Annotated in this window: 55 protein-coding genes (2 of these 55 cut by a window edge); 44 read left to right on the top strand and 11 right to left on the bottom strand. The window is 69.1% G+C overall.

Annotation, left to right across the window (positions count from 1 at the left end):
- From queA to secF, 5 genes are all read left to right on the top strand, one after another.
- Positions 1-221: the final stretch of a tRNA preQ1(34) S-adenosylmethionine ribosyltransferase-isomerase QueA gene (queA, locus tag ML342_RS00270; protein WP_240124929.1), read on the top strand. 820 nt of this gene lie to the left of the window's left edge; 221 of the gene's 1,041 nt are visible here — the last part of the coding sequence; its start codon lies beyond the left edge, outside the window; the stop codon is at positions 219-221.
- The gene (gene tgt, locus ML342_RS00275) at positions 218-1,345 is read left to right on the top strand and encodes a tRNA guanosine(34) transglycosylase Tgt (RefSeq protein WP_240124930.1); all 1,128 of its coding nucleotides are present in this window, start codon (positions 218-220) and stop codon (positions 1,343-1,345) included. Before queA ends, tgt begins: the two co-directional genes overlap by 4 nt.
- Positions 1,346-1,451: 106 nt before the next feature.
- The gene (yajC, locus tag ML342_RS00280) at positions 1,452-1,796 is read left to right on the top strand and encodes a preprotein translocase subunit YajC (RefSeq protein WP_240124931.1); all 345 of its coding nucleotides are present in this window, start codon (positions 1,452-1,454) and stop codon (positions 1,794-1,796) included.
- Between the two features lie 69 nt (positions 1,797-1,865).
- The gene (secD, locus tag ML342_RS00285; protein ID WP_240124932.1) at positions 1,866-3,710 is read left to right on the top strand and encodes a protein translocase subunit SecD; all 1,845 of its coding nucleotides are present in this window, start codon (positions 1,866-1,868) and stop codon (positions 3,708-3,710) included.
- 20 nt (positions 3,711-3,730) lie between these two features.
- Entirely contained in the window at positions 3,731-4,699 is a 969-nt protein-coding gene (gene secF, locus ML342_RS00290; RefSeq protein ID WP_240124933.1) for a protein translocase subunit SecF, read from the top strand.
- A 91-nt stretch (positions 4,700-4,790) separates the two neighbouring features.
- Here secF and ML342_RS00295 read toward each other — a convergent pair whose 3' ends face one another.
- Positions 4,791-5,612: an inositol monophosphatase family protein gene (locus ML342_RS00295; RefSeq protein ID WP_240124934.1), complete on the bottom strand. Its 822-nt coding sequence runs from the start codon at positions 5,610-5,612 to the stop codon at positions 4,791-4,793.
- A 94-nt stretch (positions 5,613-5,706) separates the two neighbouring features.
- Between ML342_RS00295 and ML342_RS00300 the strand changes: the two genes are divergently transcribed.
- The 3 genes from ML342_RS00300 to ML342_RS00310 all read left to right on the top strand — a co-directional run bounded on the left by ML342_RS00300 (position 5,707) and on the right by ML342_RS00310 (position 9,639).
- Entirely contained in the window at positions 5,707-6,528 is an 822-nt protein-coding gene (locus ML342_RS00300) for an RNA methyltransferase (RefSeq protein WP_240124935.1), read from the top strand.
- Positions 6,529-6,610: 82 nt separating this feature from the next.
- On the top strand, positions 6,611-7,504 hold the full coding sequence (locus ML342_RS00305) for a phosphate/phosphite/phosphonate ABC transporter substrate-binding protein (protein ID WP_240124936.1): 894 nt from the start codon (positions 6,611-6,613) through the stop codon (positions 7,502-7,504).
- Positions 7,501-9,639, top strand: a complete 2,139-nt coding sequence (locus ML342_RS00310; RefSeq protein WP_439655126.1) for a putative bifunctional diguanylate cyclase/phosphodiesterase — start codon at positions 7,501-7,503, stop codon at positions 9,637-9,639. Before ML342_RS00305 ends, ML342_RS00310 begins: the two co-directional genes overlap by 4 nt.
- Before the next feature lie 18 nt (positions 9,640-9,657).
- Here the strand turns inward: ML342_RS00310 and ML342_RS00315 are convergent, their stop codons facing one another.
- The 4 genes from ML342_RS00315 to ML342_RS00330 form a co-directional block, all read right to left on the bottom strand.
- Complete coding sequence (locus ML342_RS00315; protein WP_240125332.1) at positions 9,658-10,968, bottom strand: hemolysin family protein; 1,311 nt, start codon at positions 10,966-10,968, stop codon at positions 9,658-9,660.
- Between the two features lie 164 nt (positions 10,969-11,132).
- A complete protein-coding gene (locus ML342_RS00320; protein WP_240124937.1) occupies positions 11,133-13,085 on the bottom strand; it encodes a transglutaminase TgpA family protein in 1,953 nt (650 codons plus the stop codon).
- Positions 13,078-14,040, bottom strand: coding sequence for a DUF58 domain-containing protein (locus tag ML342_RS00325; protein WP_240124938.1), 963 nt, complete (start codon positions 14,038-14,040; stop codon positions 13,078-13,080). The genes ML342_RS00320 and ML342_RS00325 overlap by 8 nt, the downstream gene beginning before the upstream one ends.
- Positions 14,041-14,042: 2 nt before the next feature.
- Positions 14,043-14,993, bottom strand: a complete 951-nt coding sequence (locus ML342_RS00330; protein WP_240124939.1) for an AAA family ATPase — start codon at positions 14,991-14,993, stop codon at positions 14,043-14,045.
- An 88-nt stretch (positions 14,994-15,081) separates the two neighbouring features.
- Between ML342_RS00330 and ML342_RS00335 the strand changes: the two genes are divergently transcribed.
- A complete protein-coding gene (locus ML342_RS00335) occupies positions 15,082-16,686 on the top strand; it encodes a glycosyltransferase family 39 protein (RefSeq protein ID WP_240124940.1) in 1,605 nt (534 codons plus the stop codon).
- On the opposite strand, the gene ML342_RS00340 is transcribed toward ML342_RS00335, so the two are convergent.
- Complete coding sequence (locus tag ML342_RS00340) at positions 16,622-17,203, bottom strand: Maf family protein (RefSeq protein WP_240124941.1); 582 nt, start codon at positions 17,201-17,203, stop codon at positions 16,622-16,624. The genes ML342_RS00335 and ML342_RS00340 overlap by 65 nt on opposite strands.
- Positions 17,200-17,574 (bottom strand): hypothetical protein, encoded by a 375-nt coding sequence (locus ML342_RS00345; protein ID WP_240124942.1) that lies wholly within the window; start codon positions 17,572-17,574, stop codon positions 17,200-17,202. The genes ML342_RS00340 and ML342_RS00345 overlap by 4 nt, the downstream gene beginning before the upstream one ends.
- A gap of 172 nt (positions 17,575-17,746) precedes the next feature.
- Between ML342_RS00345 and ML342_RS00350 the strand changes: the two genes are divergently transcribed.
- The 13 genes from ML342_RS00350 (at position 17,747) to ML342_RS00410 (ending at position 28,773) form a co-directional block, all read left to right on the top strand.
- Positions 17,747-18,253, top strand: coding sequence for a YceD family protein (locus ML342_RS00350; protein ID WP_240125333.1), 507 nt, complete (start codon positions 17,747-17,749; stop codon positions 18,251-18,253).
- 57 nt (positions 18,254-18,310) lie between these two features.
- A complete protein-coding gene (gene rpmF / locus ML342_RS00355; protein WP_240124943.1) occupies positions 18,311-18,505 on the top strand; it encodes a 50S ribosomal protein L32 in 195 nt (64 codons plus the stop codon).
- A 148-nt stretch (positions 18,506-18,653) separates the two neighbouring features.
- A complete protein-coding gene (locus ML342_RS00360) occupies positions 18,654-19,643 on the top strand; it encodes a beta-ketoacyl-ACP synthase III (protein WP_240124944.1) in 990 nt (329 codons plus the stop codon).
- Positions 19,644-19,766: 123 nt separating this feature from the next.
- Positions 19,767-20,711, top strand: coding sequence for an ACP S-malonyltransferase (gene fabD, locus ML342_RS00365; protein ID WP_240124945.1), 945 nt, complete (start codon positions 19,767-19,769; stop codon positions 20,709-20,711).
- Positions 20,708-21,454, top strand: a complete 747-nt coding sequence (fabG, locus tag ML342_RS00370) for a 3-oxoacyl-ACP reductase FabG (protein ID WP_240124946.1) — start codon at positions 20,708-20,710, stop codon at positions 21,452-21,454. Before fabD ends, fabG begins: the two co-directional genes overlap by 4 nt.
- Positions 21,455-21,575: 121 nt before the next feature.
- The gene (acpP, locus tag ML342_RS00375; RefSeq protein ID WP_240124947.1) at positions 21,576-21,815 is read left to right on the top strand and encodes an acyl carrier protein; all 240 of its coding nucleotides are present in this window, start codon (positions 21,576-21,578) and stop codon (positions 21,813-21,815) included.
- 166 nt (positions 21,816-21,981) lie between these two features.
- Positions 21,982-23,220, top strand: coding sequence for a beta-ketoacyl-ACP synthase II (gene fabF, locus ML342_RS00380; RefSeq protein WP_240124948.1), 1,239 nt, complete (start codon positions 21,982-21,984; stop codon positions 23,218-23,220).
- A 53-nt stretch (positions 23,221-23,273) separates the two neighbouring features.
- A complete protein-coding gene (locus tag ML342_RS00385) occupies positions 23,274-24,632 on the top strand; it encodes an aminodeoxychorismate synthase component I (protein ID WP_240124949.1) in 1,359 nt (452 codons plus the stop codon).
- A gap of 142 nt (positions 24,633-24,774) precedes the next feature.
- A complete protein-coding gene (gene pabC / locus ML342_RS00390) occupies positions 24,775-25,572 on the top strand; it encodes an aminodeoxychorismate lyase (protein ID WP_240124950.1) in 798 nt (265 codons plus the stop codon).
- The gene (gene mltG / locus ML342_RS00395; protein WP_240124951.1) at positions 25,569-26,621 is read left to right on the top strand and encodes an endolytic transglycosylase MltG; all 1,053 of its coding nucleotides are present in this window, start codon (positions 25,569-25,571) and stop codon (positions 26,619-26,621) included. Before pabC ends, mltG begins: the two co-directional genes overlap by 4 nt.
- The gene (tmk, locus tag ML342_RS00400; RefSeq protein ID WP_240124952.1) at positions 26,618-27,280 is read left to right on the top strand and encodes a dTMP kinase; all 663 of its coding nucleotides are present in this window, start codon (positions 26,618-26,620) and stop codon (positions 27,278-27,280) included. The genes mltG and tmk overlap by 4 nt, the downstream gene beginning before the upstream one ends.
- Positions 27,277-28,302 carry a DNA polymerase III delta subunit-related protein gene (locus ML342_RS00405; protein WP_240124953.1) on the top strand — a complete coding sequence of 342 codons (1,026 nt, stop codon included), beginning with the start codon at positions 27,277-27,279 and terminating at the stop codon, positions 28,300-28,302. Before tmk ends, ML342_RS00405 begins: the two co-directional genes overlap by 4 nt.
- 111 nt (positions 28,303-28,413) lie before the next feature.
- Entirely contained in the window at positions 28,414-28,773 is a 360-nt protein-coding gene (locus ML342_RS00410) for a PilZ domain-containing protein (protein WP_240124954.1), read from the top strand.
- A gap of 21 nt (positions 28,774-28,794) precedes the next feature.
- Here the strand turns inward: ML342_RS00410 and ML342_RS00415 are convergent, their stop codons facing one another.
- A complete protein-coding gene (locus tag ML342_RS00415) occupies positions 28,795-30,870 on the bottom strand; it encodes a 3-hydroxyacyl-CoA dehydrogenase NAD-binding domain-containing protein (RefSeq protein WP_240124955.1) in 2,076 nt (691 codons plus the stop codon).
- Between the two features lie 182 nt (positions 30,871-31,052).
- Here ML342_RS00415 and rpoE point away from each other — a divergent pair, with 182 nt between their 5' ends.
- The 9 genes from rpoE to recO all read left to right on the top strand — a co-directional run bounded on the left by rpoE (position 31,053) and on the right by recO (position 39,975).
- Positions 31,053-31,658, top strand: coding sequence for an RNA polymerase sigma factor RpoE (gene rpoE, locus ML342_RS00420; protein WP_240124956.1), 606 nt, complete (start codon positions 31,053-31,055; stop codon positions 31,656-31,658).
- A gap of 17 nt (positions 31,659-31,675) precedes the next feature.
- Positions 31,676-32,560, top strand: a complete 885-nt coding sequence (locus ML342_RS00425) for a sigma-E factor negative regulatory protein (protein WP_240124957.1) — start codon at positions 31,676-31,678, stop codon at positions 32,558-32,560.
- A gap of 89 nt (positions 32,561-32,649) precedes the next feature.
- Positions 32,650-34,191, top strand: a complete 1,542-nt coding sequence (locus ML342_RS00430; protein ID WP_240124958.1) for a DegQ family serine endoprotease — start codon at positions 32,650-32,652, stop codon at positions 34,189-34,191.
- A gap of 312 nt (positions 34,192-34,503) precedes the next feature.
- Positions 34,504-36,300 (top strand): translation elongation factor 4, encoded by a 1,797-nt coding sequence (lepA, locus tag ML342_RS00435; RefSeq protein ID WP_240124959.1) that lies wholly within the window; start codon positions 34,504-34,506, stop codon positions 36,298-36,300.
- Between the two features lie 55 nt (positions 36,301-36,355).
- Positions 36,356-37,144, top strand: a complete 789-nt coding sequence (gene lepB, locus ML342_RS00440) for a signal peptidase I (RefSeq protein WP_240125334.1) — start codon at positions 36,356-36,358, stop codon at positions 37,142-37,144.
- 56 nt (positions 37,145-37,200) lie between these two features.
- Positions 37,201-37,584: a DUF4845 domain-containing protein gene (locus ML342_RS00445; RefSeq protein WP_240124960.1), complete on the top strand. Its 384-nt coding sequence runs from the start codon at positions 37,201-37,203 to the stop codon at positions 37,582-37,584.
- Positions 37,585-37,588: 4 nt separating this feature from the next.
- On the top strand, positions 37,589-38,251 hold the full coding sequence (gene rnc, locus ML342_RS00450) for a ribonuclease III (RefSeq protein ID WP_240125335.1): 663 nt from the start codon (positions 37,589-37,591) through the stop codon (positions 38,249-38,251).
- Positions 38,248-39,171, top strand: a complete 924-nt coding sequence (gene era, locus ML342_RS00455) for a GTPase Era (protein WP_240124961.1) — start codon at positions 38,248-38,250, stop codon at positions 39,169-39,171. The genes rnc and era overlap by 4 nt, the downstream gene beginning before the upstream one ends.
- A 60-nt stretch (positions 39,172-39,231) precedes the next feature.
- Entirely contained in the window at positions 39,232-39,975 is a 744-nt protein-coding gene (gene recO / locus ML342_RS00460; RefSeq protein ID WP_240124962.1) for a DNA repair protein RecO, read from the top strand.
- Between the two features lie 10 nt (positions 39,976-39,985).
- On the opposite strand, the gene ML342_RS00465 is transcribed toward recO, so the two are convergent.
- Both ML342_RS00465 and yhbY read right to left on the bottom strand, forming a co-directional pair.
- On the bottom strand, positions 39,986-40,357 hold the full coding sequence (locus ML342_RS00465; RefSeq protein WP_240124963.1) for an Mth938-like domain-containing protein: 372 nt from the start codon (positions 40,355-40,357) through the stop codon (positions 39,986-39,988).
- 3 nt (positions 40,358-40,360) lie between these two features.
- The gene (yhbY, locus tag ML342_RS00470; protein ID WP_240124964.1) at positions 40,361-40,666 is read right to left on the bottom strand and encodes a ribosome assembly RNA-binding protein YhbY; all 306 of its coding nucleotides are present in this window, start codon (positions 40,664-40,666) and stop codon (positions 40,361-40,363) included.
- A gap of 72 nt (positions 40,667-40,738) precedes the next feature.
- Here yhbY and rlmE point away from each other — a divergent pair, with 72 nt between their 5' ends.
- The 5 genes from rlmE to ML342_RS00495 all read left to right on the top strand — a co-directional run bounded on the left by rlmE (position 40,739) and on the right by ML342_RS00495 (position 47,223).
- Positions 40,739-41,401: a 23S rRNA (uridine(2552)-2'-O)-methyltransferase RlmE gene (rlmE, locus tag ML342_RS00475; RefSeq protein ID WP_240125336.1), complete on the top strand. Its 663-nt coding sequence runs from the start codon at positions 40,739-40,741 to the stop codon at positions 41,399-41,401.
- Between the two features lie 33 nt (positions 41,402-41,434).
- A complete protein-coding gene (gene ftsH / locus ML342_RS00480; RefSeq protein ID WP_240124965.1) occupies positions 41,435-43,327 on the top strand; it encodes an ATP-dependent zinc metalloprotease FtsH in 1,893 nt (630 codons plus the stop codon).
- An 82-nt stretch (positions 43,328-43,409) separates the two neighbouring features.
- Positions 43,410-44,303 carry a dihydropteroate synthase gene (folP, locus tag ML342_RS00485; protein ID WP_240124966.1) on the top strand — a complete coding sequence of 298 codons (894 nt, stop codon included), beginning with the start codon at positions 43,410-43,412 and terminating at the stop codon, positions 44,301-44,303.
- A 51-nt stretch (positions 44,304-44,354) separates the two neighbouring features.
- Positions 44,355-44,780 (top strand): DUF2946 family protein, encoded by a 426-nt coding sequence (locus tag ML342_RS00490; protein WP_240124967.1) that lies wholly within the window; start codon positions 44,355-44,357, stop codon positions 44,778-44,780.
- An 88-nt stretch (positions 44,781-44,868) separates the two neighbouring features.
- On the top strand, positions 44,869-47,223 hold the full coding sequence (locus tag ML342_RS00495) for a TonB-dependent receptor (protein WP_240124968.1): 2,355 nt from the start codon (positions 44,869-44,871) through the stop codon (positions 47,221-47,223).
- Between the two features lie 43 nt (positions 47,224-47,266).
- Here ML342_RS00495 and ML342_RS00500 read toward each other — a convergent pair whose 3' ends face one another.
- A complete protein-coding gene (locus ML342_RS00500; RefSeq protein ID WP_240124969.1) occupies positions 47,267-48,346 on the bottom strand; it encodes an alkane 1-monooxygenase in 1,080 nt (359 codons plus the stop codon).
- A 151-nt stretch (positions 48,347-48,497) separates the two neighbouring features.
- Between ML342_RS00500 and ML342_RS00505 the strand changes: the two genes are divergently transcribed.
- The 8 genes from ML342_RS00505 to recC all read left to right on the top strand — a co-directional run.
- Positions 48,498-49,937: an amino acid permease gene (locus ML342_RS00505; protein WP_240124970.1), complete on the top strand. Its 1,440-nt coding sequence runs from the start codon at positions 48,498-48,500 to the stop codon at positions 49,935-49,937.
- Positions 49,938-49,948: 11 nt separating this feature from the next.
- On the top strand, positions 49,949-50,908 hold the full coding sequence (miaA, locus tag ML342_RS00510) for a tRNA (adenosine(37)-N6)-dimethylallyltransferase MiaA (protein WP_240124971.1): 960 nt from the start codon (positions 49,949-49,951) through the stop codon (positions 50,906-50,908).
- A 143-nt stretch (positions 50,909-51,051) separates the two neighbouring features.
- A complete protein-coding gene (gene hfq, locus ML342_RS00515; RefSeq protein ID WP_240124972.1) occupies positions 51,052-51,327 on the top strand; it encodes an RNA chaperone Hfq in 276 nt (91 codons plus the stop codon).
- A gap of 61 nt (positions 51,328-51,388) precedes the next feature.
- A complete protein-coding gene (gene hflX / locus ML342_RS00520; protein ID WP_240125337.1) occupies positions 51,389-52,696 on the top strand; it encodes a ribosome rescue GTPase HflX in 1,308 nt (435 codons plus the stop codon).
- Positions 52,697-52,737: 41 nt separating this feature from the next.
- On the top strand, positions 52,738-53,808 hold the full coding sequence (hflK, locus tag ML342_RS00525; protein WP_338064973.1) for an FtsH protease activity modulator HflK: 1,071 nt from the start codon (positions 52,738-52,740) through the stop codon (positions 53,806-53,808).
- Positions 53,805-54,668, top strand: coding sequence for a protease modulator HflC (gene hflC / locus ML342_RS00530; RefSeq protein ID WP_240124973.1), 864 nt, complete (start codon positions 53,805-53,807; stop codon positions 54,666-54,668). Before hflK ends, hflC begins: the two co-directional genes overlap by 4 nt.
- Before the next feature lie 3 nt (positions 54,669-54,671).
- The gene (locus tag ML342_RS00535) at positions 54,672-54,860 is read left to right on the top strand and encodes a DUF2065 domain-containing protein (RefSeq protein ID WP_240124974.1); all 189 of its coding nucleotides are present in this window, start codon (positions 54,672-54,674) and stop codon (positions 54,858-54,860) included.
- A 58-nt stretch (positions 54,861-54,918) separates the two neighbouring features.
- Positions 54,919-55,844, top strand: the 5' portion of a protein-coding gene (recC, locus tag ML342_RS00540; protein WP_240124975.1) for an exodeoxyribonuclease V subunit gamma. Its footprint extends 2,773 nt past the window's final position; only the first 926 of its 3,699 coding nucleotides appear in the window; the start codon lies at positions 54,919-54,921; the stop codon falls past the right edge of the window.

Consider the following 55,844-nt stretch of genomic DNA (forward strand, 5'->3'; position numbering starts at 1 on the left):
GCGACACCAGCATTTTCATTTTTCCCGGCTATCGCATCCGCAGCATCGACGCGCTGCTGACCAACTTCCATCTGCCCGAAAGCACCCTGTTGATGCTGGTGTCCGCCTTCGCCGGCAAGGAGCGCATCTTTGCCGCCTACGAACACGCGGTGCGCCAGCGCTACCGCTTCTTCAGCTATGGCGATGCCATGCTGCTGTGGCCGCAGGAGGCCGGCGCATGAGCCGCATGCAGTTCCAGCTGCTGAAGACCGATGGCGCGGCCCGCCGCGGGCGCATCAGTTTCCCGCGCGGGGCCATCGAAACCCCGGCGTTCATGCCGGTGGGCACCTACGGGTCGGTCAAAGGCGTGCTGCCGCAGCAACTGCGCGATCTCGGCGCGCAGATCATCCTTGGCAACACTTTTCATCTGTTTCTGCGGCCGGGGCTGGAGGTGATCGCGGCGCACGGCGGCCTGCACGGCTTCGCGCGCTGGGACGGGCCGATCCTCACCGACTCCGGCGGCTTTCAGGTGTTCTCGCTCGCGCATCGGCGCAAGATCACCGAGGCCGGCGTGACCTTCGCCGCCCCCACCGACGGCCGCAAGGTGTTCCTGGGGCCTGAGGAGTCCATGCACATCCAGAAGGTGCTGGGCAGCGACATCGTGATGATCTTCGACGAGTGTCCGCCGGTGCACGACAAGCACGGCCAGCCGGTGCATCGGCGGGTGGTCGAGAAGTCGATGGAGCTCTCGCTGCGCTGGGCCGAGCGCAGCAAGCGCGCGCACGAGGGCAACGACGCGGCGCTGTTCGGCATCGTCCAAGGCGGCGTGCACCACGACCTGCGCACGCGCTCGGCGCAAGGATTGCAGCAGATCGGCTTCGACGGCTATGCGGTCGGCGGACTGGCGGTGGGCGAGAGCGAGCACGAGCGCAACGCCATGCTCGACCACACCTGCCCGCAGCTGCCGGCTGACCGTCCGCGCTACCTGATGGGCGTGGGCCGGCCGGAGGACCTGGTGGAGGCGGTGGCGCGCGGCATCGACATGTTCGACTGCGTGATGCCCACCCGCAATGCCCGCAATGGCCATTTCTTCACCGCGACCGGCGTGGTGCGCGTGCGCAACAGCCAGTACGAGCACGACCTGCGGCCGATCGAGGAGGGTTGCGACTGCGTGGCCTGCGCCGGCGGCTTCTCCCGCAGCTATCTGCGCCACCTCGACCGCTGCAACGAGATGCTGGGGCCGATCCTGGGGACCCTGCACAACCTGCGCTACTACCAGCGGCTGATGGCGCAGATGCGCGACGCGATCGCGACGGGCGCCTTTGCCGAGTTCCGCGAGTCCTTCTACGCCGCGCGCCGCGGTTAGCCTCCGGTCGCGTCTGGTCAGGCGGCCGGGCGGGAAACGACGCCAGCCGTGGCATAATCCGCGGCTGGCCTCGGCCAGCCTCTCTTTTTTTTTCATGGATTTGCGAATGAACCCGCTCGATTTGCTGATTCCCGTCGCCCATGCCCAAGCGGCTGGCGCCGCTCCGGCGCAGGGCAGCCTGCTGTCCACCTTGCTGTTCCCAGTGGTGCTGATCGTGATCATGTACCTGCTGATGATCCGCCCGCAGATGAAGCGGCAGAAGGAGCACCGGGCGATGCTGGAGAAGCTGGCCAAGGGCGATGAAGTCGTCACCAATGGCGGGCTGGCCGGCACCGTGGCAGCGATTGGCGATCATTTCGTGACGCTGGAGGTCGCCAACGGCGTGCAGTTGCGGGTGCAGAAAGGCGCCATCCTCAATGTGCTGCCCAAAGGTACGCTGAAGTCGGCCTGAGCCTTCATCGACTTCACTTTCGATTCGTCCAGACCTGACGCCCTGCCGGCGTCGAGCAGGATCTAAGCAATGCTTGAATTCCCGCGTTGGAAGTACTTCGTCATCCTCCTGGTGCTGGCGCTGAGCGTGCTGTACGCGCTCCCGAACATCTACCAGAAGGATCCGTCCGTACAGATCACGCCCAACCGTGGCGCGCAGATCGACGATGCACTGAAGTCGAAGGTGGAGAAGATCCTGGCCGATGCCAAAGTGACGCCCAAGGCGATCGCGAAAGAAGGCGACAACCTGGTGGTGCGGCTGAACTCGCTGGAAGACCAGACCACTGCCAACAACGCGATTCGCGAGCGCTTGGGGGACGGCTATACGGTCGCGCTGAACCTGGCCTCCACGGTGCCGTCCTGGCTCAGTCGCCTGGGGGGCAAGCCGATGGTGCTGGGTCTGGACCTGGTGGGAGGCGTGCACTTCGCGCTGCAGGTGGACAAGAAAGCCGCCATCGACAAGCGTTTCGACGCATTCGCCGACGATATCCGCAGCACCCTGCGCGAAGCACGCGTGGCTTACCGCTCGGTGGAGCGCAGCGGAAGCGATTCTCTGCGTGTGGTGCTGGCCAATCCCGAAGACGCCGTCAAAGCGCGCGCTGCGCTGGTGAAGGCGCAGCCGACCCTGACCTATTCCAGTGGTCCCGATGGCAGCCTTCTGGTCCGGGTGCCACAGGCCGAGATGCAGCAGATTGCCAACAGCGCGATCGAGCAGAACCTGACCACCCTGCGCAACCGCGTCAACGAGCTGGGCGTGGCCGAGCCGATCATCCAGCGCCAGGGTGATGATCGCATCGTGGTCGAACTACCCGGCGTGCAGGACACTGCCGAGGCCAAGCGCATGATCGGCGCTACTGCCACCCTGGAATACCGCGCGGTGGTGGAGGGCAATGCGCAGGAAGCGGCCGATACCGGCCGCATTCCGCCTGAGGCCAAACTCTACCGCGACCGCGCCGGGCGCCCGATCCTGCTCAACAAGCGCGTGATCGTCACCGGTGATCAGATGGTGGCGGCCAGTGTGTCCACCGACCAGAACGGCATGCCGGCGGTCAGCGTCACCCTGAACTCGGTGGGCGGTCAGCGCATGTTCGATTTCACCAGCGCCAATGTCGGCAAGCCGATGGCGGTGGTGTACACCGAGCGCATCCCGCAGGTCACCATGGTGGACGGCAAGGAAGTGCGCAGTTTCAAGGTCAAGGAGGAAGTGATCTCCGTGGCCAACATCCAGGGCGTGTTCGGCAAGCAGTTCCAGACCACCGGCCTTGAGCGCACCGAGGCCGAGAACCTGTCCAAGCTGCTGCGCGCCGGTTCGCTGGCCGCGCCGATGGATTTCGTCGAGGAATACGTGATCGGCCCCAGCCTGGGCAAAGAAAACGTGGCGCGCGGTGTCAAGGCGGTGGTGTTCTCGTTCCTGTTCACCCTGGTGTTCTTCGGCATCTACTACCGCATGTTCGGCCTGATCACCTCGGTCGCGCTGCTGTTCAATCTCATCATCGTGGTGGCGGTCATGTCGCTGTTCGGGGCCACCATGACCCTGCCGGGTTTTGCCGGTCTGGCGCTGTCGGTGGGCCTGTCGGTAGACGCCAATGTGCTGATCAACGAGCGTATTCGCGAGGAACTGCGCCTGGGCGTCCCGCCCAAGGCGGCCATTGCGATGGGGTACGACCGCGCCTCCCACACCATCATGGATGCCAACCTGACCGGCCTGATCGTGGGCATCGCGCTGTATGCGTTCGGCACCGGCCCGCTCAAGGGCTTCGCGCTGACCATGATCATCGGCATCTTCGCCTCGATGTTCACCTCGATCACCGTCTCGCGCGCGCTGGCGACGCTGATCTATGGCCGTCGCAAGAAGCTTCAGTCCGTGGCGATCTGACGGAAAGAGAGAGACACATCATGAAACTGTTTCCGCTGCACATCGTTCCGAACGACACCAAGATCGACTTCATGCGCCATCGCCATCCGGTGCTGGTGCTGATGCTGCTGCTCCTGATTGCATCGATCGCCATCATCGGGATCAAGGGGTTCAACTTTGCATTGGAGTTCACCGGCGGCACCATGGTGCGCACCCACTTCGCGCATCCGGTGGACGTGGAGAAAGTCCGCGCGCGCCTGGCGGCGGCCGGCTTGCACAACGCGCAGGTACAGACGGTCGGCAGCGGCAATGACGTATTGATCCGGCTGCAGCCAGAGAAGGAGCACAACAACGCTGCGGATGCGGCGCAGCAGATTGCCGAACGGGTGCGCGCGGCCGTGGATACCCCGGACAACCCCGCGAGCGTGCAGCCGGGCGAGTTCGTCGGCCCGCAGGTCGGCCGCGACCTGGCCATGAATGGCGTGTACGCGACGATCTTCATGCTGGTCGGGTTCCTGGCCTACATCGCCGTGCGCTTCGAGTTCAAGTTTGCGATGGTGGCCAGCATCACCGCGTTCTTCGACCTGATCCTCACCATCGCCTACATGTCGCTGATGGAGCGCGAGTTCGATCTGACCGTGCTGGCTGGCCTCTTGTCGGTGATGGGCTTTGCGGTCAACGACATCATCGTGGTGTTCGACCGCGTACGCGAGAACTTCCGCAGCCTGCGGGTGGAGCCGCTGGAAGTGCTGAACCGCTCGATCAACCAGACCTTGTCGCGTACCGTCATCACCGCGGTGATGTTCTTCCTGTCGGCGCTGGCGCTGTATCTGTACGGCGGCAGCTCGATGCAGGGCCTGGCCGAAACCCACATGGTCGGCGCGGTGATCGTGGTGGTCTCCTCGGTGATCGTGGCGGTGCCGATGCTGACCATCGGTCCGTTCAAGGTTTCCAAGCAGGATCTGATGCCGAAGGCCAAGGACCACGCCGAGTTGGCGCGCCGGCCCTGAGCGCGCCGGTTTGCCGCAGACACGCAACGCAACAGGCCGCGCAGTGCGCGGCCTGTTGCGCGTATGCGCTTTGCGACGGTAGGCGCAACGGTCAGCCGACCGCAGCGGCGTAGCCGGACTGCACGATGACCTTCTGCAGCTCTGCGCTGAGCTTTGGGTTACCGGCGACCAGGGCGCGGCCGTGGATGCCGCGGCTATCCATCGGGCCGGTCTGGGCGCCGCGGAAATCGCAGACGCGGCCGCCGGCCTCGCGTACCAGCAGCACGCCGGCGGCGATGTCCCACGGTTTCACTCCGGATTCGAAATAGCCGTCGAAGCGGCCGCAGGCGACGTAGGCCAGGTCCAGCGCGGCCGAGCCGGTGCGGCGGATGTCCTCGATGCTGCGCAGCAGCTCGCGCACGCATTCCAGCTGCGCCGGCGCGCGTTCGCGCTCGCGCGGGGGAAAGCCGGTGGCCAGCAGCGCGCCGCTTAGATCCTTGCGCTCGGAGACGCGGATACGACGCCCGTTGAGCACCGCACCGCTGCCGCGGCTGGCGGTGAACAGCTCGTTGCGCAGCGGATCGAACACCACTGCGTGCTGCGGCTCGCCGTGCTCGACCAGCGCGATCGAGACGCACCAGTGGGGCAGCCCGTGCAGGTAGTTGCTGGTGCCGTCCAGCGGGTCGATCACGAACAGCGCGCCGCCCCGGCCACCGTGGCTGCCGCCTTCCTCCCCAAGAAACCCGGCATCCGGATAGGCGCGTCGCAGTTCCTTGATCGCCGCCTGCTCGGCCTGCTCGTCCACCTCGCTGGCGTAGTCCAGTCGATCCTTCTCGATCACGTTGATCGCATCCAGCCGGTTCATGTTGCGCAGGAGCACGCCGCCGGCGGCGCGGGCTGCCTTGACCATGATGTTGACGACGGGTTTTTGCATGGCGAAGACGCCTCGACGGGAGTGAGGGAAGTGGGCGGTGGCGGAAAAGAACGGTCCCGGCGCACGACCGGGGCCGGCAGTTTACCATTCACGCATGAATGCACCATCCAATCCAAACGGGGCCGCCGCGCCAGGCATGGCCGCCGACCGCCTGCGCATCGTGCTGGTCGGCACCCAGCATCCGGGCAATATCGGTGCAGCGGCCCGTGCGATGAAGACCATGGGCCTGTCGCGGCTGGTGCTGGTGGCGCCGGAGAAGGCGCCCGATCGCGATACCCACGCCATGGCCGCCGGCGCCGACGATCTGGTGGCATCCGCCCCGGTATTCGCCACCCTGTCCGAGGCGGTGGCCGACTGCCGCTGGGTGCTGGGCGCCACCGCGCGCAGCCGGCGCGTGCAGCTGGAGCCGCTGCATCCGCGCGAGGCCGCGGCCCGCGCCGTGGCCGCCACCGTCAGCGGGCCGGTGGCGCTGGTGTTCGGACGCGAGCGCACCGGGCTGGACAATGAAGAACTGCAGCTGTGCCACGCCGCCATCCACATTCCATCCGATCCGGCCTTCCCCTCGCTGAATCTGGCGGCGGCAGTGCAGGTGCTCAGCTATGAGCTGCGCTGTGCTCTGCTGTCGGAGAGCGGGCCGACCTCGGCCGCGGCCGCAGCGCGCACTCCGCCACCGGCAGAGGGTGCCGCCTCGCACGCGGAGCTGGAGGGATTCTTCGCCCAGCTGGCCGAGACCCTGGACCAGATCGACTTCCACAAGGGGCGCGCCCCGGAATCGGCGATGCGCAAACTGCGCCGGCTATTCCTGCGCACCAATCTGGATAGCGCCGAGGTGCGCCTATTGCGCGGAGTGCTGGCCGATGCCCAGCGCATGGCGCGTTTGGCCAGACAGGGCGCTGCCGATCAAAAAATCGGGTAGCCTGACCACCATCCGCACGTCAGGGGGACAACCGCACGCCATGCGCCGATTCGCGTTCGTGCTGTCCTGCCTGTGCGTTCTCATGAGCGCCGTTCTGCCTGCCCAGGCAGCGCCGCAGGGACGCGATGAGAGCAATGACGGCGTGCTCGTACTGGGGCGGGTCAGCGATGACCCCAAGGCGCATTACGACCAGCTCAAGCCGCTGCTCGATTATGTGATCCCGCGCATGGCCGAGGTCGGGATCCGCAGCGGCCGCATCCTGATGGCGAAAGACCTGCAGCAGATGTCCAGCTACCTGCGGCGCGGGCGGGTGGACTGGATCAACGAAACCGCCGGCAATGCCGCCCTGCTGGAGCAGCGCGGCGTCGCGCATGCGTTCCTGATCACCGAGCGCGACGGCGCGCAGCGCTATCACAGCGTGTTCTTCGTGCGTCGCGACAGCCCGATCCAATCGCTGCAGGATTTGCTTGGGCACAGGCTAGCTTTCCAGAGCCCGTACTCCACCAGCGCCTACTATCTGCCGGCGGCGACATTGCTGGAGCGCGGGTTGGCGCTGGAGCCCTTGTTGTCGCCGATGGATCGGCCGGCGCCGGATCGGGTGGGGTATGTGTTTGCGCGCACCGAGCTGAACATCGCTACCTGGGTGCACAAGCGCCTGGTGGATGTCGGTGTGCTCAGCAATCTGGACTGGATGAATCCAGCGCGAATGCCGCCCGTGTTCGCCCAGGACTTCCGCGTGATCGGGCGCACCGAGGACGTGCCGCGCGCGCTGATGCTGGCCCGCACCGGCCTGGATCCAAAGGTGGAGGCGCGCTTGCGTGAAGTGCTGCAGGAGGCTGCGCAGGATCCGGAGGCAGGCGAGGCCCTGCGTCGATTCCTTGGCACTGCGCGGATGCTGCCGGTCAGCGTTGAAGACCGGCGCGCGCTGGAGTGGCTGGGACGTGGCGCGCGGCGCGTGCGCGCGGAGGTCGAGTGAAGCGCGCCGGCCCGAGCCTGCAATCGCGCTTCCAGATCGCCATTCTCTCCGGGCTGGCGCTGGTGCTGCTGATGATGGCGTTGCTGTGGTTTCGCCAGCAGCGAAGCCAGCAAGAGGCGATCGAGATCGCGCGCCAGAACATGCATACGCTTTTGACCGAGCAAATGCGGCTGACCGGGGAGGCGCAGGCACGGCAGCTGGCGGATGCGTTGGCCAATCCGCTGTATTACTTCGATCTGGATGCGATCGGCGTACTTGCACGCAGCGCCCTGCGCGCGCCCGACGTGGATTACGTGCTGGTGTACGACGTCCGCGGCCGGGTCCTGCACGATGGCTCTGGCGATATCGCCGCCTATGGACAGCCGATGGACGATCCGCTGGCGGCCGAGCTGGTGACGGCCAACGGTCCGCATACCCATTTGTCCGATGGATTATTGGATGTATCGCAGCCGATCACGATCGGCGACGAGCGCCTGGGCGGCGTGCGCATCGGCTATTCGACGGCGGCAGTGGCGCGCGCCGAGGCGGAGGCATTGTCCACCCTGCGCGAGCAGTTCAACGCCGTCAATCAGCGCAGCATGCGCTGGCTGCTGCTGATGTTCGCAGGATTGACGGTGCTGGCGCTGCTTGGCGCGACGCTGGTGCAGCGGTGGCTGGTGCGCCCGATCCGGCTGCTGGGCGAGGCTGCGCGCCGGATCGAAGCCGGTGACTTCAGCGCGCCTGTGCCGGAAAGCACGCGCAGCGACGAGCTGGGCGATCTCGTTCGCGCATTCGGACGCATGCGCGACAGCGTGGCCCGGCATGATCGCGACATCCGCCGGGTCGCCTACAGCGATGCCCTCACCGGACTGTCCAACCGGCTCGCGTTTCGCGAGATCCTGGAGCAGCGCCTGCGCGAGACCCAGGGCACCAGCGCGCAGCTGGCGCTGCTGTTCGCCGATCTCGACGACTTCAAGCGGATCAATGACACCCTCGGCCACGAGGCCGGTGATGAAGTGCTGGTGCAGGTGGCGGGGCGGATCGAGCAGGCGGTGGCCTCGGTGGAAGGGATCGAGGCGGTGGTCGCGCGCTTCGGCGGCGACGAGTTCGTGATCTTGCTGCAGATGCTCCAGATCGATGCCGAGGCAGGCATTCGCGGCAAGGCCATCCAACTGGCCGAGGCGTTGGTGACGGCGCTCAGCCAGCCGCTGCTGCTGCATGGGCGACAGGTGCTGCTGGGCGGCTCGGTCGGGGTGGCGATCTTTCCGGACGATGCCAGCAGCGCTTCGATGCTGCTGAAGAACGGCGACATCGCGATGTACCAGGCCAAAGTGGCCGGCAAGAACTGCTACCGCTTTTACAGCCGCGCGATGGACCAGGCGGTGGAGCGCAGGGTGCGGATGGAGCAGGAGCTGCGCGGCGCAGTGCAGCGCGATGAGCTCAGCCTGGCCTACCAGCCGATCTACCGCACGCAGGATCGGGTGTTGGTGGGCGCAGAGGCGCTACTGCGCTGGGATCATCCGGAATACGGCGCGGTCGCGCCCTCGGTGTTCGTAGACGTGGCCGAGCAGAGCGGCTTGATCGAAGAGATCGGGCGGATGGCGCTGCAGGCCGCGTGCATGGAGGCAGCCACCTGGTCAGTGCCGGCCAACGCCGACGAGGCGCCGTTCGTATCGGTGAACGTCTCCGCGCGCCAGTTGCGCAGTGGCGATTTACTGCAGCAGGTCGCCGCGGCGTTGGACAACAGCGGGCTGGCGCCGGAACGCCTGCATCTGGAGCTGACCGAGACCGCCGTGCTCAGCGACGAAGCCTATATCACCGAGCTACTGAGCAAACTGCGCAAGCTCGGCGTGCGCGTGTGGCTGGATGATTTCGGCACGGGCTATTCCAGTCTCAGTCATCTGCGTCGGGTCCCGGTGGACGGGCTGAAGATCGACCGCAGCTTCATCACCGATCTTCTGCGCGACCCCGACGACCTGGCCCTGACCAGCGCGATCATCGCGATGGCCCACTCGATGGGCGTGGTGGTGGTGGCCGAAGGGGTGGAGCGGCAGAGCCAGTATCAGCTGCTGCGCGAGCGCGGTTGCGACCTGGTGCAGGGCTACTGGCTGGGCCATCCGCTGGAGCCGCAGGCCTTCCACGACCTGCTGCGCTGAGCCGGGCCTGGCCGGCCCTCAGCCTTCGGTGTCAACAGCGGACGGCTCGAGCTTGTGCAGCAGCACTTTGTCGATGCGCGGGCCGTCCAGATCGACCACCTCCACCCGCCAGGCGCCCAGCTGGAAATGCTCGCCCACATGCGGGATGCGTCCGAAATGGTCGATCACCAGTCCGGCCAGCGTGTGATACTCGCCCGCATCGGCCTCGGGCAGGCGCTCGCCGGTGAGCTCGCGCAGTTCATCCACGTGCAGGCCGCCGTCTACCAGCAGCGAGCCGTCCTCACGCGCCACCACCAGGGCATCGTCCTGGCCGCTGTCGGTACCCGATGACAGGCGTCCGATCACCGCGTCCACGATGTCGCTGACCGTGACCAGGCCCTGGATGTCGCCGTACTCGTCCACCACCAGCGCCAGCGACTGCTGCTCCTCGCGCAGGATCTCCAGCAGCTTCATGGCTTGGGTGGATTCGGACACGAACAGGGCCGGGCGTAGCCGCGCGAACAGGTCTGGCTGCGGCTTGCCGAGTTCGTCCAGCAAAGTCTTGACCTCGAGGATGCCGACCACATCGCTATCGTTGCCGCGATAGACCGGATAGCGCGAGAACTCGTGCTCCTGCAGCGTCGCCAGGTTCTCGGTCAGCGAGGCGGAGGCATCCAGCCAGGCGATGCGGGTGCGCGGCGTCATCAGGCTGTCGGCGGTGCGGTCGCCCAGACGCATCACGCGGTTGAGCATGTTGCGCTCGTCGCTGTCGATCACGCCCTGCTCGTGGCCTTCGCTGACCAGCAGCTGGATTTCTTCCTCGGTGATACGCGCGGCGCCACCATCGCGCACGCGCAGCATGCGCAGCAGGCCACGCACGCTGGCGCTGAGCAGCCACACCGCAGGCCCGGCCAAGCGCGCCAGCGCGGCCATCGGCACCGCCACCACCGCCGCCACCCGTTCCGGCGCCAGCAGCGCCAGGCGCTTGGGCAGCAGCTCGCCCAGCACGATGCTGAGAAACGTGATCAGGCCGACCGCAAGGACGGTACCCAGCGGCGTGGCCGATTCCCCGAGCACCGGCAGCTGGCGCGCCAGCCACTGGCCGATCAGCCGACCCAGGCTTTCGCCACCGAGCATGCCGGTGAGCACGGTGATCAGAGTCAGGCCTACCTGCACGGTGGACAGGAACTGCTCCGGATGCTCGGCCAGCTCCAGCGCCTTGCGCGCGCCGTGGCTGTCCTCGGCACGCTGCTTCAGGCGCGCCTTGCGCGAGGTGACCACCGCCATCTCCGACAGCGCGAAGAAGCCGTTGAGCAGGATCAGGGCGAGGACGATCAGCAGCAGTTCCAGCACGGAGGCCTACCGGAGATGACGGGAGGGCGGAGCGCTGCCCGTGCAGGCGCGATCGGTCGTGATCGCCTCGGGTGCGAGCAGAAGGGGCTGCGGCAATGGGCGGGAGAGGGCAGTGTCCATGAGAAGCGCCGGAGCGAAGCGGGATGATAGCAGGCAGCGATTCAGGGTCGGTGACGGCGCAGGTCGCGCAGCAGCGCGCGCAGCGCCGCGGGCGTGGTGGGTGCGCCGTAGCGGGCGTCTGCGAAGCGTCTGGCCAGTTCTGCCAGCGGCGCTCCGGCGTGGGGCACGTCCGCGCCCACGCGTGCGGCCCAGGTCTGCGCCGGCTCGTGCGGCGCGCGCCCCAGTCCGCGCCGGCGGTAGCGCGTCTCCAGCGCGTGCCAGGCGCGCAACAGCGGGTCGCGGGTGCGCTCGCCGCGGGTAGTGCGCCAGATCATCCATGCGAGGGCCAGCAGGGCGCAGGCGGCGAACAGCGCGGCCAGGCCGGCGGCGCCCAGCTTCTGCAGCCCCAGCGGTTTCAGCAGCGCCTGCTGACGCTGCGCGTTGAACCCGAGCACGAAGTCGTTCCAGCCGCGGCGCAGCCAATCGGCAGCATCGAACATCGGCGCCAGGCCGTCGAACCCGGCGATCCGCCCGGGACGGCGGTCGGCAAGGGTGTCGTACACCCGTTCGGGTGCTACCGCCGCCGTCGGGTCCACTCGCACCCAGCCGCGCCCAGGCAGCCAGACCTCGGCCCAGGCATGCGCGTCGGACTTGCGCACCAGCCAGTAGCCGCCGACCGGATTGCGGTAAGCCCCGGCATAGCCGGTCACCACCCGCGCCGGGACCCCGGCGGCGCGCATCAGCACCACGAAGGCCGAGCTGAAGTGCTCGCAATAGCCCGTGCGGCGGTCGAACAGGAAATCGTCCACCTCGTCGCGCCTGGCTGGCGGCACGTTCAGGGTGTAGGCGAAATCGCGCCGGATCATCGCCAGCGCGCGTTCGGCAATGGCGGCATCGGTGCGGCCCTGGGCGTCGTGCCCGGCCTCGCGCCGCCACTGCCGCCCCAGCGCCAGCGTGCGCGGGTTGTAGCCGGTGGGCAACGCCAGTGCGCGCGCGCGCAGCGCCGGTGGCAGCACCGGCTCGAACGCGGCGGCCGCGGCCGAGCGCATCCGCCAGCGCGAGACGTTGTACTGCGGCGCTTCCGCCTGTGGGGTGAGGTCGTGGCCGAGGCGCGCGCCTTGTGGCAGCTGCAGCGGCACATCCAGCGCCACCAACTGGCGGTCTTCGGTCGGTTCGAGGTCGATTCGGTAGTCCCACACCGGTCCGGAGACCTGCACAGGGGCGGGCGGCTGCGCCAGCAGGTCGCGCGCCTGGTGCCAGGTGCGGCCATCGAAATCCCACAATACCGGCCCGCGCCAGTACATCTGCGAAGGCTGCGGGGCAGGCCCGATGAACTCCACCCGCGCCGCCGGGCTGTCGTCGAGCAGCAGGTCGAAGAAACTGCCCGGCGTCATCGTGTCCGACAGCCCCGGCACCGCCGCGTTGCGCTGCGGCAGCCCCCACAGCGGAGTCGGCAGGCGCGGGAACAGCCAGAACGCCGCCAGCGCCAGCGGCAACCCCAGCCCCAGCAGCCGCAGCACGCCCGCCGCCGCCTGCCGCAGCGGCGATGGCGGTACCCCGCCTTCATCGGCGGCCAGCTGCTGCAGCGCCAGCAGCGCCAGCAGCACGCCGGCCAGCCCCAGCAGCAGGCTCAGCGGGCCCTGGTCCAGCAGGAAAGTGGCGAACGGCGCGAACAGGGCGAAGCCGACCAGGCTGCGGCCATCGCGTGGGGTGAAGGTTTCCGCCGGCTTCAGCGCCAGCATGGCGGCCAGCAGCGCGCAGGCGGTATCGCGGCCGACCCCGGGCAGCACCGCGGCTACTGCCAACAGCGCGGTGCCGCCCAGCAGCCAGCGTATCGGGGCCGGCAGCGGTTGCCGCCAGGACGCCGCCAACACCGCCACGGTGCCGATCCCAAACCCCAGCCCCAGCGCCAGCGGCAGCTGCAGCAGCAGCGGCAGCAGGCAGACGGCAGCGGCCAGGCGTACCTGCAGCAAGGTGGCAGGCGGCATTCGTGGTGTGGTCGCAGCTTCAGGCATGTGCCGGCTCCTGCGGCAGCAGCGCCAGCGCGCGCAGGCAGCGGTGGCGATGGGTGTCGCCGTGACCGGCGGGGATCGCAGGCTGCCCCGGCAGCAGCAGCGCATAGCGCAGCCCGCTGCGTTCGGCCTCCTCCACCCAGCGCGCCAGCCGGCTGATGCGCTGCTCGTAGGGCAACCCGGCGGTTTGCGCCCATTCCAGGCGCAACTCGCCGGCCTGCTGCCGTTCGTGCTCGCGCACCAGCAGACTGGCATGCCGCGCAGAGGCCTTCCAGGCCACCGCGCGCAGCGCATCGCCGGTGCGATAGTCGCGCAGGTGGTGCGGCTCCTCGCCGCTGCGGCTGGGCTGCGGACGGCCCTGGGGGGCGGTGGCCAGCGGCAGCGGCGGGGCTTGCGCCTCTATGGCCGGATAGATCAGCAAGACATCGGCCGGCCAGCAATACGCCCAGGCGCGGGCCAGGCCCAGCGGCTGTATGCTGGAGAGGGTCAGGCGCGGCAGCGGCCACAGGCCGCGGCGCGGGGCGGTCAGGCGCAGTTCGGCAGTGGCGCCGCGCGCGTCCAGGAGTGGCAGGGTAGTCGCAGCCTCGCGACCGCAGGCGATGCGCAGTCCGCGACGCACGCGTGAATCCGCGCAGCCAAGGGCGATGCGCAGCCGCAGCATGCTTCCGGCCGCCACCGGCTCGGCGGCGACCGCTTCGATCCGCAGCCCGGAGAGCTGCAAATGCGCGGCCACCAGGCTGGTATGGGCGGCGCCTGCCAGAAGCAGCGCCAGCAGCAGGCCGGGATTGTTGTTGAAGTTCAGTGCGCCCAGCAGCATCGCGCCGAGCAGGGTGGCGAAGAATAGCCCGCTGGCGGTGGGCAGGACGTAGATGCGGCGTCGATCCAGTCGCACCGGCAGCGCTTCCGGCGCGCGCGGGCGGGTCCATCCGCGGATGCGCTGGCGCAATGCCGGCAGCATGTTCAATCCACCGGCACCGCGTGCAGAATGGCCTTGGCCAGCTGGGCGACGGGCGCATCGGCCTCCGCCACCAGCCGGTGTTCGGCCAGCGCTGGAAACAGCGTCTGTACGTCCTCCGGCACCACGTGCGCGCGCCCCAGCAGCAGGGCATGCGCGCGTGCCGCCCGCAGCAGCGCCAGCCCGGCGCGCGGCGACAGCCCCACCCGCACTCCGGGCTGCTGGCGGCTGCGTGCCAGCAGCGCTTGCAGGTAGTCGAGCAGCGGCTCGGCGGCGTGCACCTGCTGCACACTCTGGCGCAACGCCAGGATGCGCGGTGCATCCAGCAGCGGCGTGACGTGGGCGATCAGGTCGCGGCGGTCGGCGCCGGCCAGCAGGGCCCGCTCGGTGGCCGCATCCGGGTAGCCCAGGGTCAAGCGCAGCAGGAAGCGATCCAGCTGTGAATCCGGCAGCGGATAGGTTCCCGAGAGATCCACCGGGTTCTGGGTGGCGATGACGAAGAACGGGTCCGGCAGTGCGCGGGTTTGACCGTCGAGACTGACCTGATGCTCGGCCATTGCTTCCAGCAGTGCGCTCTGGGTGCGCGGCGGGGCGCGGTTGATCTCGTCCGCCAGTAGCACGTGGGTGAACACCGGGCCGGGATGGAACTCGAAGCGGCGGGTCTGCGCCTCGTACACCGACACTCCGAGGATGTCGGACGGCAGCAGGTCGGAGGTGAACTGCACGCGCGCGAACTCGAGGCCGAGAGTGGCGGCCAGCGCGTGCGCCAGGGTGGTCTTGCCGAGCCCGGGCAAATCCTCGATCAACAGATGCCCGCCGGCGAGCAACGCCACGAACGCCAGCCGAACCTGCAGCGGCTTGCCCAGCACCAGCTGGTTGACCTGCGCCTGCGCCTCGCGCAGGGCCTGCTGCAGGGGATCGGGTAGCATCTGCGCCGGAGCCGGGATCGTGGGCATGTCGTGGACGGGGTCTCGGGGTGAAGGGGCAGTGTAGCGAGGACGCCCGGGCATGCACGTGGCGGTGAACGCGGCAGAAATCGCACCCATGGATACGGCGGCAGGCGTGGCAATGGATGCGGCGGGACGCGCGGACCCGGCGCGCCGCTGGTTCATCGGGACCTGGCTGCTGCTGTGCGCGCTCAAGCTGGGGCTGGCGGCGTGGCTGCCGCTGTTCGTGGACGAGGCCTTCTATTGGCAGGAAGGCCAGCACCTGGCCTGGGCCTATTCCGACCTGCCGGCGCTGACCGCGTGGCTGGCGCGGCTGGGAGTGGCGCTGTTCGGGGCGACCCCGCTGGGGCTGCGGCTGCCGTTTTTGCTGATCGGCGCGCTGTTGCCGTGGCTGCTGGTGCGGATGGCCGCGCGCGAGTGCGATCCTGCCAGCGGCTGGCGCGCGGGCCTGCTGTTCCTGCTGCTGCCACTCGGCGGCACCCTGGGCCTGCTGGCGCTGCCCGACGTGCCGCTGCTGCTGGCCAGCCTGCTGTGCCTGGATGCCTGCCTGCGCGCACTGCGCCGGGTGGATGCGGTGACGGCGGCGGAACTGGCGCTGGGGCTGGTGATTGGCGGGCTGACGCACTATCGCTTCGCGGCGGTGCTGCTGGCCGGCGGCCTGGCCCTGCTGCTGCTGCGTGAGGGCCGGCGCGCGCTGCGGCAGCCGTGGCTGTGGGCGGCGCTGGTGATCGGGGCGCTGGCATGGCTGCCGCTGCTGCTGTGGAACGCGCAGCACGCCGAGGCCGGGCTGCGTTTCCAGCTGGTCGAGCGCAACCCGTGGACGTTCGACTGGCAGGGCCTGCGCCTGGGCGCGTTGCAGTCGCTGCTGGTCACACCGCCGCTGCTGCTGGCGCTGCTGCTGGCGGCCTGGCGCGGGCTGCGCGATCCGCGCCCGGCTGCGCGTTGCCTGGCGCTGTGTGGCGCGCTGCTGGCGGGCGGCTTCTTCCTGCTGGGGTTCTTCGCCGACCGCCAGCGGGTGAGCTTCCATTGGCCGTTGCCCGGGCATGTGGCGCTGCTGCCGCTGGTGCCAGCGGTGCTGGCCGGCTGGGCGCGCACTTGGCGGCGCGCGGCCTGGGCCGTGCTCGGCCTCGGCCAGGCGCTGGCGCTGGGCTATTGCCTGATGGCCGCGCTGCCGCAGGGGCGCGCCTGGGCCGCCGCGCACGGGCTGTATCCGGCCAATTTCTCGGACTGGCAGGCGCTGGCGCGGGAGGTGCGTGCGCAGCGTGCCGGGCTGCCGCCGCAGACCCGCCTGCTGGCGGCCGATTTCAAGCTGGGCGCGGAGCTGGGCTTCGCATTGGGCGATCCCGACATCCCCGTGCTCGACCATCCGCTGAACCGTAAGCACGGACGCCAGGCGCAGCTGGCGCTGTGGGGCCTGCTGGCGGAGTCGCCGCGCGCGCTGCCGCGGCCGTGGTTGCTGGTGGCCAGCCCCGAGCACGCTGGCTTCGACGGCGAGGCGGAGTACCGGCGCTGGCTGTGCGCCCAGTTGGGCGGCCTGCCGACTGCGCAGGTGCTGCAGGTGGATGGCGGCGGCAAGCGCTTCTGGCTGCTGGCGGCCGCCGATCGCGCGCCCTTGCCGGCCTGCCCGGCGGCGCCGGCTACGGCAGCGGGAAACCCGCCTGCCGCAGCAGACGGGCGGTCGCAATCAATGGCAGGCCGATGAGCGCGGTCGGGTCGTGGCTGTCGATCGCCTCGAACAGCACGATCCCCAGCCCTTCCGACTTGAAGCTGCCGGCGCAGTCATAAGGCTCCTCGGCATCCACGTAGCGCGCGATCTCGGCATCGTCCAGCGCGCGCAGCTGCACTTCGGTCAGATCCACAGCGTGCAGGCGGCGACCGTCCGGGTGCGCCAGGCACAGCGCGGTATGGAAGCGTACGCGGCGACCGGACATCGCGCGCAGTTGCGTCAGCGCAGCCGCGCGTCCGCCGGGTTTGCCCAGCGGCGTGCCGTCCAGATCGGCGACCTGATCGGAGCCCAATACCCAGACGTCCGTGCCGTGCAGGGTTTGCGCGACCGCCGCGGCCTTGGCCTGCGCCAGCCGCTGCGCCAGCGCACGCGGGGCCTCGCCGGGCCGGGCGCTTTCGTCCACGTCCGGGCGCGCGGTGTCGAACGGCAGCCGCAGCCGCTGCAGCAGTTCGCGCCGGTAGCGCGAGGTCGAGGCCAGTACCAGCCGGGTCATTCCCCGGCCTCCGCGCGGGCGCGGTCGATTTCCCGCAGCTGCGCGTCGATTCGCCCGCGTGCCGTTTCCAGAGCGTCCTGCACCCGTTGCAGCGTCTGCAGGCTGGCCGACTGGGCATGTTCTTGCAGCCATAGCCGCTGGCGTAGCAGCTGGTGCAGCGCGCCCAGAACCGGGTTTTCCGCATCGCTGGCGACACTTTCCAGTTCGCTGCGCGCGACCCGCAGGCGTTCTTCCAGCGCATCGGCGGCATCCAGCACGCGCCCGATGGCCAGCTGGCGTCGGCGGCTGCGGCGGTGGATCCACAGCGCCAATCCCAGGCTGGAGATGGCAAAAACGGCAAGCGCGGCGAGCACGATCAGGCGGGGCGGCATCGGCGCAGTCTGCGCGAGGATGCGGGCAGGCGCAATCTGCCTGGCCGTTCTGCCTGGCCGTTGCATGCGCGTCGGCGGTGAGCTCGCGAGGCATGTTGCCTTGCGGTCTCGGCGCGTCGATTTGACACGAAAATGGAGAATCCATAAGATTCCTAGCCTTATGTCCGAGACATTGGCCAGCCGCATTCCCGAAGTCGTGGATGCCTGGCGCATGGTGGCATCCCGCCGGGAGTTCGAAGGCCGGGTGCCGCTGGCGGCGATGTCGCGCTTGCGCGGCAGCCTGTTCGACGACGTCGGCGAAGTCCGCTTCGTGCTGGCGTTCGGCACCGGTCCGATGCGGTTGCCGTTCGTCGAGCTGCAGATCGAAGCCGAGCTGCCGCTGGAATGTCAGCGTAGCCTGCGGCGCTTCCTGCTGCCGGTGCGTCTGCAGCAGCGGCTGGGCCTGATCCGCGACGAGGCCGACGAGGCGGCCTTGCCGGAGGATTACGAGGCGCTCTTGGTGGCGCCGGATGGCCTGCTGCGGCCGATCGACCTGGTCGAGGACGAGCTGATCCTGGCGTTGCCGGTGGTGCCGGTATCGCCCGATGCCGAGGCGGTGGAGTGCGAGTTCGCGCCCACTGCCGAGGAGGTGGCCCAGGCCAGTCCGTTCGCGGCGCTGTCGGGGTGGAAGAAGAAATAGTGCGATAATCTCCGATCGTCGCACCCAGCATCACGTATCGTTTCCTGGAGTTGTCCCATGGCCGTTCAGAAGTCTCGCGTTTCTCCGTCCCGCCGCGGCATGCGCCGCGCGCACGACGCCCTGTCTGCCAAGCAGCTGGCCACCGATCCGACCAGCGGTGAGACCCACCTGCGGCATCACGTCACCGCGGATGGGTTCTATCGCGGCAAGCAGGTCGTGGCTCCGAAGACCAAGATCGTCGACGAAGAGTGATCGCCGGCCGTCAGGCCGCCGTCCGTGGACGCCGACCGGCCGCACCTTGTGGTGCGGCCGTTCGCTTTTTTGCCATCACGCTTTGCGCGCACCGCCCGCATCCAGTGATCGGCTACTCTTGTCCGACTGCCAGGGAGAACCGCATCGCATGAACCCGACCGATCACCGCATCTACGCACGCATCGCCGGCACCGGCAGCTACCTGCCGGAGAGAGTGCTGACCAATGACGACCTGGCGAAGATGGTGGAGACCAGCGACGAGTGGATCACCGCGCGCACCGGTATCCGCGAGCGCCACGTCGCGGCGGAAGGCGAGACCACCAGCGATCTCGGCTACCAGGCGGCGCGCCGTGCGCTCGAGGCGGCTGGCGTCGCTGCCGAAGAGATCGATCTGATCGTGGTCGGCACCACCACACCGGACTTGATTTTCCCGTCTACCGCCTGCCTGATCCAGCACAAGCTCGGGGTGGCGGGGTGTCCGGCTTTCGACGTCAACGCGGCCTGCTCCGGCTTCATCTATGCGCTGACCATCGCCGACAAGTTCATTCGTTCGGGCGCAGTGAAAACTGCGCTGGTGATCGGAGCCGAGACCCTCACCCGCATGCTGGACTGGAGCGACCGCAGCACCTGTGTGCTGTTTGGCGATGGCGCCGGCGCGGTGGTGCTCAAGGCTGATGCCGAGACCGGAATCCTCAGCACCCACATGCATGCCGACGGCAGCAAGAAGGAGCTGCTGTGGAATCCGGTGGGCGTGTCCGCCGGGTTCAAGCCGGGCGAGCACAATGCCGGCGTGCGCGTGATGATGACCGGCAACGAGGTGTTCAAGCACGCGGTGAAGGCGCTGGATGCGGTGGTCGAGGAAGCGCTGGACAGCAACGGGCTTGGGCGCACGGCGATCGATTGGCTGGTGCCACACCAGGCCAACCTGCGCATCATCGAGGCCACTGCCAAGCGCCTGGAGATGCCAATGGATCGGGTGATCGTCACCGTCGATCGGCACGGCAATACGTCCTCCGGCTCGGTGCCGCTGGCGCTCGATGAAGGGGTGCGCTCGGGGCGGATTCGACGCGGTCAATTGCTGCTGCTGGAGGCGTTCGGCGGCGGCTTTACCTGGGGCTCTGCACTGCTGCGCTATTGAGCGCCGGAAGGCTCCGCATACGCCCCGGTACAGACGGCACGGAGCGATTGCCCGTATCATGCCCGGCTTTCTGCCGGTGGCGCCGCGCCCTCGGCCCGATTCCACCGCATGAACGAGTCAACCATGTCCACATCGCCGCTTGCTCTGGTATTCCCCGGTCAAGGCTCACAGTCGGTCGGCATGCTCGCGGAGCTGTCCGAGCTGTATCCATCGGTGAAGGAGACGTTCGCGGAGGCCTCCGACGGCGCAGGCGTCGATCTATGGGCGCTCTCCCAGGGCGGCCCGGAGGAAATGCTGGGTCGCACCGAGTACACCCAGCCGGCGCTGCTGGCGGCAGGCATCGCGGTGTGGCGCCTGTGGCAGGCGCACGGCGGCGCGCAGCCGGTCGTGCTGGCCGGGCATAGCCTGGGCGAATACACCGCGCTGGTCGCCGCCGGCGCCCTGTCGCTGCGCGACGGCGCGCACCTGGTGCGCATCCGCGGTCAGCTGATGCAGGATGCCGCGCCTGCCGGCACCGGCGCGATGGCGGCCGTGCTCGGCGCCGAGGACGCGCTGGTCGAGGCCGTGTGCACGGAGGCTTCCGGCGCGCAGGTGGTGGTGCCGGCCAACTACAACTCGCCCGGCCAGATCGTGATCGGTGGCGATGCCGCGGCAGTGGATCGTGCGCTGGCGCTGCTGCAGGAGAAGGGCGTGCGCAAGGCGGTCAAGCTGGCCGTGAGCGTGCCCTCGCACACGCCGTTGATGCGCGATGCCGCGAACCGGCTGGCCGAGGCCATGGCCGGTCTGACGTGGACGCTGCCGGCGCTGCCCGTCGTGCAGAATGTGGACGCGCGCGTGCATGACACTTTGGACGGCATCCGCGACGCGCTGGTGCGTCAGCTGTATCTGCCGGTGCAGTGGACCGCCTGCGTGCAGGCACTGGCCGCGCGAGGCGTCACGCGCGTCGGTGAGTGCGGGCCGGGCAAGGTGCTGACCGGGCTGGTGAAGCGCATCGACAAAGCACTCGACGCGCGTGCGTTGGGCACCCCGGCGGAGTTGTCCGCCGCCATCGAGGACTGGAAAGCATGAGCATGCAGCCATTGCAAGGTGAAATCGCCCTGGTCACCGGCGCGTCGCGCGGGATTGGCGCGGCGATCGCCAGCCTGCTGGCGGCGCAAGGCGCGACCGTGATCGGCACCGCCACCTCGGATGCCGGCGCGCAGGCGATCGGCGAGCGGCTGGCGGCGGCCGGCGGCCATGGGCGTCGTCTCGACGTCACCGAGCCCGGCGCGATCGAAGCACTGGTGGACGCGCTGTCGTCGGAGTTCGGCGCCATCTCGATTCTGGTCAACAACGCCGGCATTACCCGCGACAATCTGCTGATGCGGATGAAGGACGAGGACTGGCAGGCCATCCTCGACACCAATCTCACCAGTGTGTATCGCGCCAGCAAGGCGGTGCTGCGCGGGATGATGAAGGCGCGTAAGGGCCGCATCGTCAACATTGCCTCGGTGATCGGCGTCACCGGCAATGCCGGACAGGCCAACTACGCCGCGGCCAAGGCTGGCATCATCGCGTTCAGCAAGTCGCTGGCCAAGGAAATCGGTTCCCGCGGGATCACCGTGAACGTGGTCGCGCCCGGCTTCATCGCCACCGACATGACCGCCGCTTTGCCAGAAGCCGCCAAGGAGGCGATGCTGGCGCAGATCGCGCTAGGGCGGCTGGGCACGCCGGAAGACGTCGCCCAGGCGGTCGCGTTCCTGGTGGGGCCTGGGGCCAGCTACATCACCGGCGAGACGTTGCACGTCAACGGCGGCATGTATATGCCGTGAGCGCCGTTCGGACGGTTTTTCCGCATCCCCCGCGGGCGTTCAGGCATGACCATGCAGCGCCCGGTTTTTCCCTTAAACTAGGCCTTTGCGGCCATAACAGCCCCATGAGGAGCATTGCAACATGAGCAGCATCGAAGAGCGCGTCAAGAAGATCGTGGTCGAACAACTGGGCGTCAAGGAAGAGGACGTCACCAACAACGCGTCGTTCGTGGACGACCTGGGCGCGGACTCGCTCGATACCGTGGAGCTGGTGATGGCGCTCGAAGAAGAGTTCGAGTGCGAGATCCCGGACGAGGACGCCGAGAAGATCACCTCGGTGCAGCAGGCGATCGATTACATCAAGGCCCACGTCAAGGGCTGACGTCGGGCGCTTGGCGCAGCACGTTCGCGCGGCGCGAGCGGGCTGCTCCAGGCGTTTCCTGCGCGGTGCGGGGCTCGCCCGTCGCCGCAGCCTCCGGGGGCCGCGCATGCGGCCCTCCGTGTTTGCATTAACCGATCCGAGAAAAGCAGAAGGGAGAGCCAGGATGATGGGCAAGCGTCGCGTGGTGGTCACCGGCATGGGGATCGTCTCACCGCTGGGCAACGATCTTCCCAGCAACTGGGAGGCAATCGTCCACGGGCGCTCCGGAATCGGTCCGGTGACGGGCTTCGATGCCTCGACTTTCGCGACCAGGATCGCCGGTGAGATTCGCGACTTCGACGTCACCCGCTGGGTGAATCCGAAGGACGCGAAGAAGATGGATCATTTCATCCACTACGGCATCGCCGCCGCGCTGATGGCCAAGGACGATGCCGGGCTGGAGATCACCGAGGCCAATGCCGAGCGCATCGGCGCGCTGATCGGCGCCGGTATCGGCGGTATCTGGGGGATCGAGGAAACCGCGATCAAGCTGCATGAGGGCGGGGTACGCAAGATCAGCCCGTTCTATATCCCCAGCACCATCATCAATATGCTCCCGGGCCAGCTGTCGCTGATGACCGGGATCAAGGGGCCGACCTTCTCGGCGGTCTCCGCCTGCGCCACCTCCAATCACAGCATCGGCGTGGCGATGCGCATGATCCAGTACGGCGATGCCGACGTGATGTTCGCCGGCGGCGCCGAGCGCGGCAGTTCGCCCACCTCGATGGGCGGCTTTTGCGCGATGAAGGCGATGAGCACCCGCAACGACGATCCGACGCGCGCTTCGCGCCCGTGGGACGCCGAGCGCGACGGCTTCGTGCTGGGCGATGGCGCCGGCATCCTGGTGCTGGAGGAGTACGAGCACGCCAAGGCCCGCGGCGCGCGCATCTACTGCGAGCTGGCCGGCTTCGGCGCGACCTCCGATGCCTTCCACATGACCGCGCCCAGCGAAAATGGCGAGGGCCCGGCACGCTGCATGACGATGGCGCTGCGCGATGCCGGGGTGAATGTGGAGGACGTGGGCTATATCAACGCGCACGGCACCAGCACGCCGCTGGGCGACGTGGCCGAGACGCTGGCGATCAAGCGCGCGCTGGGTGATCACGCGTACAAGACGATGGTCAGCTCGACCAAGTCGATGACCGGGCACCTGCTGGGCGCGGCCGGCGGCGTGGAAGCGATCTACACGGTGAAGGCGCTGGAGACCGGCATCATTCCCCCGACCATCAATCTGGAGCAGCCGGGCGAGGGGTGTGATCTGGATTACGTGCCGAATACGGCGCGTCAGGCGCGGGTGAATGTGGTGGTGTCGAATGGCTTTGGCTTTGGCGGCACCAACAGCACGCTGGTGTTCAAGCGGATCTGATCACCATTCCCTCCCTCATTGACGGGGAGGGTTTGGGTGGGTGCCTTCCCACGATGACGACGCGCGCCCTGCCCGCCGATACCGATCTGCTCGCACTGCACCGGCTCGATCCTGAGCGCTATCCGGTGCTGCTGGAATCCAGCAGCGGCGGCCCGCTGGGACGGCATGACCTGCTGCTGGCGCATGCCGGCGAAGGCTTCGCCCTGCACTGCGACGGATGCGTGCGCACGCTCGCTGGCGTGCCGCTCGCCGGCACCTTCCTCGACGTGCTGGATGCGCGCTGGCAGGATGCGCGCGCTGCGACTGGCGGCGATTCGACAGGCCCCGCGCGGCCGTTCCGCGGCGGCTGGGCGTTGCTGCTGGGCTACGAGCTGGCCGCGCAGGTGGAGCCTGTCCTGCGGCTGCCGGCGGCTGTGGGCGGCCTGCCGGTTGCGGTCGCGCTGCGCTGCCCAGCGGCGCTGCTGCGCGACCGCGCCACGGGCGACTGCGTGGCCGTGGCGGAAGCCGGCGAGCAAGCCTGGCTGCAGCGCATCGCCGATGACGCCGAACGGGCGCGCGCGCTGCCTCCGCTGCCGGCGTGGACGCCGCCCATCGCCATTGAGGAAGACCCGCCGCAGCGCTACCTCGATGGCGTGGCGCGGGTGCTGGACTATCTGGCCGCTGGCGACGTGTTCCAGGTCAACCTGTCGCGCGGCTGGCGGGTGGCGTTCGACCGCGCGCTGGATCCGGCCGCGCTGTTCCAGCGCCTGCGCGCGCACAACCCGGCGCCGTTCGCCGGCATCTTCCGCAGCCCGTGGGGCAGCGTGGTCAGCGCCTCGCCGGAGCGGTTGCTCTCGCTGCACGCCGGGATCGCGCAGACCCGCCCGATCGCCGGCACCCGCGCGCGTTTTCCGGGCGACGACGACGCGGCGCGCATCCGCGAGCTGGTCGGGCACCCGAAGGAACGCGCCGAACACGTGATGCTGCTGGATCTCGAGCGCAACGACCTTGGCCGCGTGTGCGCGCCCGGCAGCGTGCGGGTGGACGAGCTGATGACGGTGGAAAGCTACGCCCACGTGCACCACATCGTCAGCAATGTGCGCGGCGCGCTGCGCGCCGGCGTGACCCCGGGGCAGGCGATCGCCGCGGTGTTCCCCGGTGGCACGATCACCGGCTGCCCGAAGGTGCGCTGCATGCAGATCATTGCCGAGCTGGAGGTCGCCGGCCGCGGCGCCTATACCGGTGCGCTGGGCTGGCTGGGCCATGATGGCAACCTCGATCTCAACATCCTGATCCGCAGCGCGGAGGTCGAGGGCGAGGTGCTGCGCTTCCGCACCGGCGCCGGCATCGTGATCGACTCCGACCCGCAGCGCGAGCTGGACGAAACTCGGGCGAAGGCGCGTGGCATGCTGCGCGCGCTGGGGGTGGAGTGATGCACGGAGCCGCGATTCGAAGCGCCATGGCGCGCGTGGAAAGCCGGAAGCGGATGCCCCGGCATTCGACGCACAAAGCGAGTATCGGGGAGCGACTGCGTTGAATGCCGGGGCGTCCGCGTTGTTCCGGGGCCTTGCGCGCGTGGACACGGTCCCATTCGCCAACCGCGGCCTGAACTACGGCGACGGTGTGTTCGAGACCATGCGGATCCACCATGGCGCCGTGCCGCTATGGCCGCGGCACCTGGCGCGCTTGCGGGATGGCGCGACCCGGCTCGGCATCGCGGTGCCGTCGCCGGCGTTCATCGAGGCCCGGATCGCCGAACTGATCGCGGGCGTCGAGTCCGGCGTGCTCAAGCTGCTGCTGACCCGCGGCGAGGGCGGGCGCGGCTATGCGCCGCCGGCCGAGGCCGTGCCGGTCTGGACGCTGGCGCTGCATCCGCTGCCGGCGACACCCGCGGCGCTGCGCTTGCATTCCTGCGAGACCCGCCTGGCGATCCAGCCGGCGCTGGCCGGGATCAAGCACTGCAACCGGCTGGAGCAGGTGCTGGCGCGCGCCGAGGTGGAGCGCGCCGGCTGCGAGGAAGGATTGATGTGCGATACCGATGGGCGTCCGGTATGCGCCACCGCGGCCAACCTGCTGGCGTTCGACGGCCGCCGCTGGCGCACGCCGGTGCTGGCGCGCTGCGGCGTGGCTGGCGTGCTGCGCGGCTGGCTGCTGGAGCAGGGACTGCTGCAGGAGGCGGTGCTGTCGATGCAGGAGGTGGCCTCCGCCGAGGCGCTGGCCCTGTGCAACGCCGTGCGCGGTATCCTGCCGGTCGCGACGCTGGGCGCGCAGCGCTGGCGCGCGCATCCGGCCACCACTGAACTGCAGGCACGACTGGCGATGGCGTATCCGATGTTTTCCTGTTCCAGCGAGCCCGGCGAGGCCCGGCCATGAGCATCCGCCGCGGCCTGCTGCTGCTCGTGGTGCTGGCGCTGGCGCTGCTGGGCTGGCAGTGGCAGCGCTACCAGCGCTTCGCCGATGCCCCGCTGGCCGGGGTTGGCGCGCAGGCCAGCGTGGTGGTCGCGCGCGGCGATGCGCTGCCGGCGATCCTGCGCAACCTGCGCGCGCAGGGGATCGCGATCGGGCCTGCGTTGTACTGGCGGCTGCTGGCGCGCCAGACCGGCGCCGCCGGGCATATCCAGGCCGGCGAATACGCGCTGCCAGCCGGCATCACCCCGCGCGCGCTGCTGGCGGCGATGCGCGATGGCAAGGTGCTGCGGCGGCGCTTCACCATCGTGGAGGGCTGGACCTTCCGCGACCTGCGCGCGGCGCTGGCCAAGGTGCCGCTGCTGCGGCACGTCACCAGCGGGATGGACGATGCCGCGCTGATGGCAAAGCTCGGCTATCCGGGCCAGCATCCGGAAGGGCGCTTTCTGCCGGAGACCTATGCCTGGGTGCGCGGCGATTCCGATCTCGACCTGCTGCGGCGCGCCCATGCGGCGATGGACCAGGCGCTGGAGGCGGCCTGGCGCACGCGTGCGCCCGATCTTCCGCTGCAGACGCCGGAGCAGGCGCTGATCCTGGCGTCGATCGTGGAGAAGGAGACCGGCGCGGCCGACGAGCGCCCGCGCATCGCCGGCGTGTTCGTGCGCCGCCTGCAGGCGGGGATGCGCCTGCAGACCGACCCCACCGTGATCTATGGCTTGGGCGCGCGTTATGACGGTAACCTGCGCCGCCTCGATCTGATGACCGACACTCCCTACAACACCTATACCCGCGACGGCCTGCCGCCGACTCCGATCGCCATGCCCGGCAAGGCGGCGCTGCACGCGGCCACCCATCCGGCAGCGGACGATGCGCTGTATTTCGTCGCGCTTGGCGATGGCAGCGGGCGGCACGTGTTCAGCCGTAGCCTGGAGGAACACAACGCCGCGGTGGCCGCCTATCTGCAGCGCCTGCGCGCGCAGCGGCGGGCCACGGCGCAGGAGGGCGTGCGGCGATGAGTGCGGAGCTGCGGATCGCGCCGCGTCTGGTGACCATCGAAGGTGGCGAAGGCGCCGGCAAGAGCACGGTGTTGCGCGCCCTGCGCGAGGCGCTGCTGGCCGCTGGCTGCGAGGTGGTCAGCACCCGCGAGCCGGGCGGCACCCCGCTGGCCGAGCGCATCCGCGACCTGCTGCTCACCGCCGGTGACGAGCCGGTGCACGCGCATACCGAGCTGCTGCTGATGTTCGCCGCGCGTGCGCAGCACGTGCAGGAGGTGGTGCTGCCGGCGCTGGCGCGCGGTGCCTGGGTGGTCAGCGACCGCTTCACCGATTCCAGCTATGCCTATCAGGGCGCTGCGCGTGGCATCGAGGTCGAGTTCATCGCCGAGCTGGAGCGACGCGCGGTCGGCCTGCAGCCCGGCCTGACCCTGCTGCTGGATCTGCCGGTGGCGAATGCGCGCGAGCGGACCCGCGGGCGCGACCTGCTCGGCGGGGTCTCTCCCGACCGGATCGAACGCGAGCGCGACGAGTTCTTCGAGCGGGTGCGCGCCGGGTTCCTGCAGCGCGCCGCGCAGCAGCCGCAGCGGATCCGGGTGATCGACGCCAGCGCCGACCCGGACACGGTCGCGGCGCGTGCGCGGGGAGCGCTGGAAGCGTACCGGCGGGGGCTGGAGTCATGAGCGAGCTGCCAGCGCTGGCGCCGTGGCAGCAGCGCGCCTACGACCAGGCCGTCGAAGCGCTGACGTCCGGCCATTTCGGGCACGCCACCCTGATCACCGGCCCGGCTCTGATCGGCAAGCGCCTGCTGGCCGAGCACCTGGCCCGGCGCGTGCTGTGTCTGGCGCCGCGCGCGGACGGCGAGGCCTGCGGCGCGTGCAAGGCCTGCAGCCTATTCGCCGCGCGCGCGCAGATGGAGGTGGCGGAGGTGCGGCCGGACGGCACCCCGGCGCATCCCTGGGGCCATAGCACGCATCCGGACCTGCTGTTCCTCGGCTACGAGATCAACCAGAAGACCGGCAAGCCGCGCACGGAGATCGTGATCGACCAGATCCGCGCGCTGACCGCGTCGATGGGGTTGACCGCGCAGCTGGGTGGGGCGCAGGTGGTGATCGTCGATCCCGCCGATGCGGTCAACTGGAGCGCCTGGAACGCAATCCTGAAGACGCTGGAAGAGCCGCAGCCTGGGCGCTATCTCTGGCTGCTGGCCTCCAGCCCGGCGCGCCTGCCGGCCACCATTCGCAGCCGCTGCCAGCGGCTGGAGCTGCGCCTGCCGCCTCGCGCCGAGGCGCTGGCCTGGCTACGCGGGCGCGGGCATCCTGCGGAACTGGCGGAAGAGGCGCTGGAGGCGGCGCGCGGGCATCCCGGCCTGGCCGATGCCTGGGCCAGCGGAGATGGGCTGAAGTTGCGGCGCGAGGTGCTCTCCGATCTCGACGCATTGCAGCGGCGAAGCGCGGCACCTGCGGCGATCGCGCAGAAATGGGTGGCCGACGGGCGCGCAGACGAGCGCCTGCGGCATCTGGCCGAGCAGGCGCTGCAGCGGGCGGGTGCGCGGCTGGATGCACCGACGGTGCGCGCCCTGGCGGCCTGCTTCGATGCCGCCAATCGCGCGCGCAGCCTGCTGCAAAGCACCGTGCGCGCCGACCTCGCCGTGCTGGAGGCGCTGCTGCCGTGGCTGCCGGCCGCGACTGGCAGCGCAAGGTGATGGAGCGCATGCCATGGGCCGGCCCGGTTGTGGACGGGCGGAGGACGGTTGAGAATGGAACCGGTCCGCGCGGACCGGTTCACGCACACGGGTAATCCACGGGGAGTCAGGATGAGCAATCCATCGGGCGGTGCGCGGCAGGGCATCCTGTCGCTGGTGATCAAGGACAAGGCTGGCCTGTACAACGCCTACATGCCCTTCATCCGTCACGGCGGCATCTTCGTGCCGACCAGTCGCCGCTATTTTCTCGGTGATGAGGTTTTCCTGCTGCTCACCCTGCCGGATTCCTCCGAGCGCCTGCCGGTGGCTGGCAAGGTGGTGTGGGTGACGCCGACCGGCGCGCAGGGCAACCGTGCGGCCGGGATTGGCGTGCAGTTCGCCGACTCCGCCGAAGGCGAGGCGGTGCGCAGCAAGATCGAAACCATCCTGGCCGGCACCCTCAACGCGGACCAGCCGACCCAGACGATGTGACGGCAAGCGCAGAGCCCGGGCTCAGGCCACCGGCGTGCGCAGCACGGGATCGTCCCAACCCGGGCGTGGAGCGAAGCGCTCCCCGTAGCGAGCGCGCAGCGCCTCCAGGCGCGCCAGCAGCGCATCGGCGCCGACCGTGCGAATGTGCTGGATCGGGCCGCCGCGGAACGGCGCAAAGCCAGTGCCGAAGATCACCCCGGCATCCAGCAGGTCGGCATCGCTCACCACGCCATCGTGCAGGCAGGCCACGGCTTCGTTGAGCAGCGGCAGGATCAGGCGGTCCTCCAGGTCGCCCGGCGCCACGAAGCCGTCCGGCAGCGCCGGCTTGACCGCCTTGCCGTTCTCCCATTTGTAGAGGCCCTGGCCGTCTTTCTTGCCGCGCTTGCCGGCAGCGACCGTCGCCAGCGCCGCCGGTACCTCCAGGCCGAGGAAGGGCGCCAGTTCCTTGCCGACGCTCGCGGCCACGTCCAGGCCTACGGTGTCGAGCAGTTCGATCGGCCCCATCGGCATGCCGAAGCGCGTCGCCGCCTTGTCGATCGCCGGGCCGGGGATGCCTTCGGCATAGGCGGTGGCGGCTTCCAGCATGTACGGGAACAGCACCCGGTTGACCAGGAAGCCCGGCGTGCCGGCCACCGGCACCGGGAACTTGCCCAGCGCCTTGCAGAAGGCGGCCAGGCGGCGCTCGGTCTCCGCGGCCATGCCAGCGTGGCGGATGATCTCCACCAGCGGCATCTGCGCCACCGGATTGAAGTAATGCAGGCCGGCGAACTGCGCCGGACGCGCGAGATGCGGGCGCAGCGCATCCAGCGGGATCGACGAGGTGTTGGTGACCAGCAGTGCGTCGGCCTTCATGCGCGGCTCTACCGCCTGGTAGAGCTCGCGCTTGGCCTCGGGGTTTTCGATGATGGCCTCGATCACGAGATCGGCCTCGGGCACGCCCGCGCCGTCGAGGTCGGACTTCAATCGCGCGGCCACCGCCGGACGCTTGCTCGCGTCCTTCACTTTCTTCTCGAACAGCGCCTGCGCCCGCTGCAGCGCGGCGTCGATGAAGCGCTGCTCGCGGTCCTGCAGCGTCACTTCGAAGCCCTTGTAGGCGGCGAACGCGGCGATGTCGCCGCCCATCACGCCGGCGCCGACCACGTGCACGCGCGTAATGCCGGATTCGCCCTTGCCCAGCGCTTTGAGCCGTTCGGTGAGGAAAAAGATGCGGATCAGGTTGCGCGCGGTCGGGGTGGCGGCCAGCTTGACCACCGCGCGACGCTCGGCGTCCAGGCGCGCGCGGATCGATTTGCCGCCGCTGCGCTCCCAGGTCGAGATCAGCGCATAGGGCGCTGGGTAGAACGCCTTGGGCGCCTTGCGCGCGACCTGCTTGCGCATCTGCGGCGCCAGCAGCTTGCGCGCGAGGAAGGTGTTGGTCAGCCAGCCCAGCGCGCGCTGCTTGAATGGACGCGTGATGCCTTGCAGCGCCAGCGCAGCGGCGGCATCCACCAGCACCGCCGGCTCGGCGAGCGCATCCACCAGCCCGATCGCCCGCGCGGCCTGGGCCGAGAGCGCACGCCCGGTCAGCATCAGGTCCATCGCCGCCGGCGCGCCGACCAGGCGCGGCAGGCGGGCGCTGCCGCCCCAGCCGGGGAAGATGCCCAGCTGCACTTCCGGCAGGCCGATGCGGGTGGAGGCATCGCTGCTGGCCACGCGATAGCGGCAGGCCAGCGCAAGCTCGGTGCCGCCGCCCATGCAGAAGCCGTGGATCGCGGCGGCGCTGGGGCAGGGCAGGCTGGCCAGCGCCTGGAATACATCCTGGCCGCGGCGGATGGCGTCTTCGACGGTGCCGCGACGGTCGTATTCCTGAAACTCCTTGAGATCGGCGCCGGCGATGAAGCCGTTGGCCTTGCCGGAGGCGATCACCAGCGCTTTTGGCGGATCCAGGGCGATCCGTTCCAGCGCGCTGCCCAGTTCGATCAGCGCATCCTGGGAAAACGCGTTGACTGCCGCGTCGGCGCGGTCGAAATACAGCACTAGCACGCCATCATCGCGGCGCTGAGGGCGCCAGTGCCGCAGACGCAGGCCGTCGAAGTCGTGAGCGGAGGAATCGGTCATGGTCAGGCCATCCCAAGCATGGGGCGAGCGGTTATCGTAGCCCGCGCGAACTTGAATCCGTATCTAATCCGCCACACTTGGGCGGGAAAGCTGCGGAACTTTCCCGGCAAGTTCCTGTCACAGCGCCCGGAAACACCGGGCCAGATCAGAGTGAGGCTGCGGTGGACGCAACGGAGGATCGGGTGTCGCAAGCGCTGGATCAGGACCTGGTGGCGCGCGTGCAGTGCGGCGATACGGCCGCCTTCGACCTGCTGGTACGCAAGTACCAGCATCGCGTCGCGGCGGTGATTGCGCGCTATGTGCATGATTGGTCCGAGGTCCAGGACGTGGCCCAGGAAACGTTCATTCGCGCCTATCGGGCGATCGGCGGGTTTCGCGGAGATGCTCAGTTTTCCACCTGGCTGCACCGGATCGCGGTCAATACCGCGATGAACCATCTGGCGGCGCACGGCCGGCGTCCGCCCGGCGAGGATATCGATATCGAGGATGCCGAACAGTTCGAATCCGGCCTGCGCCTACGCGACAACGATACCCCCGAGCGCGAGTTGATGCGCCAGCAGTTGGAACAAACGGTGCTGGATGCGGTCGAAGCGCTGCCGGCTGATCTGCGTGAGGCGATCACCCTGCGCGAGGTCGAAGGACTGAGCTACGAGGAGATCGCCGAGCGTATGGGGTGCCCGATTGGCACGGTGCGCTCGCGCATCTTCCGCGCCCGCGAGGCGATCGATGCGCGTCTGCGCCCGCTGCTGGATCACGACCAGGCACTCAAGCGATCCAAAGCGTCATGACATCCGCGGATATTCCCATGGAGACCACGCCCGATACCGACCGCTATTGCATCGGCCTGACCCAGCTGTCGAGCCGGGAGCAGCTGTCCGCGTTGATGGATGGGATGCTGCCGGAGGATCAGACCCGCTTCCTGCTGCGCCGCCTGCGGCACGATGCCGAGCTGGCCGCCAGCTGGGAACGCTGGCGTATCGCCAGCGACGTGATGCGCGGGCTGGCGCCGGCGCGTCATCTGCCTGCGGATTTCGCGCTGCGCGTGGCGGCAGCCTTGCGCGAGCAGGCCGCGGTCGAGCGGCGGGAACAGAGGCGCGTGGGGCGCCGTTACTGGTACGCCAGCGCGGCGTTGCTGGCGGCGCTGGCGCTGCTACCGGTCATGCGCGGGCCGACGCCGAGCGAGGCGCCAGGCCGCGCGCCGGCGCTGGCCGCGGTGTCCGTCAAGCCTGCCACCGCGCCGCAGGTCCATCGGGCGGCGCCCGTCGCGGTGGGCGCCAGCGCGCCGGCAGACGCCTCCGTGAGCGTCGCGCTTGCCAGCAGCACATCGGCACGTAAGCCGGAAGGGGCCGTGCAGGCGGAGCGCGGCGATCGTGGCCGCAGCCTGCAGCGGCCGCCTTCTGCGGCGCCTGTGATCGAGCTGGCGCAGAGGCCCTCTGCGCTCGAGTTCGAATCCAGTGCGACAGGCATCGGCAGTCGTCCCTGGCCGCGCCGGATCCTCCCTCAGTACGGTGAAGGCGATCGCTTCACGGTCGGTTTCGGCGAACTTGCGCCTGCGGGTCAGGCGTTGCCGGCCTTGCTGCCGATGATGCCGTCGCCGGCGTTCTTGCAGCAGGCCGCTCCGGCGCCGGCGCAGCGGGCAGGGTCAGATCGTGCGCCTGACCGCGAGCAGGCGGATCCGACGCAGCCGTGAGTGTCATTGGTCCGCGCATCCAGGCTCCGCCGTCTTTTCAGCGTCATTTCTATTTCGAGAGACTCAAGCGAACGAGGAGTAGTCCGTCCATGTCTGCAAAACGATTGATCCGCCTGCGTCCCGCGCTGCTGGTCGCTGCCCTCGCGGTCGCCGGTGTCGGTGCCTGCAGCGGGCAGAACACCGCCAGCGCGCAAACGCCGGTAGCCAGCGCGCCGTCTGCGCCGGCGCCGGAGTTGGTCGGCAACCTGCCGGACTTCACCCGCCTGGTCGAGCAGGTGGGGCCGGCGGTGGTGAGTGTGCAGGCCGAGATCGGCGGGCGGGCGCAGGTGCGCCGCATGCAGACACAGGAGGATGAGGACGGCATCGATGATGACCAGATTCCGGAGTTCTTCCGCCGCTTCTTCGGGCCTGGGCTGACGCCGATGCCGGGGATGCCCGGGCTGCCGGGCATGCGGCCACGCGGGATTTCGCTGGGCACCGGCTTCATCATTTCCAGCGATGGCTATCTGTTGACCAATCATCACGTGATCGACGGCGCCGACAAGGTGACGGTGAAGCTGTCCGATCGCCGCGAGTTCACCGCGAAGGTGGTGGGCAGCGATCCGCAATCGGACGTGGCCTTGCTCAAGATCGATGCCAAGAATCTGCCGGTCGCGCGCATCGGTGACTCGCGCACGCTCAAGCCCGGGCAGTGGGTGGTCGCGATCGGCTCGCCGTTCGGGCTGGATCATTCGGTCACGGCCGGCATCGTCAGTGCGGTGGGGCGCGCCAATCCTGGCGCCGACCAGCGCTACGTGCCGTTCATCCAGACCGACGTGGCGATCAACCGAGGCAACTCGGGTGGCCCACTGATCAACACCCGTGGCCAGGTGGTGGGGATCAACTCGCAGATCTTCAGCAATTCCGGCGGCTATATGGGGGTGAGCTTCGCCATCCCGATCGACGTGGCGATGAACGCAGTGCAGCAGCTCAAGGCCACCGGCAAGGTGGTGCGCGGCCAGCTCGGCGTGCAGGTGCAGGCCATGGACCGCGACACCGCCAAGGCACTCGGTCTGAGCGAGCCCAGCGGCGCGCTGGTGGCCATGGTGGAGCCGGGCAGCCCGGCCGAGCGCGCCGGGCTGCTGCGCCAGGACGTGATCCGCAGCGTGAACGGCCAGCCCATCTATGACTCCAGCGACCTGCCGCCAGTCATCGGCGCGATGGCGCCGGGGACCCGGGTGAAGTTGGAGGTGATCCGCGACGGCAAGCTGCGCGTGCTGGAAGCGACCCTGGGCGCGCTCGATGAGTCGGGATCCGGCATGGCGTCTTCGGTAGAGACTGATCGGCCGGCGGCGCGGGCCGAGGGCAATGCGTTTGGGATCATCGGGCAGGATCTGAGCGATGAGCAGCGTCGCCGCCTCGGATTGAAGCCGAAGGAGGGGGTGCTGATCGCGCGCGTCACCAGCGAGGCTGCGCGCGATGCCGGCTTGCAGCCTGGTGATGTGGTTCTGGCGGTGGGGCGCAACGACGTCGGCAGCGCTGCCGCGCTGGATGCCCAGCTGCGTGCGGCCGGAACCGACAAGCCGGTGATGCTGCTGGTGCGGCGCGGCGGCGGCACCCGCTATGTCGCCGTCAACCCGAAGTCGGAGTGAGCCGGTTCTGACGACCGGCCGCTCAAGGGAACCTCTAATCAAATCAGAGGTTCCCGCCGGCCATGGAGGGCCGGCCACGCATCAATCACGCAAGTGATTGATGCGTGTGAGCCGAGTCCGGGCCTGTACCGGACTCGGCGTGGGCTGACAACGCCTGGATGGCGTTGTTCAGACCTTCCCAAGTTGGCTCGGCGATCCGCCCGCTTCCCGCCAGGGGAGCGGGCGGTACTGTGCGATAATGCCGCGCTTGTTTCATCGACGGTCGCACCCCGCGCCCACCGCCATTGCCGAGTTTCCATGCAGCACGACCCGATGCGGTTCATCCGCAACTTTTCCATCATCGCCCACGTCGATCACGGTAAATCGACCCTGGCCGATCGCATCATTCAGCTGTGCGGCGGCCTGAGCGAGCGCGAGATGGAAGCGCAGGTGCTCGACAACAACCCGATCGAGCGCGAGCGCGGGATCACCATCAAGGCGCAGTCGGTGTCGCTGCCGTACACCGCGCGCGATGGCAATACCTATCAGCTCAATTTCATCGACACCCCGGGCCACGTCGATTTCAGCTACGAGGTCAGCCGCTCGCTGGCTGCCTGTGAAGGCGCGCTGCTGGTGGTGGACGCCGCGCAGGGGGTGGAGGCGCAGTCGGTGGCCAACTGCTACACCGCGGTGGAGCAGGGGCTGGAAGTGGTGCCGGTACTGAACAAGATCGATCTGCCCACCGCCGACATCGACCGCGTGAAGGAGGAAATCGAGGCGGTGATCGGGCTAGACGCCACCGACGCGGTGGCCATCTCCGCCAAGACCGGCCTCAACGTCGAGCAGGTGCTGGAGGCCATCGTCCAGCGCATTCCGCCGCCGAAGCCGCGCGATACCGACAAGCTGCAGGCGTTGATCATCGATTCCTGGTTCGACAACTACCTGGGGGTCGTCTCGCTGGTGCGCATCATGCAAGGCGAAATCAAGCCGGGCGACAAACTGCTGGTGATGAGCACCGGGCGCGTGCACCAGGTCGACCAGGTTGGCGTGTTCACGCCCAAGCGCAAGCTGCTGCCGGCGCTGCGCGCGGGAGAGGTGGGCTGGGTCACCGCTTCGATCAAGGACGTGCACGGCGCGCCGGTGGGCGATACCCTGACGCTGGCCTCGGATCCCGCGCCGGCGCCGCTGCCCGGTTTTCAGGAGATGCAGCCGCGGGTGTTCGCCGGCCTGTTCCCGGTGGATGCCGAGGACTATCCGGCGCTGCGGGAGGCGCTGGAGAAGCTGCGTCTGAATGACGCCGCGCTGCGTTTCGAGCCGGAAAGTTCCGAGGCGATGGGCTTCGGGTTTCGCTGCGGCTTTCTCGGCATGCTGCACATGGAGATCGTGCAGGAACGTCTGGAGCGCGAATACGACCTCAACCTGATCACCACTGCGCCGACGGTGGTGTATGAGGTGCTCAAGACCGACGGCAGCGTGATGCCGATCGACAACCCGGCCAAGCTGCCGCCGGTGAATCACATCGAGGAGATCCGCGAGCCGATCATCCGCGCCAACATCCTCACCCCGCCCGACTATATCGGCAGCATCATCAAGCTGTGCGAGGACAAGCGCGGCGTGCAGTTGGGGATCACCTACATGGCCAGCCAGGTGCAGATCAGCTACGAGCTGCCGATGGCCGAGGTGGTGCTGGATTTCTTCGACAAGCTGAAGTCGGTGAGCCGCGGCTACGCCTCGCTGGACTACCACTTCCTGCGCTTCCAGGCCGGCCCGTTCGTGCGGGTGGATGTCCTGATCAATGGTGACCGCGTGGATGCGCTGTCGATCATCGTCCACCGCAGCCAGGCCGACCGCCGCGGGCGCGAGCTGTGCGAGAAGATGAAAGATCTGATCCCAAGGCAGATGTTCGACGTGGCGATCCAGGCCGCGATCGGCGGCCAGATCATCGCCCGCACCACGGTCAAGGCGCTGCGCAAGAACGTGCTGGCCAAATGCTACGGCGGCGACGCCACCCGCAAGAAGAAGCTGCTCGAGAAGCAGAAGGAAGGCAAGAAGCGGATGAAGCAGGTCGGACGCGTGGAGATCCCGCAGGAAGCCTTCCTCGCGGTCTTGCAGGTGGACAGCAACAAATGATCGCCGCCTCTTCTCCGAGAGGGAGGAGGATGCGGCCAGCGGAGAGCAGCGCATGATGGTGTGGTTCGAGACGATCCTGGTGGTACTGACCCTGCTCAGCGGCCTGATCTGGCTGCTGGACCGGCTGTTCTTCGCCAAGCGCCGCGCGGCCGCCGCGTCCGGCGAGCAGGAACAGCCCAAGGACCCGCTGCTGGTCGATTACGCCAAGTCGTTCTTTCCGATCCTGGCACTGGTGCTGGGGTTGCGCAGCTTCGTGGCCGAGCCGTTCCGGATTCCGTCCAGTTCGATGATGCCGAGCTTGCTGATTGGCGACTTCATCCTGGTCAACAAGTTCGCCTACGGCCTGCGCTGGCCGATCACCAATCACAAGTTCCTGGCCATCGGCGAGCCGCAGCGCGGCGACGTGGTGGTGTTCCGCCCGCCGCACCATCCGCGCGAGGACTGGATCAAACGGGTGATCGGCCTGCCCGGCGACACCATCGGCTACCACGACCACAAGGTGAGCATCAATGGCCGGGTGCTGCCGTACCGGGTGGATGGGGTCTATACCGGCGTCGGCCAGGGCATCGGCGAAACCGGCGATACCCTGCTGACCGAGGGCCTGCCCGGACGCCCGCATCAGGTCTTGGAGCGTGAGTTCAGCGTCGCGGAAGGTGACTGGACGGTGCCGCCGGGGCATTATTTCGTCATGGGCGACAACCGCGGCAACAGCGAGGACAGCCGGTTCTGGGGCTTTCTGCCGGAATCCAACCTGCGCGGCAAGGCCATGCTGGTATGGATGAATTTCGATGCCAGCGCCGAGCACTGGGTGGACGTCTCCCGCATCGGGCAGAAGATTCCTTAAGGCGCAGGCGTTCACAGACCATCGAGCGGACAGTTCAGTCGAGAGGGGAGAGTGAGATGAAACAGTCGCAGCGCGGTATGACCATGTTGGGCTTTCTGATCACCCTGTGCGTGGTGATCTTCTTCGCCTATGTCGGGATGACCATCGTGCCCATGTACATTGAGTTCTATTCGGTGAAGCAGGCGCTCAAAGGGATCGCCAACGACAGCTCGCTGGCCAATGCGCCCAAGGACAAGATCCGCCAGCTGTACCTGCGCCGGCTGGAGATGAGCTACGCCGACCACGTCAAGAAGATGGACGCGCTGAAGTTCGATACGGGCGACGGCGGGCTGAAGATGGTCGTGGACTACGAGCGGCGCGAGCCGCTGATGGCCAATCTCGACGTGGTCGCCAAGTTCCACGCCGAGCAGGTGCTGCCGCGTGGCGCAGGCGCCAACTGAGCCAGTGGTGCGGGTATTCGCGGGGCATGCCTTCGCGACCCCGGAGCTGCTGGCGCAGGCGTTGACCCACCGCAGCGCCGGCAGTCCTCACAACGAGCGCCTGGAGTTCCTGGGCGATGCGCTGGTCAATCAGTTCATCGCCGAGGCGCTGTACCGGCGCTGGCCAAAGGCCGACGAAGGCGCGCTGACCCGCGCGCGCGCCGAGCTGGTGCGCGAGTCTGCGCTGGCCAGCATTGCCCGCATGCTCGACCTGGGCGCGCATCTACGGCTGGGGCCGGGGGAAATGAAGACCGGCGGCCAGCGCCGGGATTCGATCCTGGCAGATGCGCTGGAGGCGCTGGTGGCGGCGATCTACCTGGATGCCGGCTTCGAGGCCTGTCGCGCGGTGGTGCTGCCGTGGTTCGCGCCGCTCATGGCGGCCCTGCCGCCGCCGCATAAAGTCGGCAAGGACGCCAAGACTCGCTTGCAGGAGTGGCTGCAGGCGCGCCAGCACCCGCTGCCGGTATACACGCTGCTGCATGAGAGTGGTGAAGATCATGCGCGAACGTTCCGGGTCAGTTGTACCCTGGCGGTGCCCGCGCTGCAGACCGAGGGCGAGGGCAGTTCGCGGCGCGCAGCGGAGCAGCAGGCGGCCGAAGCCGCGCTCAGCCAGATCGAGGACGCATGAATACGACACCCCAGCGTAGCGGCGCGGTGGCCGTGATCGGCCGCCCGAATGTCGGCAAATCCACCCTGGTCAATGCCCTGGTCGGGGCCAAGGTCAGCATCACCTCCAACCGCCCGCAGACCACCCGTCACCGACTGCTCGGCATCGCCACCTTTCCCGGCGGTCAGCTGCAGCTGGTGGACACGCCCGGCATCCACGCCGAGCAGGGCAAGCGTTCCGGCAAGGCCTTGCATCGGATGCTGAACCGCGCGGCGCGCGGCGCACTGGAAGGCGTGGACGCGGCCATGCTGGTGATCGAGGCCGGGCGCTGGGATCACGAGGATGGCCTCGCTTTCGATGCGCTGCGTGAGGCGGGGTTGCCGGTCGTGCTGGTGATCAACCAGGTGGACAAACTCAAGGACAAGACTGCCCTGCTGCCGTTCATCGCCAAGGTGACGGACGGGCGCACATTCGCTGCCGTGCATCCGCTGTCTGCCCTCAAGCGCAAGGGTCTGGAACCGCTGGTGGCGACCTTGCTGGGGCTGATGCCGGAAGGTGAGCCGGCCTTCGGCGAGGATGAGATCACCGACAAAAGCCAGCGCTTCCTCGCCGGGGAACTCGTGCGCGAGCAGCTGATGCGCCAGCTCGGTGCCGAGCTGCCCTACGCCACCACCGTGGAAGTGGAGAAGTTCGAGGAGGAGCCCTCGCCGCAGGCCGGGGTGATGTACCGCATCGCCGCGGTCATCTGGGTCGAGCGCGAGGGGCAGAAAGCCATCGTGATCGGCAAGGGGGGCGAGCGCCTGCGCGCGATCGGCACCCGCGCGCGCGAGCAGATGGAACGCCTGTTCGGGGCCAAGGTCTTCCTGCAGACCTGGGTGCGCGTACGTGAAGGGTGGAGCGACGACGAGGCCGCGCTGCGCGCGCTGGGGTACCACGACTGATCCCGGCGGGCGCCGCACGGCGCCTCGTTGCGACCCGTCCGGCCCTCCTACAATGCCGGCATGCGCTATGCCGCCGAGCCCGCCTTCGTCCTGCACGCCCGCCCGTGGCGGGAGACCAGCCTGCTGGTCGAGGTGCTGAGCGCCGACCATGGTCGCCTGGGCCTGGTCGCGCGCGGGGTGCAGGGGCCGAAGCGACACCTGCTGCGGGCGGCGCTGCAGCCGCTGCAAGCGATCCGTTTCGATGCCGTGCAAAAGGGCGAGCTGGCGCAGCTGTCGGCGGCGGAAGCCGTGGACGTGGCGCCGGTGCTGCATGGGGAGGCGGTACTGGCGGCGTTCTACGTCAACGAACTGTGCCTGCGCCTGGCGCCGCGCCACGTGCCGCAGCCCGAGCTGCACGCTGCCTACGCGCAGATGCGCGAGCGGCTGCGCGCGGGCGAGAACCTGGCCTGGACGCTACGCCGGTTCGAGCGCGACCTGCTGGAGGCGCTGGGCGTGGGGCTGACGTTCTGGGTGGATGCGAGCGGACATGCGATCGACCCGGAGGCGCGCTACCGCCTGGATCCGGAGCAGGGGCCGCGCCGCCTGCCGGGCGAAGGCGCCGGCGAGCGGCGCGACACTGCTACCGGCCGCGCCCTGCTGGCGCTGGCGACCGATGCCTTGCCCGATGCGGAGGATCTCGCCAGCCTGCGCCTGCCCTTGCGCGCGGTGCTGCTCCACCACCTGGGCGGGCGCGGGCTGACGTCGTGGGGCATGCTCGGAGATCTGGGGCGGCTGGCGGCGGGGCGTTCTGGCAGCGCGCGCTGACGCCGTGCGCTCAGCCGAGCAAAAAGCCGGCCGCCACCCGCCGGCCTTCGCCGGCCAGCACGGCATAGGTGCGTGCGGCCGCGGCGTTCGACATGACCTCGATGCCGATGCCGCGCTGCAGACAGGTGGCCAGCACTGCCTGCGGCGGAAACACCTGGATGGCGCCGGTGCCCAGGATCACCAGCTCCGGCGCCAGGCTCAGGATGACTTCGAAATCGGACGGGGCCAGCATCCTGGCGTCACGCGCCGGCCAGTCTTCGATCAGGGTGTCCGGGGCGATCACGAAACTGGTGTGCAGCCGGCGCTCGTTGACCAGCGCAGATGTGCCGTCTGCGCCGCGCAGAAAGTACGCATAGTCCGGGCGTTCCAGGTTCAGCTGCATGGTTCAGGCGCGCGGCAGCACGATCTGCCGTTTTTCCTTGGAGGGCCGGTACAGCACCGCGGTATGCCCGATCCGCTGCACCAGGACGGCGTCCGCGCGGGTGGCCAGGTCGGCGATCATGGCGTCGCGAGATGCGCGGTCCTCGGCGGCCACTTTTACCTTGATCAGCTCGTGATGCTCCAGCGCCTGCGTGACTTCTGCGACCAGCGCATCGCTGATGCCCTTGCCACCGACCTGCAGCATGGCTTTCAGATCATGGGCCTGCCCACGCAGGAAACGGAGCTGGGCGTTGGTCAAAGTGATCGGCATGCGGCACGCGAACGGATAACTGGGGGTGTGCAGGGTATCATGCAGGGCAACTTTCTCGCCCCGTCGGCGGTCATGGCCACCCGCAGCAAATCCAGCCAGCGCTGGCTCAAAGAGCATTTTTCGGACCCGTACGTGAAGAAAGCGCAGGCCGAGGGCATGCGCTCGCGCGCCGCTTACAAGCTGGAGGAACTGGCCGAGCGCGACCGCCTGCTCAGGCCGGGGATGGTGGTGGTGGATTTGGGCGCCGCGCCCGGCGGCTGGTCGCAGTGGGTGCGCCAGGAACTGGACCGGCTGGAGCGCTCGCTGCCGCCCGGCGCCCGCCGCGGACGGGTGATCGCCAGCGACATCCTGGAGATGCCGCCGCTGGCCGGGGTCGAGTTCCTTCATGGGGACTTCAGGGACGATGCCGTTCTATCTCGGCTGCGTGCCATGCTCGATGGCGAGATGGTCGATCTTGTATTGTCCGACATGGCCCCCAATAAAAGCGGTGTGGATGCGGTAGACCAGCCGCGCGCGATGCACTTGGCCGAGCTGGCCATGGAATTCGCCGATGGCCAGCTGCGCACCGGCGGCACGTTCCTGATCAAGCTGTTCCAGGGAGCGGGCTCGGACGATTATCTGCGGGAGCTGCGGCGGCGCTATGCCAAGGTGGTGATCCGCAAGCCGGCGGCGTCGCGCAGGCGTTCGCCCGAAGTCTATGCGCTGGCCACCGGCAAGCTTGCGCAGATGAAGTGACGAAGAGAGACGGTAGGAAGGCCTGAGGACACCATGAACGATCTTGCGAAGAATCTGCTGCTGTGGGTGGTGGTGGCCGCCGTCTTGATGGTGGTGTTCCAGAGCTTTTCCCCCCGGCTCGCGGGGACTCACGAAGTGATGTATTCGCAGTTCGTGCAGGATGTCGAAAACGATCGCATCAAGAAGGTCGATATCGCCAGCAACGAGCGCACCATCACTTTCCAGCGTGATGACGGCAGTACCGGGACGACCACCGCTCCGGCGCGCGACAAGGACCTCATCAACGATCTCATCCAGCACAAGGTCGAAATCAACCAGGCGCCGCCGGAGTCCGGCATCTCGTTCTGGTCGCTGGTGCTGAACTTCCTGCCGGTATTGCTGATCATCGGCTTCTGGCTGTTCATGATGCGCCAGATGCAGGGCGGCGGTGCGGGCAAGGGCGCGATGTCGTTCGGGCGTTCGCGTGCCAAGCTGCTGTCCGATGACCAGGTGAAGGTGACCTTCGCCGACGTCGCCGGCTGCGACGAGGCCAAGGAGGAGGTGGCTGAACTGGTCGAGTTCCTGCGCGACCCCTCGCGCTTCACCAAGCTGGGCGGCAAGATTCCGCGCGGCGTGCTGATGGTCGGCCCGCCCGGCACCGGTAAGACCCTGCTGGCCAAGGCGATCGCCGGTGAGGCGAAGGTGCCATTCTTCAGTATTTCCGGCTCCGATTTCGTCGAGATGTTCGTCGGCGTCGGCGCCAGCCGCGTGCGCGACATGTTCGAGCAGGCCAAGAAGCACGCGCCCTGCATCATTTTCATCGACGAGATCGACGCGGTCGGCCGCCACCGCGGCTCCGGCATGGGCGGCGGCCACGACGAGCGCGAGCAGACCCTCAACCAGATGCTGGTCGAAATGGATGGTTTCGAGGGCAGCGAGGGTGTCATCGTGATTGCGGCGACCAACCGTCCGGACGTGCTGGACAAGGCGCTGCTGCGCCCGGGCCGCTTCGATCGCCAGGTCATGGTCGGTCTGCCCGACATCAAAGGCCGCGAGCAGATCCTCAAGGTGCACATGCGCCGGGTGCCGCTGGCCGACGACGTGCGCGCCGACGTGCTGGCGCGTGGCACGCCGGGGTTCTCCGGCGCCGATCTGGCCAACCTGGTCAATGAGGCCGCGCTGTTCGCCGCTCGCCGCAACAAACAGCGGGTGGACATGCGCGACTTCGAGGATGCCAAGGACAAGATCTACATGGGGCCCGAGCGCCGCAGCATGGTGATGCGTGAGGAGGAGCGCCGCGCCACCGCGTACCACGAGTCCGGCCACGCGGTGGTGGCGATGTCGCTACCCAAGGCCGACCCAGTGCACAAGGTCACGATCATGCCGCGCGGCTGGGCGCTCGGCGTCACCTGGCAGTTGCCCGAGCACGACGCGCTGAGCAAGTACAAGGACAAGATGCTGGAGGAGATCGCCATCCTGTTCGGCGGCCGCGTCGCGGAGGAACTGTTCGTCGGTCAGGTGTCCACCGGCGCCTCCAACGATTTCGAGCGCGCGACCAGGATGGCGCGCGACATGGTGACCCGCTATGGCATGTCCGATGCCCTCGGCATCATGGTCTATGCCGATGACGACAGTGGCTACGGCATGCACAACAAGACCATTTCCGAAGCCACCCAGCAGAAGGTGGACGCCGAGATCCGGCGCATCCTCGATGAGCAGTACGCGGTCGCGCGCGCGATCCTGGAGAGCAAGCGCGAGATCGTGGAGGCGATGGCGGCTGCCCTGCTGGAGTGGGAGACGCTCGATGCCGAGCAGGTCAAGGCGATCATGGAAGGCCGCAAGCCGAATCCGCCTGCCGGCTGGACCGGGCCGCGGACCGGTCAGGGCAGCAACGACGATTCCGCCACCGGCCGTCCGGTGACGGTGGAGCCGGCGCCGCAGGTCTGACCAGAGCGCCCTGACCGCCGCTTGCCGGCGCGCCGCGGAAAGGCCAGAGTTCGCTCTGGCCTTTCGCGTTTTCCGCATCCCCATGTTCGATACCTCGCCCAGGCTCGACTGCAACGGACGCCCGCTGGTACTCGATCGCCCGCAGGTGATGGGCATCGTCAACGTCACCCCGGATTCGTTCTCCGACGGCGGCGCGTATGCCGATCCAGAGGCGGCGATCGCGCACGGCCTGCGCCTGGTCGCGGAAGGGGCGGACATCCTCGACGTCGGCGGTGAATCCACCCGGCCCGGCGCCGAGCCGGTGACGGTCGCGGAGGAACTGCGGCGGGTGCTGCCGGTGATCGCCGGGCTGGCGGCGCAGGTGGACGTGCCGATCAGCATCGATACCCGGCATGCCGAGGTGATGCGCGCTGCGGTGGAGGCCGGGGCGGGGATGATCAACGATGTGCAGGCCCTGCGCGGCGACGGTGCGCTGGAGGCGGCGGCCGAGCTGGGCGTGCCGGTGGTGCTGATGCACATGCAGGGGCAGCCGGGCACCATGCAGGAGGCGCCGCACTACGACGACGTAGTGGGCGAGGTGCACCGCTTCCTGGCCGAACGCATCTTCGCCTGCGAGATGGCCGGCATCGCGCGCAGGAACCTGGTGGTCGATCCCGGCTTCGGCTTCGGCAAGACCACCGCGCACAACCTGCAATTGCTGGCCCAGCTGCGGCGCTTCACCGAGCTCGGCGTGCCGGTGCTGGCCGGGCTGTCGCGCAAGCGCAGCATCGGCGAGCTGACCGGACGCGAGGAGCCGCGCGCGCGAGTGGCCGGCTCGGTCGCCGCCCATCTGATCGCGGCCCAGAACGGCGCCATGCTGCTGCGCGTGCACGACGTCGCCGCGACGGTGGATGCGCTGAAGGTGTGGCAGGCGGTCGCCGCGCTGCCGGCGCCGCGGCGCGAGGCGGCACCGGCGGCGATCGTCTGGCCGGAGTGATCCCGGCCCTTCCGGCGCCGGTGGCGCGCACGCATTCGGCATAATGCGCGCATGTCGCGCGCGTTTTGCCGCCTCCGTCCCACCCTGCACGCGCTGGCCCTGCTGGCCGCGTGGCTGCTGGTGCTGGTTCCGACGGCGGGGCGCCTGTACCAGGCGCGCGGCGACGACGTCGCCCGGCTCGGTCTGCTTTGCACGCGCGACGGCCTGCGCGCGGGCGTGATCTGGCCGGGCGCATTTGCCGCGGGCCCGGCGCACAGCGGCATGCCCGAAGAGCCGGCCGGGCATGCGCTGCATTCGCTGGACTGCGCCTACTGCCCGCTGCTGGCGCAGGCCTCGCTGCCGTCTCCACCCCAGGCCGTGTTGTTGCCCCCGGCTGGGCCGGTCTTGGTGGCATCTTTGCGGGCGATGCCGCGCATCCCCGCCCGCCACCTGCTGGGCTGGGCGCCGCGCGGGCCGCCCGTCGCGATCGTGGTCTGAGCCTGCTCATCCCTGCCTGCGCCGCTGGATGGCGCGGGTTTGCCGCGCGCGTTCGGCGCGCGTCCACGATCGTTTGGAGTTTGCATCCATGTCTTCCCGTTTTCTTCCGATCGCGCCGCTGGCCGGCGCGCTCCTGCTGGCGCTGTGCGCGCCGGCCCACGCGCAGGCCGCCGGCGATGCCGCGGCGACCTCCACCAAGGATTCTTCCGCGGCCGATGCCGGCCCTGAGGCCGGCAGCAAAAGCGAGGGCATCACCCGCCTGCCCAAGGTGCTGGTGGAAGTCCAGCGCAGGTCGATCGCGCCGGTGCGCGATCTCGAAGCGCAGGCGCTGCAGGCGGGCAATCCGGCGGCCGCTGATACCGCCCGCCTGCTGGAGGCCGTGCCGGGCCTCTGGGTGCATCCGGCGGGCGGCGTGTCCGGCCTGCCGGCCATCCACGGCCTGGCGGATGACCGCCTGCGCATCCGGGTCGATGGCGCCGACGTCACCGCGTCCTGCCCGAACCACATGAATCCGCCGCTGTCGTACCTGGCGCCGGCGCAGGTGGCGCGCATCACCCTGTATCCGGGCGTGACCCCGGTGTCGCAGGGCGGCGATTCGATCGGCGGCAGCATCGTGGTCGAACGCGCGGCGCCTGCGTTCGCCGCCCCGGGCGCGGGCTGGCAGCTGGACGGCCGTGCCGGTGCCTATGCCCGCAGCAACGGCAATGCCCGCGGCGCCGACCTCGACCTGCATCTGGCCAACGACCGCTTCAGCCTGCGCTATACCGGCAGTACGGCGCGCGCCGACAACTACCGCGCCGGGGGCGACTTCAAGACCTACGATGCGACCGGCCGCAGCGGCCACAGCCTGCCGCGCGATGAGGTCGGCTCGAGTGGCTACGTGGTGCACCAGCAGCATCTGGATCTGGCCTATGCCATCGGCGATCACCTGCTGGAAGCGCGCCTGGGGTGGCAGCAGATCCCGCGCCAGGACTATCCGAACCAGCGCATGGACATGACCGACAACCGCCAGCGCAGCCTCAACCTGCGCTATCTCGGGCAGTTCGGCTGGGGCCGCCTGGAGGCGCGCGCCTACCGGGAACTGCTCGACCACGCCATGGATTTCGGGCCGGACAAGCGCTACTGGTACGGCGCATCTTCCGGCACGGGCAGCCCGTGCGCGCCGGTGTCGATGACCTGCGCCGCCGGGATGCCGATGCTGACCCGCAGCGATACCAGCGCCTTCAACCTGGATGCCGACCTCGACCTGGCCGAGGCCGACCATCTGCGTCTGGGGGCCGAACTGCGCCGCTATCGCCTGGACGACACCTGGCCGCCGTCGGGCGGGATGATGGGGCCGGGGACGTTCTACAACATCGTCGATGGGCAGCGCGACCGCGCCGCCGCCTATGCCGAATGGGAGCACCGGCTGGCGCCGGTATGGACCCTGGAGGCCGGCGTGCGTCGCGAGCAGGTGCGGATGAACGCCGGCCCGGTGCGCGGCTACGACCCAACCAGCAACATGATGGGGTCCTGGCAGATGCGCGATGCCGCCGCGTTCAACGCGGCCGACCGCCGCCGCAGCGACAGCCTCTGGGATGCCAGCCTCATCCTGCGCCAGCATGCGGGGGCGCGCCTGGACATCGCCTACGGGCTGGCGCGCAAGACCCGCGCGCCGGGGCTGTACGAGGTCTATCCGTGGTCGACCTGGGCGATGGCCGCGATCATGAACAACTTCGTGGGCGACGGAAACGGCTACATCGGCAACCTGGCACTGCGGCCCGAGCGCGCCACCACTGCCTCGGTGACCGTCGATCTGCACGATCCGGCCGGCGCCTGGCAGCTGCAGGCCACCCCGTACCTCACCCGCGTCGGCGACTACATCGACGCCCTCCAGTGGGATGCCACCAGCAATGCGCCGCGCAGCGTGCCGGTGGTGGGGGCGTTTACCGTGCTCAAGTACGTCAACCAGCAGGCACGCCTGTACGGGCTGGATCTGGAGGCCAAGCGGCGCCTCGGCGATACCGCCTGGGGCCGGTTCGGGCTGGAAGGCACGCTGGCCTGGCTGCATGCCGAGAACACCACCACCGGCGATGGCCTGTACAACCGCATGCCGGCCAATGCGCGGCTGCGCCTGACCCAGCGCCTGGGCGGGTGGAGCAACGTGCTGGAGGTGGTCGCAGTGGCCCGCAAGGACGCCGTCTCGCACGTGCGCAACGAACTGGTGACGCCCGGCTACGGGCTGGTCAACCTGCACCTGTCGCGGCAGTGGCAGGCCTGGAGCCTGCAGCTGGGCGTGGACAACCTATTCGACCGGCTGTACGCGCTGCCGACCGGCGGGGCCTATCTCGGCCAGGGCGCCACGATGGCGATCAATCCGCCCGCGCCGAATCCGCCGCGCTGGGGAGTGCAGGTGCCGGGCCCGGGCCGCAGCGTCTATGCCGCGCTGTCGGTGAGCTTCTGACCGTCGCCGCGCCGGCGTCGCCCGGGCGGCGCCGGCGCGGCCTTCACGGTGCAGGCATCTGCGCGCGCCAGCGTTCCAGGCGGGGGTGCATCACCCGGAACCACAGCGGCGGTACCAGCGCCAGCACGAACATGGTGGCGTAACCGGCCGGCAGCTGCGGGCTGTCGGGGTGGTGCAGCAACACCTGATAGCGGCGGCTGGCGTGGGCGTGGTGGTCGGAGTGCCGCTGCAGATGGAACAGCAGCAGGTTGGTCAGCGCGAAATCCGCGTTCCAGCTGTGCAGATGGGTGGTGCGCTCGTAGCGGCCATCGGGCAGGCGGCGGCGTTCCAGTCCGTAATGCTCGATGTAGTTGATGATCTCCAGCGCCGAGGCGGCGATCAGTCCCTGCAGCAGGAAGCCGATCAGCCCGGGCCAGCCCAGCCACAGCCCGCACGCAGCGCCAAGCGCCAGCCACAGCGCGCTCCAGGCGAGCAGTTCGTTGCGCCAGTGCCACCACGGCAGGCCCTGCCGGCGCAGGCGCTGGGCTTCCAGCCGCCAGGCATTGGCGGTGTTGCGCGTCAATGCCTGCGGCAGGAACTGCCAGAGCGATTGCCCGAAGCGCGCGCTGGAGGCGTCCTGCGGCGTGGAGACGTGCACGTGGTGGCCGCGGATGTGCTCGACCTTGAAGCCGTGATAGCCCACGCTGACCAGCAGCAGCCCGCCGGCGATCCGCTCCAGGCGGGTGTCCTTGTGGATCAGCTCGTGGGCGACGTTGATGGCCATGACGCCGCCGACGATGCCCAGCGACAGCAGCCAGCCCAGATCGCCGGCGACGCTAAATCCGGCCTGCCGCCAGTGCTGCAGCGCCCAGGCCAGGGTCAGGTATTGCACCGGCACCGCCAGCAGGGTGAGGGCGCGGAACCATGGGTCGTGCGCCAGCGCCGGCACCTCGTCCGGCGCCGGGTTGTGCGGGTCGTGCCCGACGAGGACGTCGGCCAGCGGCAGCAGCACGAACAGCACCAGCAGCGGCAGCCAGGCCATGAGATCCGGATGCCCGCTGCGCGTCCCCGACCAGGCGGCCAGCGGCAGCAGGGCCGGCACTCCGAACACGAGCAAGAAGCCGTAGCGTTTCCAGCGCGGCATGGGCGCCTCCGCGTTCCTCGGCGGGGAATGCACGCCGGCATCTTAGCGCCGCGCGCAGCGCCGGGGAGGGGCGGCGCGGAATCGTCAAGCCGGCAGCGATGCGGCACACTGCACGGCATTTGCCACGAATGCCACGAACGGGAGGGGTGCCATGGCGGCATGGCTGCGACGCAAGGATATCGACCAGGTGACGGTGCACGAGGCCGGGCGGCGGCTGGTGCCCACCCTGGGCTGGCCGCATCTGGTGGCGCTGGGGATCGGCGCGATCGTGGGCACCGGCATCTACACCCTGATCGGGGTCGGCGCCGATAAGGCCGGCCCGGCGGTGCTGCTGTCGTTCGTGATTGCCGGGCTGGTCTGCGCCTGCGCGGCGCTGGCCTATGCCGAGTTGGCCACCCTGATGCCGGCCGCCGGCAGCGCTTACACCTACAGCTATGTGGTGCTGGGCGAGCTGATCGCTTGGGTGGTGGGCTGGAGCCTGGTGCTGGAATACACCCTGGTGGTGAGCACGGTGGCGGTGGGCTGGTCCGGGTATTTCGTCGGGTTCCTCGGCTGGGTGCAGCAGCACACCGGCTGGGCGGTGATGCTGCCGCCGGCGCTGGCCGAGGGCCCGCACGTGGCGGGCGGGCTGGTGAACCTGCCGGCGATCGGAATCATTTTTGTCGTGGCCGGAGCGCTGATCATCGGCACCCGCGAGAGCGCCACCGTGAACGCGGTGCTGGTGGTGCTCAAGCTGGCGGCGCTGGCGGTGTTCGTGGCGGTGGCGCTGCCGGCATTCGAACCGGCCAACCTGCATCCGTTCATGCCCTACGGCTTTTCCAAGTCGGTGGATGTGGACGGCGTCGAGCGCGGGGTGATGGCGGCCGCCGCGATCATCTTCTTCGCCTTCTACGGCTTCGACGCGATCTCCACCGCCGCGGAAGAGACCAAGGACCCGGGCCGCAACCTGTCGATCGGGATCGTCGGCTCGATGGTCGGCTGCACCCTGATCTACCTGCTGGTGGCGCTGGCGGCGGTGGGCGCCATGTCGTTCACCGTGTTCGGCAAGAGCGCCGAGCCGCTGGCGTTGATCCTGCGCGAGCTGGGCCATCCGAACGCGGCGCTGGCGATCGGGATCGTCGCCATCGTGGCGCTGCCGACCGTGCTGCTGGCGTTCTTCTATGGCCAGAGCCGGATCTTCTTCGTGATGTCGCGCGACGGCCTGCTGCCGCGCGGGCTGTCGAAGGTCGGGCCGCGCGGCACCCCGGTGGCGATCACCGTGTTCACCGCGCTGCTGACCGCCGCCCTGGCCGGGGTGGCGCGGCTGGACGAGATCGCCGCGCTGGCCAACGCCGGCACCCTGATCGCCTTCACCGCGGTGGCGGTGTGCCTGCTGGTGCTACGGGTGCGCGACCCGGCGCGCCCGCGCGTGTTCCGCACGCCGTGGGCGTGGCTGGTCGGGCCGCTGGCGATCCTCGGCTGCGCCTACCTGTTCCTCAGCCTGCCGCAGCGCACCCAGCTGTGGTGCCTGGCCTGGAACGGGTTCGGCCTGCTGGTGTATCTGCTGTATGCGCGGCGCCACAGCCTGCTGGGCCAGGGCCGCGATGCGTGAGTGAGATGCGCATGTCGGCGGATCGCCGCCCGCCCGCGATCGCGCTGATGGGCCCGACCGCCTCGGGCAAGAGCGCGTACGCCATCGCGCTGGCGCGGCGGCTGGGTGGCGAAATCGTCAGCGTCGATTCCGCGTTGGTCTATCGTGGGCTGGACATCGGCGCGGCGAAACCCACTCCGGAAGAGCGCGTCCGGGTGCCGCACCACTTGGTGGATGTCTGCGATCCCTGGCAGCCGTTCTCGGCAGCGGAGTTCGCGCAGCAGGCGCGGGCGGCGATCGACGGCATCCTCGCGCGCGGGCGGCTGCCGGTGCTGGCTGGTGGCACCGGGCTGTACTTCCGCGCTCTGCTGGACGGGCTGTCGGAGATGCCGCAGGCCGATCCAGATCTGCGCGCTGCATTGGCCGCGGAGGCCGCCGAGCGTGGCTGGGCGGCGCTGCATGCGCAGCTGGCGCGGGTCGATCCGGAGGCCGCCGCGCGCATCCACTCCACCGACGCGCAGCGGATCCAGCGCGCGCTGGAGGTCTATTGCCTGAGCGGCCGCCCGATCAGCGACTGGCAGCGCAACGCCCGCACGGCGCGGCTGCCGCTGCGAGTGCTGAAGCTGGTGCTGGCCCCGTCGCAGCGGACGCTCCTGCATGCGCGCATCGAGGCCCGCTTCGATGCGATGCTGGCTGCCGGCTTCCTCGATGAAGTGCGCCGGCTGCGGGCGCTGCCGGCGCTGGCCGCGCATCCCGATCCCCTGGCGTTGCCGGCGCTGCGTGCGGTGGGCTACCGCCAGGCGTGGGAGCACCTGGACGGCGCCTGTTCGCCCGCGGAGTTCCGCGCGCGCGCCATCGCCGCCACCCGCCAGCTGGCCAAGCGCCAGTACACCTGGCTGCGCGGGGAACTGGACGTGCGCTGGTTCGATCCTGCTGGACAGGCCGCGGCGCTGGATGCCGCGGTGGACGCCTTCCTGGGCGCACGCAGGTGAGCACGCCGGCGGGTATGCGGCGGTAGCCGTCTGCGCTAACATCGAACGGCCCGCCGCTGGCGGACGGGCGCGGGGCCGAGCAGCACCCACGGGCATCGGCTCACGTCATACCAACAACAACACACGACAGCCACGGGGAATCCATGTCGAAGTCGCAGTCCTTGCAGGACCCGTTCCTGAACGCGTTGCGCCGCGAGCGCGTGCCGGTGTCGATCTACCTGGTCAACGGCATCAAGCTGCAGGGGACGATCGAATCGTTCGACCAGTTCGTGGTCCTGCTGCGCAACACCGTCAGCCAGATGGTCTACAAGCACGCCATTTCGACCGTGGTGCCGGCGCGCAACGTGCGCCTGGGCGCGGCCGGCGCGCAGGAGGCCGACGAGGGCGCGGCCCCGGCGGTGCATGCCGAGGCGGAATGAGCCTGGCGCAGGCTTGCAATCCTGGGCCCGGCGCCCCACCTGAGGCGTAATGCCTACCCAACTGTTCGAACGTTCGCGCGGCGGCGAGAACGCCTTGCTGATCCAGCCCCACGCCGGCGGCCCGCCCGCCGAAGGCGTGCTCGAGGAGTTCGTCGAACTGGCGCGCTCGGCCGGCGCGAACGTGGTCGCCATGTTGACCGCGCGTATCGACAAACCCAATCCGTCGATCTTGATCGGAAGCGGCAAGCTGGACGAAGTGAAGGCGGCCTGCGAGGCCACCGGCGCCGACCTGGTGCTGGTCAATCACGCGCTGACCCCGGTGCAGGAGCGCAACCTCGAGAAAGCGTTGCAGCGCCGGGTGGTGGACCGCACCGGCCTGATCCTGGACATCTTCGCCCAGCGCGCGCGCAGTCACGAGGGCAAGCTCCAGGTGGAGCTGGCTCAACTGCGCCACATGGCCACCCGCCTGGTGCGTGGCTGGACCCACTTAGAGCGCCAGCGTGGCGGTTCCATCGGCCTGCGCGGGCCCGGCGAAACCCAGCTGGAGACCGACCGCCGCCTGCTGCAGAAGCGCATGGACATGCTGCAGAAGCGCCTGGAGAAGGTGGAGGTGCAGCACGCCCAGATGCGCCGCGCGCGCGTGCGCAGCGAGCTGCCGCGGGTGGCGCTGGTGGGCTATACCAACGCCGGCAAGTCCACTTTGTTCAACGCGCTGACCGGGGCGGATGCTTACGCCGCCGATCAGCTGTTCGCCACCCTCGACCCCACCGTGCGCCGGATCGAGCTGCCTGGTGGCGGCGTGGTGCTGGCCGACACCGTCGGCTTCGTGCGCGACCTGCCGCACGAGCTGGTGGCCGCGTTCCGCTCCACCCTGAGCGAGGCGCGCGAAGCCGATCTGCTGCTGCACGTCATCGATTCCAGCGATCCGCTGCGCGATGAGCGCATCGCGCAGGTGGACGCGGTGTTGCACGAGATCGGCGCCGGCGACCTGCCGCAGCTGCGGGTGTTCAACAAGATCGACCGCATCGAGGGCGCCCAGCCGCGCCGCGATGCCGATGGTGGGGCGGTGTGGCTGTCGGCCCGTGACCGGCTCGGACTCGACCTGCTGCGCGAGGCGCTGGGTGAGCGCCTGGGGCTGCGTCGGGTGACCGGCCTGGCGCGCCTGCCGGCTGGCGCCGGGCGCCTGCGCGCGCGCCTGCATGCGCTGCGCGCCGTGCGTGAGGAGCAGCCGGTGGATGACGGCTGGCTGCTGCAACTGGATTTGCCTCTGGTCGAGGCCCTGCGCCTGGCTGCGCAGCCCGACGGCGCCGCACTGCGTCCCCTTCTTCCGGCCACGGCGCCGGAGCATCCCGTAGAATCCCCGGCATGACGACACGAAGCGATGGCCCGCGCGGGCCCAAGGCGATCTGGATGGCCTGGAACCGGCCCGGTGGCGGCAGCGGCAGGCCCCGCAGCGGCGTGGGCCGCATCTTCGACGGTTTGCCCAATCTGGGTGATGGCAGCCCGCTGCGCTGGCTGGGTCTGCTGCTGGCGCTGTGGCTGGTGTTCAACTGCTTCGTACTGGTGGCCGAGCAGCAGCGCGGCGTGGTGCTGCGCTTCGGCCGCTTCGACCGCATCATGCAGCCCGGTCCCAACTTCAAGCTGCCGTGGCCGATCGAGCGCGTGATCAAGGTCAACGCCACCCAGATCAAGAACTACGAGGACCGGGTGCCGGTCCTGACCCGCGACGAGAACATCGTCGAGGTTTCGGTCAACGTGCAGTATCGGGTGGCCGATCCTACGCTGTACCTGTTCGGCACCCGCGACGCCGACGAGGTACTGAAGCAGGCTGCGCTGAGCACCGTGCGCGAGCAGGTCGGCCGCTCCGACCTCGACACCGTGCTGGGCGCGCGCGAGCAGCTGGCGGTGGCGGCGCGCGAGCGCCTGCAGAAGTCGCTGGAGATCTACCGCACTGGGCTGGTGGTGACCGAACTCAACCTGCCCGACGCGCGCCCGCCGCAGCAGGTCAAGCCGGCGTTTGACGATGTCAACAGTGCGCAGCAGGACAAGGAGCGCCTGATCTCCGAAGCGCGCGCCTACGCCGCCAAGGTCGTGCCCGAGGCGCGCGGCCAGGCGGCGCGTGTGCGCACCGTGGCGCAGGGCTACAAAGAGGCGGTCATCGCGCGGGCCAGCGGCGACGCCGAACGCTTCAGCCTGCTGGTGACGCAGTACAAGGCGGCCCCGGAGGTGACCCGCAAGCGCCTGTGGCTGGAAACCGTGCAGGACGTGCTGGCGAAGAACCGCAAGGTGATCGGCGGCGACGGCCGCCAGCTGATCTACGTGCCGATGCCGGCGGCCGGCAGCAAGCCGGCGACTGCGGATGCCACAGCGCCGCTGCTGACGCCGGAGCAGCTGCCGCCGGCCGCGCAGGCGGGTGCGGAGGATGCGGCGCGTCCGCCGCGTGCCGGACGCCCCGCTGGGCGTGAGGAGGTGGTGCGATGAGATTCCCGGCATGGATGGCGGCGGTGGTCGCCGCGCTGGTGCTGCTGATGGGGTCGGTGTTCGTGGTCAACGAAGGCCATTCCGCGATCGTGCTCAACCTGGGGCGCGTCAGCCGCGTGGGGCTCGGGCCGGGGCTGCACTTCAAGTGGCCGCTGGTGGAGAGCGTGCGCGTGTTCGACCAGCGCCTGCAGGTGCTGCCGGCCGAGCCGGAGCGCTATTTGACCTCCGAGCGCAAGGACGTCAGCGTGGACTTCTTCGCGATCGGCAGGATCGAAGACCCGCGCGCGTTCTACCGCGCCACCGGCGGCGACGAATCGGCGGCGGTGGATCGCCTGGCGCCGATCATCAAGGACGCGCTGCGCAACGAGATCAACGCGCGCACCCTGCAGCAGGCGGTGTCCGGCGACCGCACCGAGATCGTCAAGAGCCAGCTGGCAGTGATCAACAAGGGCGCCGCCACCCTCGGCGTCCGCATCCTAGACCTGCGCATCAAGCAGCTGGATCTGCCTACCGATAGCCGGGTGATCGAGGACGTCTACAACCGCATGCGCGCGCAGCGCCAGCAGGTGGCCAGCCGTCTGCGCGCCGAAGGCGAAGAGCAGGCCAACGAGATTCGCGCCGGCGCCGACCGCGACCAGCAGGTGATCCTGGCGGAGGCCGAGCGCGATGCGCAGAAACTGCGCGGCGAGGGCGATGCCGAGGCGGCCCGCATCTATGCCGAAGCGGCCAGCCGCGATCCGGGGTTCTACGCCTTCCAGCGCAGCCTGGAGGCGTACCGCAAGGCCCTCGCGGATGGCGAGAGCGTGATCGTGCTGGATCGCAACGACCCCTTCCTGCAGTACCTGCGCGGCGAGCGCTGAGCAATGGCCGACCTGTGGGCCGCGCTGTGTCTGGTGGCAGTGCTGGAAGGCCTGTTCCTGTTCGCCGCTCCCGGCGCCTGGAAGCGCACCGCCGCGCGCATGCTGGAACTGAGCGACGAGCAGGTGCGGCGCGTGGGCGGGGTGATCTTGATGCTCGGGCTGATTGCCCTGTGGCTGGTGCGCGGCGCTTGATCCGCAGGTGCGGGCGTGCGTCTCAGCCCGTGCGACGGGGATGGGCTTGAATGGAGCCGTGAGTGCAGGCAAGCGCGAGATGACCGAAGACCACCCCGACGCTGGCTTGATCCTGTTCCGCGCCAGTCGACTGGAGGCGTTGCTGGAACCCTTGCAGGCACTGCTCGCGCAGACCCGGCCGGCGCATCCACTGGCGCCACAGACAGTGATCGCCGCGCACCCGGGCATGAAGCAGTGGCTGACCGGCGCCCTGGCGCGCAAGGCAGGCTCCGGCGGGATCGTGGCCAATCTCGATGTGTTGCTGCCCAGCGCCTGGCTGGATGCGCTATCGAACGCGCTGCTCGGTGAGCGTGCGATCGCGCTGCCGCGCTACCGCCGGATGCACCTACGCTGGACATTGCACGCCCTGCTGGGGGAGCCCGCCCGGTTCGGCGTGCGCGATTCGCGGCTGCGCGCCTATCTGCAGGCAGATGCCGGCGAGGATGAGCGCGCGCTGCGGCGCTTTCAGCTGGCCGACCGCCTGGCCCGGGTGTTTTCACAATATTTGGTGTATCGCAGCGATTGGCTGCTGGCTTGGGAGGCGGGCAAGTCCTGCTACGCCACCGCAGGGCGCAAGCAGGATGCGCTGCGCGCGCTGGAAGCAGAGTGCCTGGCGCCGCTGTGGCAGGCCGTGGCCGGCGCCTTGGGCGAGCACCGCGCGCGTCTGGTGGAGGCGATGGTCGGGGCCTTGCGAGCCGGCAACGGGGCGCTCGAGCCGCTGCATGTGTTCGGCTTGTCGCATTTGCCGCCCGCCGAGCTCGCGGTGCTGCGCGCCTATGCGCGCCGCGCGCCGGTGTTCCTGTACGTGCCGGATCCCTGCCGCGAGTACTGGGGAGGGCTGCACCGGTCCGAGGGCGGCTGGCCGGCGGTAGCGGCGTGGCAAGCCTTTCGTGATGAGGAACAGGCCCGTTTCGACGATCCCGACGCACTCGACTGGCGCGATCA

The organism is Thermomonas alba (genome assembly GCF_022419205.1).
Taxonomy (GTDB): domain Bacteria; phylum Pseudomonadota; class Gammaproteobacteria; order Xanthomonadales; family Xanthomonadaceae; genus Thermomonas; species Thermomonas alba.

Excerpts from the sequence above, each read along its gene's own strand:
- ML342_RS00345 (WP_240124942.1), bottom strand. The coding sequence starts at position 17,574 with ATGCCGCCCCGCCTGATCGTGCTCGCCGCGCTTGCCGTTTTTGCCATC.
- ML342_RS00410 (WP_240124954.1), top strand. The coding sequence starts at position 28,414 with ATGAGCAATCCATCGGGCGGTGCGCGGCAGGGCATCCTGTCGCTGGTG.
- secF (WP_240124933.1), top strand. The coding sequence starts at position 3,731 with ATGAAACTGTTTCCGCTGCACATCGTTCCGAACGACACCAAGATCGAC.
- lepA (WP_240124959.1), top strand. The coding sequence starts at position 34,504 with ATGCGGTTCATCCGCAACTTTTCCATCATCGCCCACGTCGATCACGGT.
- ML342_RS00295 (WP_240124934.1), bottom strand. The coding sequence starts at position 5,612 with ATGCAAAAACCCGTCGTCAACATCATGGTCAAGGCAGCCCGCGCCGCC.
- hflK (WP_338064973.1), top strand. The coding sequence starts at position 52,738 with ATGGCCTGGAACCGGCCCGGTGGCGGCAGCGGCAGGCCCCGCAGCGGC.
- ML342_RS00330 (WP_240124939.1), bottom strand. The coding sequence starts at position 14,993 with ATGCCCACGATCCCGGCTCCGGCGCAGATGCTACCCGATCCCCTGCAG.
- ML342_RS00320 (WP_240124937.1), bottom strand. The coding sequence starts at position 13,085 with ATGCCTGAAGCTGCGACCACACCACGAATGCCGCCTGCCACCTTGCTG.
- ML342_RS00505 (WP_240124970.1), top strand. The coding sequence starts at position 48,498 with ATGGCGGCATGGCTGCGACGCAAGGATATCGACCAGGTGACGGTGCAC.
- ML342_RS00340 (WP_240124941.1), bottom strand. The coding sequence starts at position 17,203 with ATGACCCGGCTGGTACTGGCCTCGACCTCGCGCTACCGGCGCGAACTG.
- ML342_RS00305 (WP_240124936.1), top strand. The coding sequence starts at position 6,611 with ATGAGCGCCGTTCTGCCTGCCCAGGCAGCGCCGCAGGGACGCGATGAG.
- ftsH (WP_240124965.1), top strand. The coding sequence starts at position 41,435 with ATGAACGATCTTGCGAAGAATCTGCTGCTGTGGGTGGTGGTGGCCGCC.
- folP (WP_240124966.1), top strand. The coding sequence starts at position 43,410 with ATGTTCGATACCTCGCCCAGGCTCGACTGCAACGGACGCCCGCTGGTA.
- hflC (WP_240124973.1), top strand. The coding sequence starts at position 53,805 with ATGAGATTCCCGGCATGGATGGCGGCGGTGGTCGCCGCGCTGGTGCTG.
- tgt (WP_240124930.1), top strand. The coding sequence starts at position 218 with ATGAGCCGCATGCAGTTCCAGCTGCTGAAGACCGATGGCGCGGCCCGC.
- ML342_RS00300 (WP_240124935.1), top strand. The coding sequence starts at position 5,707 with ATGAATGCACCATCCAATCCAAACGGGGCCGCCGCGCCAGGCATGGCC.
- ML342_RS00445 (WP_240124960.1), top strand. The coding sequence starts at position 37,201 with ATGAAACAGTCGCAGCGCGGTATGACCATGTTGGGCTTTCTGATCACC.
- ML342_RS00535 (WP_240124974.1), top strand. The coding sequence starts at position 54,672 with ATGGCCGACCTGTGGGCCGCGCTGTGTCTGGTGGCAGTGCTGGAAGGC.
- fabD (WP_240124945.1), top strand. The coding sequence starts at position 19,767 with ATGTCCACATCGCCGCTTGCTCTGGTATTCCCCGGTCAAGGCTCACAG.
- ML342_RS00415 (WP_240124955.1), bottom strand. The coding sequence starts at position 30,870 with ATGACCGATTCCTCCGCTCACGACTTCGACGGCCTGCGTCTGCGGCAC.
- era (WP_240124961.1), top strand. The coding sequence starts at position 38,248 with ATGAATACGACACCCCAGCGTAGCGGCGCGGTGGCCGTGATCGGCCGC.
- rlmE (WP_240125336.1), top strand. The coding sequence starts at position 40,739 with ATGGCCACCCGCAGCAAATCCAGCCAGCGCTGGCTCAAAGAGCATTTT.
- ML342_RS00385 (WP_240124949.1), top strand. The coding sequence starts at position 23,274 with ATGACGACGCGCGCCCTGCCCGCCGATACCGATCTGCTCGCACTGCAC.
- yhbY (WP_240124964.1), bottom strand. The coding sequence starts at position 40,666 with ATGCCGATCACTTTGACCAACGCCCAGCTCCGTTTCCTGCGTGGGCAG.
- lepB (WP_240125334.1), top strand. The coding sequence starts at position 36,356 with ATGGTGTGGTTCGAGACGATCCTGGTGGTACTGACCCTGCTCAGCGGC.
- ML342_RS00325 (WP_240124938.1), bottom strand. The coding sequence starts at position 14,040 with ATGCTGCCGGCATTGCGCCAGCGCATCCGCGGATGGACCCGCCCGCGC.
- ML342_RS00430 (WP_240124958.1), top strand. The coding sequence starts at position 32,650 with ATGTCTGCAAAACGATTGATCCGCCTGCGTCCCGCGCTGCTGGTCGCT.
- rpmF (WP_240124943.1), top strand. The coding sequence starts at position 18,311 with ATGGCCGTTCAGAAGTCTCGCGTTTCTCCGTCCCGCCGCGGCATGCGC.
- recO (WP_240124962.1), top strand. The coding sequence starts at position 39,232 with ATGCGCTATGCCGCCGAGCCCGCCTTCGTCCTGCACGCCCGCCCGTGG.
- hfq (WP_240124972.1), top strand. The coding sequence starts at position 51,052 with ATGTCGAAGTCGCAGTCCTTGCAGGACCCGTTCCTGAACGCGTTGCGC.
- miaA (WP_240124971.1), top strand. The coding sequence starts at position 49,949 with ATGTCGGCGGATCGCCGCCCGCCCGCGATCGCGCTGATGGGCCCGACC.
- tmk (WP_240124952.1), top strand. The coding sequence starts at position 26,618 with ATGAGTGCGGAGCTGCGGATCGCGCCGCGTCTGGTGACCATCGAAGGT.
- ML342_RS00465 (WP_240124963.1), bottom strand. The coding sequence starts at position 40,357 with ATGCAGCTGAACCTGGAACGCCCGGACTATGCGTACTTTCTGCGCGGC.
- ML342_RS00335 (WP_240124940.1), top strand. The coding sequence starts at position 15,082 with ATGGATACGGCGGCAGGCGTGGCAATGGATGCGGCGGGACGCGCGGAC.
- ML342_RS00490 (WP_240124967.1), top strand. The coding sequence starts at position 44,355 with ATGTCGCGCGCGTTTTGCCGCCTCCGTCCCACCCTGCACGCGCTGGCC.
- yajC (WP_240124931.1), top strand. The coding sequence starts at position 1,452 with ATGAACCCGCTCGATTTGCTGATTCCCGTCGCCCATGCCCAAGCGGCT.
- mltG (WP_240124951.1), top strand. The coding sequence starts at position 25,569 with ATGAGCATCCGCCGCGGCCTGCTGCTGCTCGTGGTGCTGGCGCTGGCG.
- ML342_RS00495 (WP_240124968.1), top strand. The coding sequence starts at position 44,869 with ATGTCTTCCCGTTTTCTTCCGATCGCGCCGCTGGCCGGCGCGCTCCTG.
- secD (WP_240124932.1), top strand. The coding sequence starts at position 1,866 with ATGCTTGAATTCCCGCGTTGGAAGTACTTCGTCATCCTCCTGGTGCTG.
- fabG (WP_240124946.1), top strand. The coding sequence starts at position 20,708 with ATGAGCATGCAGCCATTGCAAGGTGAAATCGCCCTGGTCACCGGCGCG.
- ML342_RS00405 (WP_240124953.1), top strand. The coding sequence starts at position 27,277 with ATGAGCGAGCTGCCAGCGCTGGCGCCGTGGCAGCAGCGCGCCTACGAC.
- fabF (WP_240124948.1), top strand. The coding sequence starts at position 21,982 with ATGGGCAAGCGTCGCGTGGTGGTCACCGGCATGGGGATCGTCTCACCG.
- ML342_RS00500 (WP_240124969.1), bottom strand. The coding sequence starts at position 48,346 with ATGCCGCGCTGGAAACGCTACGGCTTCTTGCTCGTGTTCGGAGTGCCG.
- ML342_RS00425 (WP_240124957.1), top strand. The coding sequence starts at position 31,676 with ATGGAGACCACGCCCGATACCGACCGCTATTGCATCGGCCTGACCCAG.
- ML342_RS00360 (WP_240124944.1), top strand. The coding sequence starts at position 18,654 with ATGAACCCGACCGATCACCGCATCTACGCACGCATCGCCGGCACCGGC.
- acpP (WP_240124947.1), top strand. The coding sequence starts at position 21,576 with ATGAGCAGCATCGAAGAGCGCGTCAAGAAGATCGTGGTCGAACAACTG.